Source organism: uncultured Sneathiella sp. (genome assembly GCF_963976355.1).
Lineage (GTDB): Bacteria > Pseudomonadota > Alphaproteobacteria > Sneathiellales > Sneathiellaceae > Sneathiella.
On the sequence record NZ_CAXBKA010000010.1, the window covers coordinates 57140 to 114258 of the forward strand.

Sequence of the window (57119 nt, forward strand, 5' to 3'; positions counted from 1 at the left end):
CAAATTCGGAGATCATTATCATAATCGATGACGACGGACCCGGAATCCCTGAGGAAAACCGCAAGGACGTATTCCGGCCTTTCTACCGACTTGATCCCTCGCGCAACATGAAAACAGGCGGCAGTGGTCTCGGCATGACGATTGCCCGTGACGTTATCCACGGACATGGCGGGCAGATTGCTCTTGGCACTTCTCCGGCTGGAGGCCTTCAGATTGAGATCCGGCTGCCACTTTAACGCATGGATTTCACGCGTTATTTTGCAAAAGGGGAAAAATTCTGCTGAATTTCGCTGACGGCTTTTTGTTCCGTCACCGGGACTTGTGCGAATGTTGTGTTGGCCAGCGCAAGAACAGGTGGGATGGTTGCCACTGCGAGTTGCGGTGTTTTGGCCGCCGCGGCCATCATGAAGACTTCGTTTACCTCACTGTTCAGGCTTGTGGTTAGCGTGGCAACATCCTGATCGCGGCTTTTGAAAACCGCAAAGGCCTCGTTCGCTTTTTGACAAGCCGCGGCAATCTGTTGGGTATGCTTTTGAAAAAGCGTGGTTAAATCAGGCGGGGTCGGCATTCCGTCGTCCGTCGATTGATCGGTTTCAGCCATCAGATACGCTCCTTTTCTCCAAGCCTATTCCAGCCGACGACCGATCGGCACGTCATGATCCGGCGCAGCCAGTGAGATTTTCCCATCCGCGTCACTGAACCCGAGGACCAACACTTCGGACATGAACGGGCCGATTTGCCGCGGCGGAAAATTTACGACCGCCATAACATGTCGACCAACCAGATCTTCCGGTTTATACAGCGCGGCTATCTGCGCCGAGCTTTTGCGAATACCTATTTCTTCGCCAAAATCAACTTTCAGCTTGTATGCCGGTTTCCGCGCCTCCGGGAACTCGGTTGCCTCGACAACACGGCCGACCCGTATGTCGACTTTCAGGAAATCCTCGAACGTAATTACATTTTCCATGAACCATGCATCTCCTATACTCTCGGCGATGCTAGGATAAATGGTCTCAAAAATCACCCGCTTTATCCTCCGGACGAAAACTTCTCGGCGACCTGTTCGATGGATGCCAGAGACTGTTCCATCGATTTGTTGATTGCCTCAAAGGACTTGTTTGTGGATTCTGTCAGCGTTTCCGCGGCTTTGGTCAGGGTATCAACCGTAAGATTGAGATTGTCTATCTCGGACTGTATATCCGGCGCCTTGCCCTGTCCGGCATTTGCCGTTGACACAGAACTATTGAGCGATTTCTGCAAGTTGCCGATTGTCTGTTGCAGCGTTGTCCGCTGCTGTTGAACAATATCCTGCAGACCCTCACTGGCAGCCTGCACAGCGGCCGTCATTTTCTGCATATTCTGAGTCTGGTAAGTTGTGATAGCGCTCAGATCAGGAATGATGACCCCTCCGGCAGGCGTCGGCGGGCCACCGCTCGGTGCCGCTGTATCGCTACTCTGTGCAGGTGGCGGTGTTGCTGTTGTCGTCTCTGTCGTCGCCGGATCGCTTTTTGAAGATGCAGGAGTATCACTCATGGCTCTATCCTCTCAGTTTATAGAGAATAATATAGAACCAGAAATACAACTTTAAAGAGATTTTTTCCTAATTTATTCTATTATCCGAGTTCTCTTGAACGATTGGTTGCCGCCGCGACTGTTTCTTTCATTAATGGACCCAACCCCTTCTTTTCATCCATCAAGACAGCCAGTCCTGCCGCCGTTGTGCCATTCGGACTGGTCACATTTTTGCGCAACTGTGCCGCCGTCTCTGCGGATTGCCGAGCAAGCGCACCCGCCCCTGCCACGGTCTGCTCAGCCAGCTTGACAGCAAGTTCTTCCGGCAGCCCCGCATCGATCCCAGCCGCCGTCATCGCCTCAATCATGTAAAAGACATAGGCAGGCCCGGAACCGGAGACGCCCGTCACCGCATCCATCAAGCCTTCATCCTCGATCCAGGCGACCTCGCCAATGGCCTGCATCAGTTGATCGCAATGGTTCCTCTGGCTCGCACCAACATGCGGGTTCGGACAACAAACCATCATGCCCTGATGGACGGCGGCCGGGGTATTCGGCATGACGCGTATCACCGCCACCGATTTTCCAAACGCTTCCTCAAATGTTGAAATACGCGTGCCTGCCGCAATGGAAATGACAAGGCTTCCTCTCTCCGTCAGTCGCCGGAAGGTTCCGAGAACATCCTTGATGATTTGCGGCTTAACTGCCAAGACAATGATATCCGGCTGGAAATCATCTGGAATATCTTCTGCCGAATCTATTCCCCTGCATCCCAATTCCGTTGCATAAGCCAGATTTTCCGTATTGGGATCGATAACCACTATTCCGGCAGATTCAAATCCGTTTTCGATCCAGCCGCCAAGCATTGCCTGCCCCATCTTGCCGGAGCCAACAAGCAACAATGAAAGAGGCATGATTTATGCCTCACCCATTGTTTCAAACATTGCTGCTTCTATAGCCTCTTCCGGTGTTTTTCCGCCCCAAATACAGAACTGGATCGCCGGGTAAAACTTCTCGAGCTCGCTCATCCCGATCTCTACAAGGGTTTGAACCTGCTCACTGGTTATAATGCTGGCACCACTCAACAGCAGGGAGTGGCGGAACAGGATCATCCCCTCCTCCCGCCAGGTATCGAAATGGCCGACCGGCATCCTTTCATTGACCCGCGCCAACAGCTCATAGACGGCAGCATATCGCCGCTCCGGTATCTTTACATCATAGGCACATGAAAAGTGAATCGCCCGAAGATCAGACCGCCAGGAAAACCAGAGATGATACTGGCACCAGCTCCCCTCCACTCCCACAGTCAATTCATTATTTCCCTGTCGATCAAAGGACCAGTCGTTATCGACAATAATGCTTTCAATCAGATCAAGGGGATTGGAGTCTTCGAGTTCTTCGTGAGTGAGATACAAGGACGTCATGGAGCCATTCCTTTCAGAACCATCCCCCGGCTGGCGCCTTGTGACTCGACTTTGAAGCCTAGCCGGTAAGGAAATCTACTGCAGACAATATATGGTGCCGCTTATTCTGCGAAACCATAAATCTAGCGTAGTTCCCCTAGAGTTGCAGCGCAACAAAGAAAGTACTGTCAGACCGCTTTTTCTGTGGATAAATTCAGTCGTCCGACGCGGAAGTTTTCTTCTTGGCGGCCGGTGCTTTACGCGTGCGCGGTGTCTTGGAAAGCTCGCCAACCTTTTTCTCAAGTGCCGCAAGACGTTCTTTTAATTTGTCATTTTCCTCACGCGCAAGTACGGCCACAGCTTTTACCGCGTCAAATTCTTCGCGCGGGACAAGGTCCATCTCGCTGACAAAGCGCTCCATCCGCTGATGGAAGAGATTTTCCCATTCCGTTTTAACCCCCTGCGCTGTGCCGAGGGCACCGGTGGCAAGTCGGGCGAGATCATCAAAAAGACGGGAATTTGTCTGCATCGCGTTGAACCTTCAATAAGATTAGTCTCCATAATGACAAGGGAGAGGCAGGAAAGCAACTGCCTTGCCGAGAGAAGCTTGCGAATATTCTCAAGAACTTTATATAGTAGCCCGCATGATATTATCGACCCTTTTCGCGGCCATCGCCTTTCCCGAAATTGACCCTGTCATTTTCCAGATAGGACCCTTTGCCATTCGCTGGTACGCACTTGCCTATGTCGTCGGCCTGATCCTTGGCTGGCAGTTAATGATGCGCCTTGCCCGGGAGGATGGATCAAGAGTCTCCCCCAAGCAGGTGGATGATTTTCTGATCTGGGCCACGCTGGGGGTTATTCTGGGCGGAAGGCTCGGCTATGTGCTGTTTTACAAGCCCGAGTATTATTTCGGAAATCCATCCGAGATTTTCATGGTCTGGCAAGGCGGCATGTCCTTCCATGGGGGATTCTTAGGCGTTGTGCTGGCCACGGTTCTCTATTGCCGGTTCAAAAAAATTGTCACCCTTGATTTTGGCGACTTGCTGGCGACAGTTGTGCCCGTCGGGCTTTTCTTCGGACGGATCGCGAACTTCATTAACGGAGAGCTATATGGTCGCGTGACCGATGTGACCTGGGGAATGGCGTTCCCGGGCGGCGGCGATCTCCCACGCCATCCCAGCCAGCTTTATGAAGCGCTACTGGAAGGAATCGTCCTGTTCGCCGTGCTCCTTGTATTCCGGCGAACACGCTATGCCGAAAAGCCCGGGTTTATCATGGGCCTCTTCTTCGCAGGATATGCTGTCGCTCGGAGCATTGTGGAGCTTTACAGGGAGCCGGACGCCTATCTCGGATTCCTGATCGGCGGAGCCACGATGGGGCAACTTCTCTCCCTTCCGATCCTGATTGTTGGTCTGTATTTCATGTTTCGCCCGTCCCGCAAAACCGCATGAATCCCCTTGGCGAACTGCTGAAGGCGCGGATTGAGAGAGAGGGGCCGATCTCCCTGCATGATTATATGGAAATGGCAGTGAGCCATCCGGAGCATGGCTATTACGCAAGGCAAAACCCGTTCGGAGCAGAAGGCGATTTTATTACCGCGCCGGAGGCCAGCCAGATGTTTGGAGAACTGATCGGACTTTGGGCGGTGGACGTCTGGGTCAAACTCGGCCAGCCTGGCAAGTTCTATATCCTTGAACTGGGACCGGGGAACGGCACCCTGATGGGCGACGCACTGAGAAGCGCCCGGCTGGTGCCGGAATTCCTGGCTGCCGCTGAAATCCATCTGATTGAAACCAGCGCTCGGCTGAAAGAGCGGCAGGCAGAGACCCTTGATGATCATGACATCCATTGGCATGATGAGCTACCGGACCTTGTCGGTGCACCCATTATTCTGATTGCCAACGAATTTTTTGACGCACTGCCTATCCATCAATATAGCTATCAATCCGGCACCTGGGTTGAGCGGATGATCACCCTTCGCGATGGCAAATTCGCTTATCAGCTCGCCGATACTCCCGTAGCCATCACTTCCGCTCCTTCTGCGGATGATAATGACATTCTCGAACTATGCCTTGCAGGGGACAGACTGATCGAGCAGATCAGCAAGCTCATCTTCCGTGAAGGTGGCGCGGCACTAATAATAGACTACGGGGCAACAGAAACCATTCTAGGCGACAGCTTTCAGGCCATGAAACGCCATGAATATGCTGATCCTTTAGCCTCACCCGGAGAAGCCGATCTGACTACCCATGTCAGATTCAGCAATCTTCGGGAAATTGCTCTTTCCTGTGGCATCACCGTACAAGGCCCGATACCGCAGGGCCGGTTTCTGGAACGGCTTGGCATCGAAGCAAGGCATCATCAACTGAAGAAGAATGCAGGCGAGGTGCAACGCAAAAATCTTGATACGCAATTGCGTCGCCTAATCAGCTCATCCGAAATGGGGACACTTTTCAAAGTCATGGCATTATCCCATAATACATCGGCAGCAACGGAAGGTTTTGGATCTTGAGATGCTAAAAAGTTCAATACTTGAGAATGAGGCGATCGCTCATGCCTTTTTCACGCGCGATGGCGGTGTGTCCGAGCATCTCTATCAAAGCCTCAATTGCGGTCCCGGCTCCAAAGACGATCCAGCGAGGGTTGCAGAAAACCGCGCGCGCGCCATGGCCATGATCAACCGGCCGGCGGACGCTCTCAGGACTGTTTATCAAATTCACAGCACCGAGGTTCTGGTTATTGATCGAAGACAAGAAATCACCCCAAGACCAAAAGCGGATGCCATGGTAACCAATATTCCGGGTATCGCCCTTGGCATCCTCACGGCAGACTGCGTGCCGGTACTATTTGCGGATGTGGAAAATAAGGTTATCGGTGCCGCGCATTCTGGCTGGAAAGGCGCACTAGGGAATATCAGCACGCGTGTCATTGAAAAGATGACAGAACTTGGTGCAAAAAAATCAAATATCCGGGCGGCGATCGGGCCCGCGATTGCCCAGAAGTCATATGAAGTCGGTCCGGAGTTTCCGGCGCCCTTCCTGGAAGCGGATTCCGATGCGACACGGTTTTTTATTCCCTCCGAAAAAGAAGGTCATCATATGTTTGACCTGACCGGATTTGTCCGCGCAGGCCTTGAAAAAGAAGAAATCAAGGTAGTTGATCTGTTGGGCAATGACACTTGCGCAGAAGAAGAACTGTTTTTCAGTTATCGACGTATGGTAAAGCGGGGGGAAGCGGATTATGGCCGCCAGCTGTCGGCAATCGTCCTTACCGGGTAATTGATCCGGTCGCCTCGTCACTTGAATTAGAGAAGCATAATGCCTTATATGGTCATCTTTATCATGATCTGTCTGCTGGGGGTTCTCGCGACCTGTGCGATGTAGTTTCGTCATAAAAGGATTGTTGTTTGCAGGCATGGCATTCCTGGTTGCCTGCCAACCGCTGCAACGACCCTTCCAGCCGGAGGTCAAGACGTCATGGCGGGCGGCGCCCGGTCCGCGCACTGCCCTTTACGTGGAACCTGTCACAGGAGGTCCACCTGAGCTTGAAAATGCGGTTGCCGCTAAATTGCAGGACCTTGGCATCGCCGCCTTCGGAGGACAAGCTGCACCAAATCGCTACTATGTACGCGGCGAGATACTCGAAGATACAAACGGACGATTTCTGAACTGGACGATCTTCGACCCACAAAATCGCGACACAGGCCTTTTTGCACTCGAAAAACTGCCGACGGCAATTGAAACGTCGGCCCTTCCGCCGCAGGAGTTGGAAAAACTGGTCCTCAACTCAGCCAGTCATATTGACCAACTTCTCGGAGGGGACGGTGTTAATTTTGCGGCCCTCGACAAGCCGGTGATTTTCGTCCCGATCGTAGAAGGAGCGCCGGGAGACGGATCGGAAAGTCTCGCGGCGGCCATACAGGACAGGCTGGCGCGGCTAGGGCTGGAAGTACTACCGACTGAAGCCGGTGCGAACTTCATTGTCCGCGGCCAAGCGGAGATTACGCCACCCAAATTCGAAACACAGGTCATAGAGCTGACCTGGAGTTTGGAACGGCGCAATGGGGAGCAAGTCGGGCAAGTCAAACAGCGCAATAGAATCAGGGCTGGCTCCCTCAATGGGGCCTGGGGCGATACGGCGGTATTGGCAGCCCAGGGCGGAGCGGACGGGATCTATAATCTGCTTCGGAAAAGCGAGCCGGAATATTTCAAGTCGAAATCCTGATCTATTTGCATCTCTCTACCAAAAATTTACGAAATTCCCCTAAAAAATGGCGTTTAAAGCGTTTACAGGGCTTATTCGCCTTGGTAAGTTCCGCCCGCCGACGCCAACTCGTTCATTTGTGCGCGGGGGGCAATGTGTTTTTTGACAGGAAAAAGCCCTCAACTGACTAAAGGATCGTTCCAATGAAAGTGCTTTCGGGAAATGGCAATCGACCGTTGGCTGAAGCCATCACAAGCTATCTCAAACTTCCTCTGACCGATGCGGACGTCCGGCGTTTCTCAGACATGGAAGTTTTCGTTGAAATTCATGAGAATGTCCGCGGCGAAGATGTTTTCGTTGTACAGCCCACTTCTTTCCCGGCAAACGACCATCTGATGGAATTGCTGGTATGCATCGATGCGCTGAAACGGGCCTCTGCCTCACGAATCACGGCAGTCCTACCCTATTTCGGATATGCGCGGCAGGATAGAAAGCCGGGACCGAGAACGCCCATATCGGCAAAATTGGTCGCCAACCTGATCACCACCGCAGGCGCGGACCGGGTCCTGACCATGGACCTTCATGCAGGTCAAATTCAGGGCTTTTTCGATATTCCGACAGATAACCTCTTTTCTGCCCCCGTCATTGTCCCGGATATCGAGAAGCATTATGGCAAGGGTGGCGATATTACAATCGTGTCACCGGACGTCGGTGGTGTGGTCCGCGCCCGGGCCTATGCCAAAAGGCTTGACGCCGACCTCGCAATCGTGGATAAGCGCCGTGAAAAAGCGGGTGTTTCCGAAGTCATGAATATTATCGGGGATGTCAAGAACCAGCATTGTATCCTGGTTGACGATATCGTTGATAGCGCGGGCACCCTCTGTAACGCCGCCGCCGCCCTGATGGAGAAGGGCGCGAAAAGCGTTGCCGGTTATGTTACCCACGGTGTTTTGTCAGGTGGCGCTATCGCGCGGATCAATGCATCCGCGCTGGATGAAATGGTCACGACGGACAGCATCATGGCAACGGAGGCGTTTCGCGCTTCTGAAAAGATGCGACAGATTTCCGTCGCCCCGCTGATCGGTGAGGCGATGTACAGAATTTCGAAGGAAACCTCGGTTTCCAGCCTGTTCGACTAACCGATCAGGCAATTCACGGCATGGGCACCCCTGGAGGCACATGTCTTTCTGACACCGGGTACGTCCCGGTGTTGCTCGTTAAGTAGGAGAAAATACAATGAGCGAAAATGCAGTTTTGATTGCAGAAACGCGTGACCGGGTCGGAAAGGGGACCTCCCGGGCATTGCGTCGTGACGGCCGGACACCGGCAGTCATCTATGGAGACAAAAAAGACCCTATTTCCATTTCCCTGGAAACCAAGGAATTGGTGAAATCCATCAACCACGGTGGTTTCCTGTCCACCGTCTTCACGGTGCAGGTTGGCTCCAGCAAGCATAATGTCCTCCCGCGTGACATGCAGCTTCACCCGATCAATGACACGCCGATGCATGTTGATTTTCTGCGGGTTTCTGCGAAATCCCAGATCGCAGTCATGGTCGCCGTCCGCTTCCTCAACGAAGAGGACTGCGTCGGCCTCAAACGCGGTGGTGTTCTTAACGTGGTTCGCTATGAAATCGAAATGACGGTTCCGGCAGGCAACATTCCGGAAGCCATCGAGATTGATCTGCTGAATTATGACATCGGTGATAGTGTCCATATTTCCGAAGTGACCCTGCCTGAAGGCGCGCAGCCGACAATCTCGGACCGTGACTTCACGATTGCAACCATCGCGGCACCGACCATCGAACCGGATCCGGAAGATGAAGAAGCGGTAGAAGACGAGGATGCAGTCGAAGCGGAAGAAGGTTCTGAAGAATCAGAGGCCGAAGAAGCCGAAGAAGAATAATTCAGGATTGAATGATGATTTTGCTGGTTGGCCTCGGTAATCCTGGTAAGGGATATGCCGACAACCGGCATAATTTTGGATATATGGCGGTGGATGAAATCATCCGCCGCCACTCCTTTATGCCGGAACGGGTTCGATTTCAGGGATTGGCCGCCGAGGGGAATATTGGCGGAACAAAAGCTCTTGCCCTGAAACCTACAACCTATATGAACTTGTCTGGCCAATCGGTCGGAGAAGCCGTTCGGTTCTACAAGATCCCGCTCGAGAATATCATCGTTTTGCATGATGAGCTGGATCTGCCGTTGGGTAAAATCCGTGTCAAAACCGGTGGCGGCCATGGCGGCAACAACGGCTTGCGGTCCATTATCGGACATCTTGGCGAGAACTTCTGCCGAATTCGCCTGGGCATCGGACATCCGGGAGAGAAACATCTGGTGACCGGACATGTGCTCAGCAATTTTTCCAAAGCGGAGCAAGCAACCGTTGAGGCCGCAACGGAGAGCATCGCGCGGCATATCGGGCTGTTGATTGACGGAGATGCACCAGGCTTCATGAACAAGCTCGCGCTGGATATTGCCCCGCACAAGAGCAAAGACGCAGATACAACAAAAGGAAACTGAGTATGGGGTTCAAATGCGGCATCGTTGGTCTGCCAAATGTGGGCAAATCGACATTGTTCAATGCCTTGACGCAAACGGCGCAGGCAGCAGCCGAAAATTACCCTTTCTGCACGATTGAACCGAACCTCGGTCAGGTTCCGGTCCCCGACGAACGGCTGGCGAAACTGGCCGCCCTCGCCAAATCCAAGGAAATCATTCCCACACAGCTGACATTTGTGGATATTGCCGGCCTCGTTCGCGGTGCCGCAAGTGGAGAGGGGCTTGGCAACAAGTTTCTTGCCCATATCCGGGAAGTAGACGCCATTATCCAGGTTGTCCGCTGTTTTGAGGATGATGACATTACCCATGTGGACGGCAAGATCGATCCTCTCTCGGATATCGAAACCATCGAAACCGAGTTGATGCTGGCGGACCTTGAGAGTCTTGAAAAGCGTACTGAAGCGCTGGTCAAGAAGATCCGTGGCGGAGACAAGGAAGCCAAGAAGCAGTTAGAACTGATCGATCGTGCACTTGCCGTTCTTCGTGACGGCAAACCGGCCCGGCTTGTACCGCTCGCTGATGATGAAGTAAGAACGTTCCGTAACCTGCAACTCCTGACCCAGAAGCCGGTTCTCTATGTCTGCAATGTGGATGAGGAAAGCGCAGCCTCAGGCAACGCATTCTCGGCAAAAGTTGCCGAAAAGGCAGCTGCGGAGAATGCTGGTAGCGTTGTCATCTCGGCGGCAATTGAAGCGGAGGTCGCTCAACTCGATACCGAGGAACGGGCAGAATTTCTGGAAGAGCTGGGCCTTGAGGAAACCGGGCTCAGCCGCATCATTCGTGCTGGATATGATTTACTCAACCTCATCACTTATTTCACCGTCGGCCCGAAGGAATGCCGTGCATGGACCGTCAATAAAGGAACCAAGGCCCCGCAGGCCGCCGGTGTTATTCACACGGATTTCGAAAAAGGCTTTATTCGTGCCGAGACTATCGCCTATTCTGCTTATGTGGCGCAGGGTGGAGAGAATGGCGCAAAAGAAGCTGGCCTCATGCGTCTTGAGGGGAAGGAGTATATTGTCGCAGATGGTGACGTTTTACATTTCAGGTTTGCCAACTAGATGCGCATAACATTGACCTTGAAAAAGCAATAAATGCATCCATGATCGCGATAAGATCAGAAGGTAAAAAAGAGCATGAAATACTGGGAAGATTTTAACGTCGGCTGGACGCTGGAATTCGGTAGTTACGAAGTGACGGAAGAGGAAGTGATCGAATTCGCCACGGCATTCGACCCTCAGCCCTTTCACATCGACAAAGAGGCCGCAAAAGATCACTATTTCGGCGGCATTATTGCCAGCGGATGGCATACCGGCGCAATGTGTATGCGGATGATGGTTGACGGCTACATTCATGACTCGGCCTCAATGGGATCTCCGGGGATTGACCAGCTTCGCTGGAAACAGCCGGTCCGGCCAGGGGAAATCCTTCATGTAAAAGCGGAAGTGCTGGACCGCAGCCTTCCCAAAAGCAGGCCAAAGCTTGGCTTTGTCAAATTTTCCCATACAGTCTTCAATCAGGACAATGAAGTAAAGCTGACGATGATTTCCAACGGAATGTTCATGCGCAAACCTTCCAAAGACGGATCGGAGGGCGGCATATGAGCGCGATTTATTTCGAGGATATTTCCGTTGGTGACAAGACAACGTCAAAAAGCATCAGCGTAACGAAAGAAGAGATTATCGAATTCGCCCGCAAATACGATCCGCAACCTTTTCATATCGATGAGGAAGCGGCAAAGAAGAGCATTTATGGCGGTCTGATTGCTTCCGGTTGGCATACGACAGCCTTATTGATGCGATTGCTGGTCGATAACATGACAAACATGCGTGCCGGTCTCGGGTCTCCGGGCTGTGATGAGCTGCGTTGGCGGCTTCCTGTACGTCCCGGCGATTCCCTGCGATATGAATCAACAGTGATTGAGACCCGTAAATCCGCATCGCGCCCTGATATGGGCATCATCCGGGGAGATGTGAAACTCTATAACCAGAATGACGAGATCGTTCTCACGTTGAAATCCACCGGCATGATCAAGACCCGGCCGGTATAAGCCCTGCCCTATTCGCCTTCCCATGGATTTTTAACTTAGGCTTGGCGGCTTAACATTATATAGTTTGTCTAGGTTCCATCCGATATCTGTTTATTCGAGGGAAAGCGATATGGATTTATTCTTGTCTGGCTTTGCGATATTCGTCATCGTTCTCGTGCTTCTGGCGATCGTCATTGTCTTTATGGGCGTTACGATCGTGCCGCAGGGGTTCCAGTTCACCATCGAACGTTTCGGCAGATATACCCGCAGCCTGCAACCCGGGCTCGGCCTGATCATCCCCTTTATCGACCGCGTCGGCGGGAAGATAAACATGATGGAGCAGGTTCTGGATATTCCGACGCAGGAAGTCATCTCACGAGACAACGCCATGGTGCAGGTGGATGGGGTTCTGTTCTTTCAGGTGCTGGATGCCGCGAAGTCAGCCTATGAGGTGCGTGATCTTGAACGTGCCATTCAAAATCTTGCCCAGACAAACCTGAGAACGGTTCTTGGCTCAATGGATCTGGATGAAGCGCTCAGTCAGCGCGATGCGATCAATATCCGACTGCTCAATGTCATTGATCAGGCGTCTACACCCTGGGGCATCAAGGTCACCCGGGTCGAGATCAAGGACATCACCCCGCCGATCGATCTGGTTGAAGCCATGGGACGGCAAATGAAGGCCGAACGGTTGAAACGCGCCGTCATTCTGGAAGCAGAGGGCGTTCGGCAGTCGGAAATCCTGAAGGCAGAGGGAGAGAAGAGAGCCGCTATCCTGGAGGCAGAGGGACGACGGGAAGCCGCCTTTCGGGATGCCGAAGCGCGTGAGCGTCTCGCCGAAGCCGAAGCCAAGGCGACACATGACGTTTCCGAAGCCATTGCCGCAGGCGATATTCAGTCAATCAACTATTTCGTCGCGCAGAAATATACCGAAGCCATGAAGGAAATCGGCATGGCCCGCAACTCCAAGGTCGTCCTGCTGCCGATGGAAGCAAGCTCTCTCATAGGCTCGCTTGGCGGCATCGGCGCAATTGCCAAGGAAGTCTTCGGTAAAGACAGTGACAGCCCGTCGCGACGCAGCAGCGGCTCTGTCCCGACAGTCGAGTAACGCCATGCTTGATCCGATCATTACATGGCTTGCAAGCCTTGATTTCTGGTCCTGGTGGATACTGGGTTTGGCCCTCATAATTCTCGAAGTCTTTGCCCCCAGCACCTTCTTCCTATGGCTTGGTATCGCTGCAGGTATTGTCGGGATTGTCGCCTGGATATTTCCCGGCATGGCGTGGGAATATGAATGGATTCTTTTTGCCGTCATTGCCATTGCAAGCATTGTGCTGTCTCGTCTGTTCCTCAAAAAACATCCGGGCGTTGAGGACAATACCAAACTCAACCAGCGTGGCGCCCAGTATATCGGCCGTCAGTTTACACTGACGGAAGCAATCCGGAACGGCCGGGGGAAAATTCATGTTGATGACACCCAATGGAGCGTCGAAGGACCCGACACCGATTTGAACGAGGTTGTCCGGGTAACGGGTGTTGACGGCACGCTCCTTATCGTAGAGCCTGCCAAAAAAGAATAAAGGAGAGTATGTCATGGGAGAAATGATTACCTTAACGGCGGCAGATGGTCATGAATTCGCCGCTTACAAAGTCGCGTCGAACGAGGCGCCGAAAGGTTGCGTTGTGATCGTGCAGGAGATTTTCGGCGTCAACTCGCATATCAAGGATGTGTGCGATGGCTACGCCAAGGCCGGCTATAATGCCATTGCTCCAGCCCTCTATGATCGCATCAGCCCCGATATTGAGCTCGACTATACACCCAAAGATGTGGAACAGGGCCTTCAGTATAAAAACCAGGTCTCGGACGAAACAGCGTTAAAAGACATTGATGCCGCGGCAAATGAGATCGACGCCTCCGGAAACGCCGCTGTTATCGGCTATTGCTGGGGTGGCACCCTCGCCTATCTCTCTGCCTGTCGCCTGACTTCCATTGGCAAAGCGGTTGGATATTACGGTGGGCAGGTCGCAAAGAATATTGCGGAGGCACCAAAAGTTCCTGTCATGCTGCATTTCGGCGACAAGGATGCCTCCATCCCGATGTCAGCGGTTGAAGAAGTCAAGACGGCCCGGCCAGATATCCCGGTTTTTGTCTATTCGGCAGGGCATGGCTTTAACTGCGATCAACGGGGGAGCTACGACGCGGAGGCAGCAAAACTCGCGCTTGAGCGCACGTTGGAATTTATCAGCTAGCCGGCCGGTCGGTGAATTCAAGCAGAAGACCGTTGGCATCAGAAGGATTTACCCTGAGTGTTCCGGTCGCAATTTTCTGTGTCCTTACGCCGTTCCGGTTCAGGGTGTTCTCCGCTTCCTGGAGGCTATCTACGACAATCGTCATGGCAATCAGATAGGGCAACGCCGGCATCTCATCCGATATGGTCAGGCCCGGAAACAGCAGGTCGATATCCCTGTCATTCACGAATATGATACTGCCCTTGCCGAACCGAACAGTCAGGGTGTTGTCGGTCAGAGTCACATTGATGGATCCGCAAAGGCGCCGGTAATACTCCGCAAGCGACTCCGGATCCTCGACGACAACGACAATGGAGTTTATATATTTTGCGCCGTTCTCATGGCTTAACCAGTTCTTTTCCTGGCGCACCAGTTCCGGCGTCATATGATGACAGATAAACAGGTTTTTCGTCGACAACCCGGCTGAGGACGTAAGCCGGATCAGCTTGAATTCGGGTAGCACATCGCCTTCAGGCAGCTCAAGCTTCCGTTTCAGGGGGAGAATATCTGACGGCTCCAGCCCGGCTTCCTTTAGGGATTTTTGTGTTGCCTCTGGCGCATCGCTTGCGAGCGCCAGACCGAGAAGCCCCTCGCCCCTTTCCGCGAGCGCGGTATCAAGACCATTCGTTTCAAGAGACGGGTCAACAATGCCGAGAATCTCGATATAGTCCTCATCAAACATGATGCAATAGTTGGCTGTTCCCCAACCGATATGGGAACCCCGGGGCGTCAGAGTGAAGCCAAGCTTTTCATATTGGGATCGCGCTTCTTCCAGATCCTCTACCCCGATCAACGCATGATCAATACCTTTCAGATTATGCAGCATCCCTCACTCCGAATATTAATTTCATCTCAGGCCGTACGCCGAACGAACGCCGTCAGCATCCCCGCGCCAATCAGGAAACTTCCGCCAATTCGGTTTACTATTTTCAGACTTTTCGGGTTTTTAAACCGTTCCCGCAATTTTCCCGCCAGAATGGCCCAGATAGCAACATTCAACGCCGCCAGTACAAGAAAGGTTGCTTCCAGAATAATAAACTGTCCCAGCACCGGTTCATTCACATTCACAAATTGCGGGACAAAGGCCACAAAGAAAACAATGCTCTTTGGGTTAAGCGCCGTCACGACATAAGAGGCCCTGAACATGGACATACCGCTTTGTCGGCCCGCCGCGCGAACCGAGCCCATTCTATCATCAGAGCGCCACAGCTTTATGCCGAGCCATATCAGGTATAACGCCCCGGCAATTTTAAGCGCCGTGAACAGCGTGGCGGACGTCGCCAGGACGGCCCCTGCCCCCAGCAAGGAGGCAGTCATCGCTGTGAAATCACCCAAGGTGACGCCCGGGACAGTCGCCCATGCCGTGCTGCGCCCCTGCCCAAGGGCGTAGCTGATGACAATCATGACCGTTGGGCCAGGAATTGCCAAAAGCGCCGCACTGGCAATAAAAAATGAAATCCAGAGTTCCAACGACATTGTCTTTGCCTTTCTAACTTATGACACCTCCAAAAAGACATATCGTCCGACAAATGACAACAGTCTTTTTGCCAGCCATAAGGGCAGACTAATCCCCTTCAAACTCGCACAGGGTTCGGACATTAACGCCCATATCCGCAACCCGCTTTGCCCCACCAATATCCGGCAGATCAATCACGAAGGCGGCGCCGATGACCGTTCCTCCCGCCCGGCGTATCAGATTGATTGCGGCGGCGGCGGTACCGCCCGTTGCAATCAGATCATCCACAAGCAGGATATTCTCGCCTTCCTTTATGGCGTCGTGGTGAATTTCCACAGTATCGGTACCGTATTCGAGTTCATATTCCTCGCCAATGATCGCGGCCGGCAGCTTGCCTTTCTTGCGTACGGGGATAAAGCCGACACTGAGCTGATGGGCGACGGCTCCGCCGAGAACAAACCCGCGTGCCTCAATACCCGCGACTTTGTCAATTCTCACCCCGGCATAAGGCCAGACCAGCTGGTCGACCACCTGGCGAAATCCACCTGCGTCCTGCCAGAGCGTCGTTATGTCGCGAAACATGATCCCCTTCTTGGGGTAATCCGGAATGGTCCGGATGATAGATTTTATGTCCATGATCTCCTCAGCTTATAGAACGCGTCCGGCAACGGCATCGAGTTTCCGGATCAAGTCAGGATTGCGGGCCTCAGGCGCCGTTATCAGGGCATTGTCCAAAGCATGGTGGCACCCGGCAGAACATGCTCCCTCGCGCGACATCAATGACGGCACTACGGTTTTCACAAGGCCACGGGCGTTGTCCGCATTTTTCATCAAGACCTCTATGATAGCGGATACCTCGACCGCATCATGATCGGGATGCCAGCAATCATAATCCGTCACCATGGCCACTGTCGCATAGCAAATCTCCGCTTCCCGGGCGAGCTTGGCTTCCGGCATGTTGGTCATGCCGATTACTTGGCATCCCCAACTCCGGTATAGACGGGATTCCGCTAAAGTAGAGAACTGCGGTCCTTCCATTGCGAGGTACGTCCCGCCCCTGCGCACTTTTATCTCGCTATCACGCGCCGCCTTCTCCAAGGCATCTCCCAGACGGGAACAGACCGGATGTGCCATACTGACATGACCTACAAGGCCCGGACCAAAAAAGCTTTTCTCCCTGTCGATCGTTCGGTCAATGAATTGATCAACAATCACGAACGTTCCTGGCGCAAGCTCTTCTTCAAACGATCCGCAGGCACTTAACGAAATAATTTCCGTTACGCCCGCGCGTTTCAGAGCATCTATGTTGGCACGATAATTAACCGCCGCCGGAGGAATACGATGTCCGCGCCCATGGCGTGGAAGAAAGACCATCTGGATCCCATCCAATATCCCGAAAAGCAACTGGTCCGATGGCTCTCCAAAAGGGCTTCCAATGGTTTCCCAATATGTATCGACAAGCCCGTCCAGCTCGTAAACACCACTCCCCCCAATGATGCCGATGACGGGTTTGCCTTTTAATGACTCCATTTTGCCCTCCGTGTCTGCTGGCAAGCACTTAGCCCTGAAACTGATCTCATACCATAAAAAAGGGCGCCGAAATCAGCGCCCTTTTATGACTGAAGATCAAATTGCTCAGTGCAGGTCCGACCATACCTTGCGTTTCACTGCGTAGAAGACAGCCGCCAGGATCAACAGGAACAGGATCACTTTAAGACCTATGCTCTTACGCTGTTCCATCTTTGGCTCCGCCGCCCAGGTCAGGAATACCGTAACGTCTTTCGCCATTTGATCGACAGTTGCCGGTGTCCCATCCGAATATTCAATACCGTCTTCCGTTAGCGGAGGAGGCATTGCAATCTTATGTCCAGGGAAGTAAGCATTATAGTTCATGCCCGCAGGAAGCGTGACATCGGAAGGCGCCTCTTCATATCCTGTCAGGAGCGAGTACAAGTAATTATCGCCATCTGGACGTGCTTTGCTCATCAATGACAAATCCGGCGGGTAAGCGCCACCATTGGATGCGCGCGCGGCCTGCTCATTCGGAAATGGTGCCGGAAATTTGTCTGAAGGCTTGCCCGGCCGATCAAACATATCACCGGCATCATCAGGTCCGTCAACGAACTCGTATTCCGCAGCCAGTGCTTTTACTTCATCTTCACTGAACCCGAGATCCTGAAGAGTACGAAAGGCAACCAGTCCCAAACCGTGACAGCCTGCGCACACCTCGCGGTAAACCTGCAATCCACGCTGAGCCGACGCACGATCATAAGTTCCGAAAAGTCCGCCATGCTTCCAGTTCATGGATTTGAGCTCAACCGCCTCTCCGGCAGCATTAGCCGAGCCAAAAGATGCCAATGAAACCAGAGCAGCAATGCCGAGGGAGGTCAGTAATTTACGCATTGGCCGCCTCCTTCTCTGCGGGCTTCTTGGAGAGGACATCCTCCGAAATACTAGCGGGTAACGGTTTGGGCTTTTCGAACAATCCCACCAATGGCAACAGGATCAGGATATGTACGAAGTAATAGATGGTTGCGATACGGCCCCAGATGATATAGGAGCCCTCTGCCGGTTTGCCGCCGATATAGGTCAGCAAAATACAGTTTGCAACGAACACCCAGAACAGCTGCTTGTAGATAGGACGGAAGCGGGCAGACCGGATCCGGCTCTTGTCAAGCCACGGCAGGGCAAACAGCACGGCGATCGCGCCAAACATCAGCAGAACGCCACCGAGCTTGTCCGGTACCGCCCGCAGGATCGCGTAGAAGGGCAGGAAATACCATTCTGGAACGATATGTGCCGGGGTCACCAGCGGATTTGCCGGGATATAGTTGTCCGGATGCCCCAGATAATTCGGTGCATAGAACAGAAACGCCGAGAAGAAAATCAGGAAAATCGCCAGGCCGAACAGATCCTTCACCGTATAGTACGGATGGAAAGGAATGCTGTCCTGCTTGCCCTTCAATTCAACGCCTGTCGGATTGTTGGAACCATTGGTGTGCAAGGCCCAGATATGAAGGATAACGATACCGACAATCACGAACGGCAACAGATAATGCAGGCTGAAGAACCGGTTGAGCGTCGGGTTATCGACGGCAAAACCACCCCACAGCCAAGTCACAATGCTGTCACCGACCAGCGGAATAGCACCGAACAGGTTAGTAATAACTGTCGCACCCCAGAAGCTCATCTGTCCCCAGGGAAGCACGTAGCCCATGAAGGCGGTTGCCATCATCAGCAGGAAAATTACCAGTCCAAGCCACCAGAGGAGTTCCCGCGGAGCCTTGTAGGAGCCGTAATAGAGGCCCCGGAAAATATGGAGATAAACCACAATGAAGAACATTGAAGCGCCATTTGCATGCATATACCGCAGCAGCCAGCCATAGTTCACGTCCCGCATAATATGCTCGACGCTGGTGAAAGCCATATCGACATGCGGTGTGTAATGCATTGCAAGCACAATGCCGGTGACAATCTGCACGACCAGCATCACGCCGGCCAGAGAGCCAAAGGTCCACCAGTAGCTCAGATTCTTGGGCGTCGGGTATTCATACAGGGCATGATGCAGCATCCCCGTGATCGGCAGACGATCCTCTACCCATTTGACGGCAGGATTTTTTGGTTGAAAAGACATCTTGGGGCCCCCTACCCGATCTTGATGTTATTATCGTCGAGGAACTCGTAAGGCGGAATGACCAGATTCGCTGGTGCCGGCCCCTTACGGATACGTCCGGAGGTATCATAATGAGACCCGTGGCAAGGACAGAACCACCCGCCATAATCCCCCTGCCCCTTAAGCGGGACACAGCCAAGATGTGTGCAGATACCGACCATGATCAGCCATTCCGGCTTGATCACCCGATCCGCATCCGGAACGGGATCCGGCAAATCGGCCAAATCCACATCTTCGGCTCTGGCAATATCCTCTTCTGTCCGATGCCTTACAAAGACCGGCTTGCCTTGCCACACGACAGTGACTTCAGACCCGGTTTCAATGCCTTCCAAATCCACTTCCGTGGTTGAAAGCGCAAGAACATCCGCAGACGGATTCATTTGAGAAACAAACGGCCAGATAGCCGCCGCCGTACCAACGGCCCCAAGGCCGCCAGCCGCAATATATAGAAAATCACGACGCTTTACGCCGTCTTCTTCTACAGGGGTGGTTGTCGTCATTTACTTTCCCCGAAACCTAATTAAATAAATCTACCGCGACCGCTTTTTGTCATCATAATGCCGTCATGTCCAGTCCGAACGTGTCATATGCGACAATAAAGCGCGGATTTTTCTCTGTATTTGTTACAATACTCCCAGTACAACGGCAAGATGCGACTTGCACTTTACCAACCAGATATTGCCCCCAATGTGGGAACGATGCTGCGCCTTGGCGCCTGCCTTGGCGTTCCGGTGGACATTATCGAGCCATGTGGCTTTCCTTTTGGTGCGCGCGACCTGAAAAGAGCCGTAATGGATTATGCGGAGGCAGCCAATGTGACGCGCCATGTGTCGTGGCAGGAATTCAACAGAAATCGCCCTGCCGGCCGCCTCATACTACTGACGACGAGTGCAGAAACGACCTATACGGATTTTACTTTTCAAGAATCGGATACTCTGCTGCTGGGCCGGGAAAGCGCTGGCGTACCGGCGACTGTCCATAGTACGGCTGACCACCGCCTTTGCATCCCCATGGCGCCAAACATGCGATCCATCAACGTCGCATTGTCCGCCGCTATGGTCCTTGGTGAGGCCCTGCGTCAAACAGGCCATTTTTCAACCCCTTACCCTTCTGTTGAGTCGACGGAGCGAGCATGACAAGCGAGAAAACTGAATCACAAAAATCACGGGCGGCGGAGTGGTTTCGAGAGCTGAGAAACCAGATTCGGGACAGCTTTGAAGCTCTTGAACGTGAACTGACAGGCACTTACAGCGATCGTGAACCGGGCCGGTTCGAAGTAACCCATTGGGACCGTCCCGGCGGCGGCAAGGGTGAAATGTCCGTCATGAAGGGGCGGGTTTTCGAAAAAGTCGGGGTCAATTTCTCGACGGTCCATGGCGAATTTTCAGAAGAATTCCGCAACTCCATTCCAGGTACAGAGAAGTCCGGAGAATTCTGGGCAAGCGGCATATCGCTCGTTGCACATATGCAATCCCCCCTCGTCCCTGCTGTTCATATGAATACGCGGCACATTGTCACCGGCGAAAACTGGTTTGGTGGCGGCGCAGACCTGACCCCCATGTATCCGGATGAGAATGACACACAGGATTTCCACGCGGCGATGAAGGCCGCCTGCGATCCGCATGATCCGGATTACTACCCACGGTTCAAGAAATGGTGCGATGAATATTTCTTCCTGCCCCACCGAAACGAGCCGCGGGGCGTCGGCGGAATATTCTATGACCGGCTGGAGACCGAGTGGGAGAAGGATTTTGCCTTTACACAGGATGTCGGAAAAGCCTTTCGCGATATCTATCCTGAAATTGTCCGGCGGCATATGAATAAGGAATGGACGGCGGCGCAACGTGAGCACCAGCTGGTGCGACGGGGTCGTTACGCAGAGTTCAACCTGCTTTATGACAGAGGGACAACCTTCGGCCTCAAAACCGGCGGAAAAACGGAAGCTATCCTGATGTCCCTGCCCCCAGAGGCGAAATGGCCCTGATTTCCGCGAAAAGCCTGATTTTCATACCATGCTGTGATGCTGCGCACACCTCTTTCTCTTGGGAATAGCGGTGTGCCAATGTAATATTGAGAGGTAATCGTGACTTCAATAGGGGATTGGAACGATGGTCAGATATAGATATAGCATCTTGGTTTTGATAGCGAGCAGCTTACGGGGCCTGCGGGAAATGCTCATCACTCCTGCGACCACCACGAAACCCTGCCACGGATGCGACTGCTACTAAGGTAAAAGCCGCGTTACCTCCCGACGTGCACTAAATACAGACGTGTCCCGGGCGTTTATGCGCCGCGTACAAAAAGGCATGAAACCAATCGGTTCCATGCCTTTTTGGTGCTTGTTAGCTTTATATCAGTTTGCCTGACGACGGAGAAAGGCTGGAATGTCCAGCAAATCCTCATCTTCCTGCTTCTGGTCAATCTTGACGGAGGAAACCGGTTCTTTCCGGGGCGGTTGAGGCGCCTGTGTTGCTGCAGAAGGCGTTGCCGGGCGACTCGTCGTCGGTTCCCGCCGGACAGGAGCCGAGGTCTCTTCCTTGGAGGACTCCTTCATGAAGGAACGGCTAACCCCTGTCATGCGTTCAAACAGGCTCGGGCCGCGCTTCTTTGACTTGCCACCAGCCGCATCAGAGAGAACCTGCTGTGCATCCGGATTAACCAGCTTTTCCGGGCTCTTGTCGACTCTGATCGCAGGGGGTGCCGTGAACGGACTGTCCCGACCTTCGAGCTCTGCGGGTTCATGCTCGCTCTCTTCCATTTCTACATCAATGTCAGAAAGCAAATCCCGTTCCCGATCAAACGCCAGATTGCCGCGGATCATGGTATTGTCTGCGGACGTTGATCCCATTTCCATATTCTCGGAGCTCTCCGTCGCATCAGAGCCTTGCGCGACCGGCTGACCGGAAAAGTTACCTCCCGGTACGCTTGCTCCAAAGCCTGACGCAGAAACTGCAGCAGCGGCGGGAACCATAGGCCCTGTCGCCTCACCATATCCTTTTGATCCGGACGAAGCCGCTTTTCCTTCTCCCTTCACGGAGAGAAGAGAGGTAACATTTGGCGAGTTAGCTTTCTGAACTTCCAGGGCATCAATACCTGTCGCGACCACAGATACCCGCATCCGGCCTTCCATCTCGGTGTCAAAAGTCGATCCGACAATGATGTTTGCTTCCGGATCAACCTCGCTGCGGATGCGGTTTGCCGCTTCATCAAGTTCATACAGCGTCAGATCCATACCGCCAGTGATGTTAATAAGCACGCCGCGCGCGCCTTTCATGGACACATCATCCAGAAGCGGATTAGAGATTGCGGCCTCCGCGGCCTCGATAGCGCGATTTTCGCCGCTCGCCTCGCCAGTGCCCATCATGGCCTTACCCATCTCGTTCATGACCGTGTTTACATCGGCAAAGTCAAGATTGATCAGGCCCGGCATAACCATCAGATCGGTTACCCCGCGAACGCCGGAATGAAGCACTTCGTCCGCCATGTTAAAAGCGTCGGCAAAAGTAGTTTTCTCATTCGCAATCCGGAACAAGTTCTGATTCGGAATGATGATCAGCGTATCCACATACTTTTGCAGCTCTTCAATGCCTTCTTCGGCAATGCGCATCCGGTGGTTCCCTTCGAACTGGAAGGGTTTGGTGACAACACCGACTGTCAGAATACCTCGCTCACGGGCGGCGCGTGCAACGACCGGTGCCGCGCCTGTTCCCGTACCACCGCCCATTCCGGCAGTGATAAAACACATATGCACACCGTCAAGATGTCCGATAATTTCCTCAATCGCTTCTTCGGCGGCGCCAGCGCCGATATGCGGCTTGGAGCCTGCACCCAGGCCTTCCGTCAGCTCAGCCCCTAGTTGAATACGCCGCTCGGCCAAACTCTGCTTCAACGCCTGGGCGTCTGTGTTGGCCACGACAAAATCAACCCCCTGAAGTTCAGAGGTAATCATGTTGTTCACCGCATTACCGCCAGCTCCTCCAACGCCCAATACCAGGATTTTTGGTTTCAACTCTGACTGTTCCGGCACTGACAAATTGATACTCACGGTACTCTCCTCCTTGGTTACGCTGACGAACAGCTAATTAATACCAAATATTGTGGTTAATGAAACCCTACTTCTCACTATATTGACAATTTTTATGCATTTTTATGCCTAAAAATTGTCCTTGAACCAGTTCCCAACTCTCAGAAACCGGTTTTTTGGCGGCTTCTCCGCCAACGACATCTTGATCCCCTCGTCAAATCTTTCGCGAATGGCATATGACAGCAGTCCGGCGGCCGTCGTAAAGGCCGGGCCATCCGTTGCATCAGCCAACCCCTTGACACGGATAGGTTTACCCATGCGGACCTGCTTGTCGAGAACGCGGGCTGTAAGCTCCTGTAGACCGGCGAGCTGCGCCGCGCCGCCGCACAGAACGGCCCGGCGCCCGGCAACCTTGTTGAAACCGGATGCAAGCAGGCGGTCATTAACAAGTTCGAGTATTTCTTCGAGCCGCGGCTTGATAATACCAACTAGCATCGAGCGAGGCACATGATTGGCGACATCATGGTCCGCTTCGCCGATCAGAGGGACATCAATAATTTCCTTTTCATCCGCCGGGCTCGCCAGTGCATTGCCATACAGCGTTTTCATACGTTCCGCATTGGCGAGCGTCGTTGAAAGGCCGCGCGCAATGTCATTGCTGACATGACCGCCGCCCACAGGAATGACTTCACTATAAACCATCTCGCCATCATAAAAGACCGCGAAAGATGTCGATCCACCGCCCATGTCGATCACCGTGACTCCAAGATCCATTTCATCCTCAACCAGACAGGCAAGGCCGGAGGCGTAAGGCGCAGCGACCATACCGGCAACACCGAGATGACAGCGTTCCACACAATTTGCGAGGTTTCGCATATGGCTGTTTTGCAAAGAAACCATATGCATACTGATGCCGAGACTTTCGCCATACATGCCGCGTGGATCACGAATGCCCCGCGTCCCGTCGACCGTATAACCCACCGGCAATGCGTGAACCACGGTCCGTCCTTCCGGCTGATAACTCGCGCGAGCCTCCTTCAGCGTGCGTTGCAGGTCCCTCTCTGTAATTTCCTGACCACCGATGGACATTTCCACATCGACAGTCTGTGACGCGGGCTTTCCGGCCGATACCCCAAGATATACTTCACGAACCGTTTCCCCGGCCATACGCTCCGCCGCATCAACAGCGGAACGGATTGCCTCCTCAGCCATTTCCATGTTGGTGATACCGCCAGCGCGCAGCCCCCGACTGACCTGATGCCCAATTCCGGTCACGCGAAGTCGCCCCGCTTCTTCAAGCGCAACAAAACAGCATACTTTTGTCGAGCCGACATCCAGTGCCGCCAAAGGTCCATTACGTCCCGCTGCCATTAACTTTCCAATTGCTCATCTTCTGTCTGTTCATTTCCATCAACCAATTACTCATGCGTCATTCCCGGCAAGCCGCCGAAGCTTCGCGGAATCTTCCTTCAGCCGCACATATGTCCGGTCATTGGCGCGAAGGTCGATTGCGACGACATCCTTATCGAGAATTTTCTGCTCGGTCTGAATCTGGTAAAGATGCTTCCAGGCCTGCGCCGCCCCTTTCTCGGGCAGCAGAACCGTTACTCCATTCTCAAATTCCAGGTTCCATCGCCGATCCCGGATACGCACCGCGTTTTCCAGCCTTGTAAAAAGCTCCGGTGTTTGTACCAGCATGTCGAACAGTTCGGCAGCATGCGTATTCGCCCCGGGCCCGACTACTCTTGGCAAGTAACGAAAAGATGCCTCATCCTTTTTGGACACAACGATCCCGGTCCGGTCAATAACGCCGGTCTTACCGTCGATTTGCCAACGGGCATAGGGCCGACGTTCCGCTATTTCGATAAAGATTTCATCGGGATAGCGCCGCATTACCGAGGCCTTTTCAACCCAGCCCAGAGTTTCCAGCCGCTCCCGAGCGGCCTCCGGATCAACCCCGAGAATGCTGTCACCGCGTTTGACGTTGAGGACTTTAAGGATATCCTCGCCTAAGGTCTTGTCACGCCCGACGACGCTGACCTCCTGTACCGTCAACCCGAACACTTCAGCAAGCGCTTGCTGTTGTTCGTCAATCCATGCCGCAGATCTCTCAAGCACCTCAGTGCGGACCATGAAGTTTGTAACACCCCCTATAATCACCGCAATCAGCAAAACACCCCCGCAGATTAATGCGGGTTTACGCCAGGCCGGAACAGGCTTACGCCGACCGCCGCGGCGCGGTTTTTCCTGACGGAAGGGAGCACTGATCCGATCCCCGATCTGAACCGACATGCCGCCAATTTTGGAAAAGGCACCACCGGCAGAAAATCTGGGTTCCGCCTTGCGCTTGGCTGGCTTTTTCTTCGACCCTCCAAACAGGAACTTGAAAAAACCACCTTTCTTAGATGACTTTTTTGGACGGGCGCGCGGAACCACGCGATCGTCCCGATCAATGGTTATCGGTCGCATGAGGCATCCTCCACAATCCAACTGACCAGTTCTTCAAAGGAAATGCCGGAGTGACCGGCAATTTCCGGCACGAGGCTGAGCGACGTCATGCCGGGCTGGGTATTTGTTTCCAGCATATAGAATTTACCTGCCCCTTCACCGGTATCATCGAAACGCAAATCGCTTCGGCTAACCCCCCGGCATCCGAGAGTCTGATGCGCGAGCAAGGCAAGGCGCAGTGCTTCCGCATAATCCGCTTCACTGAGCGGGGCAGGCATCAGATGTTCTGCTTTGCCTTCGGTATACTTGGCTTCGTAATCGTAGAACCGTCCGAGAGGGCGAATTTCAACGGCCCCAAGCGCCGCATCTCCCATGACGGCCACCTGAATTTCCCGACCCGGAATAAACGTCTCGACCAATACCTTCTCGCCAAACGTCCAGGGCAAATCCTGAAGACTCATATTCTCATCTTCAAGAATGATCGTCACACCGACGCTGGACCCTTCATTGAGCGGTTTAACAACAAAAGGTTTTGGATAGATCGCTCCGCCCTGAATTTCCTGACGCGTCAGGACTTTACCATCGGCAATTGGAATCCCGGCTTGCGCAAAAAGCGATTTGGCAACCGGCTTGTCCATGGCAAGCGCGGAAGCGAGAACACCCGAATGCGTGTAAGGGATACCGATTATTTCAAGCAACCCCTGAATATAACCGTCTTCCCCGTAGCGGCCATGCAGCGCATTAAAGCAGACATCCGGTTTGATCTCGCTCAAGGTTTCCGCAATATTCCGCCCGACATCGACAGGGGTTACCTGATAGCCGCTTTTCTTCAGCGCTTCTGCACAGGCAAGGCCGCTGTTCATCGATACTTCCCGCTCGGCGGACCAGCCGCCCATTAATACAGCGACATGTTTCATAACGCCTTTCCTTCCGATTTCTTTTCAGCGGCTCCAAGGCGGACAATTTCCCATCGCAACAGCACGTCATGTGCCATAAAAACCCGGCGCCGCAGCTCCTCACCGATCGCCTCCAGGTCGCCCGCCCGTGCAGCGCCCTTATTGATCAGGAAGTTGCAATGCTTTTCAGAGACCATGGCATTCCCGATGGTCAGTCCGCGCCCGCCGACGCTGTCGATCAATTCCCAAGCCTTCTTGCCGGGTGGATTCGCGAAAGTAGACCCCCCTGTACGGCTTCTGATCGGCTGACTCTCTTCTCGATTGCGCGAGATATCCGCCATGCGCCCGAGGATCTCGTCCCGGTCGCCATTTGAAAGCTGGAACACAGCCTGCGTAAAAATCCAGCCCTTTGGAATATCGCTATGACGATAGGAAAAGCCCATATCTTTCAATGTCAGCTCATGCCGCTTCCCATCACGGTCATAGGCCACGGCTGACAGGAATATCTCGGAGATATCCGCCCCATAGGCTCCGGCGTTCATACGCAACGCCCCGCCGATACCTCCGGGAATGCCACTCAAGAACTCCGCTCCTTCAAGTCCGGCGTCGGCGGCGAAGCGCGCAACATGACCATCAAGGGCACCGGCTCCGACAATCATCTTCTCACCGTCATGATTGATTTTCGCGAAATGCCGCCCGAGCCGGATGACAACACCACGCACACCGGCATCGCGCACCAACAAGTTGGAGCCGACTCCAATTACGTAAACGGGTATATCCCGTGGCAGGTTCTTCAGGAAATCCGCGAGATCTTCCTCATCCTCAGGCTTGAACAAAACATCGGCCGGACCGCCCACCTGAAACCAGGTCACCTTTCCAAGATCGGCATTCTCCCGAAGCCGTCCACGCACGGCAGGCATCCTGTCCATCAGACTGCCTGTCTTTCTCATTTTCGGAGATGAAGTAGACATGATGTTCACCCTTCCCCCTTCCCACCGGACAGCGCGCTAAGTTCACCCGGCAGGTTATTGGCCCAGGTCGAAATCGACCCAGCGCCCAGACAGACGACGACATCGCCGGGATGACTGATATCTTGGATCAGTCCGGCCAATGCTTCAGGCCCTTCAAGCGCCAGTACATGACGATGTCCCCGCGCGCGCAGGCCTTCCACGAAATGGTCACGGTCGATCCCGGGGAGCGGCGCCTCCCCTGCGGCATAGATGTTCGCAACAATGACAGTATCGGCATCATTGAAGCAGGTGCAGAATTCTTCAAATAGGTCATGAAGGCGGGAATAGCGATGTGGCTGGACCACCGCGATTATCTTCTTGTCATAGGCCAGACGCGCGGCCGAGAGAACGGATGAAATTTCAACCGGGTGGTGACCGTAATCATCGATTATCGTCACGCCATTCACCTCTCCGGTTTTGGTGAAACGCCGTTTAACGCCACCAAATGCCCTGAGGCCTTTCTTGATATCCGCTTCTGAAAAATCCATTTCCCTGCCGACAACGATGGCGGCCAGGGCATTCATCACATTATGATTCCCGGGCATCGGCAGCTCAAACCCTTCCATCAATCGGGTTTCGCTCTCCACGCGATCGCTTATCACAACATTGAAATGCGCATGGCCATCGGAAAAGTGAATGTCAGTTGCCCGATAGTCAGCTTGCGGCGATGTGCCGTAAGAGACGAGACGGCGATCCGAAATCCGCCCGATCAGCGCCTGCACCTCAGGATGATCAATGCAGACCGCCGCAAAGCCATAGAAAGGGATGTTCTGCACAAAGGTCTGGAACGCATCCCGCACTCCATCAAAGTCTCCGTAGAAATCAAGATGCTCCGGGTCGATATTCGTCACAACGGCGATGGTGGCTGGCAGCTTCGTGAAGCTGCCGTCAGACTCATCTGCTTCAACCACCATCCACTCCCCGTTTCCAAGCCGGGCATTGGTCCCATAGGCATTGATGATGCCGCCATTTATCACAGTGGGCTCCATACCGGCAGCGTCCAGAAGACTTGCCAGCATCGAGGTAGTTGTCGTCTTTCCATGGGTGCCGCCCACGGCAATCGCCCATTTGAGACGCATCAACTCCGCCAGCATTTCGGCTCGACGAACCACAGGAATAAGGTGATCGCGCGCTTCGCGCACTTCCGGATTATCCGCCTTCACCGCCGAGGAAATCACAACTACCTGCGCCTCACCGAGGTTCTTCGCATCATGGCCTTCATACACAGTGATGCCGAGGGAGCGAAGACGCTCCACATTTGCATTAGCTGACAGATCGGAACCCTGCACCTGATAGCCAAGCGTATGCATAACCTCGGCAATGCCGCTCATTCCAATGCCGCCGATACCGACAAAATGCACAAGGCCCATATCTAGCGGTAACGTTCTCATGCCGCCACCTTTCCGCTGTTCTCATTGTCGCTGTTCGCGGGCTTGCACTCTTCTACAAGATCCGCAAGTTTCTCGGCGGCGTGAATTTCCCCGAGGCTGGAGGAAGCCGTGGCCATGACAGAGAGGCAGTCCGGGTGACGGAGGAGATAGGTCAGTTCCCGGCACGCTTCCTCTACCGTAAAATTATCCTGGAGGATCAGGCGAGCCGCACCGCGTGCCACCGCATTTTCACCATTCTTGCGTTGATGATCATCCATGGCATGTTTGTAAGGCACCAGCAGGGAAGGTCGGCCGGCAACGGTCAATTCGGACAGTGTCGACGCCCCCGAGCGGGTAATCGCCAGATGGCATTCGCCCAGCAGCTCCGCCACATTGTCAAAAAAGGTGGAGAGATTGGCCTCGATATGTGCCTCGCTGTATAACGTGCGGACGGCTTCCAGATCTTCCGCACGGCATTGCTGGGTTACATGAAGCCGTGATTTCAGATCATCCGGAAGCGCCGCAAGTGAGGCGGGCACGACCTCAGATAGGATTGTCGCGCCCTGACTGCCGCCCAGGACAAGCAGTTTGATCTCCCCTTCCGGCGCCGGGCTTTCATAGCGTCTGCCAAACAACGGCAGGATCGCGCGACGGACAGGGTTGCCCGTGTAAATCATCTTGTTGGCAATCTCATTATCCGGACTTTCAGTATGGTCAAAGGAAGTCGCGATGATATGTGCGCGGCTTGCAAGCAGCTTGTTCACGCGTCCCAAAACCGCATTTTGCTCGTGCAGGAGCAATGGAATGCCAAGGCTCGCCGCCGCGGCGGCAGGCGGCATGGAGGGATATCCGCCGAAACCGACGACAACGGCCGGCTTAAGGCGCCGCAAGGCCTGGCGCGCCTGAAAGAACCCGATCACCAGAGACACGATGGCCTTTATCTTGCCGGCAATGCCACGTGCGGAGGGGGAGCCCGCCCTCACTTGCAGGATATTGACCCCTGGAAACAGCTGCTCAAACTTTTCACCGCGACCGTCCGTTATCAGGGTGACGGCGAATCCGCGGGCTGTTAGTTCCTCAGCCAGAGCGCGGGCCGGAAATATATGTCCGCCCGTACCGCCACTGGCAAGAACTATGTTTGTCTTTGCTGACGTCATTTAAGCTCCCCTGCACCAGCACGACGGCGGCTTAACGCCAGTAGCATTCCCATGAGAAGGGCAAGAGCGAACATCGATGAGCCGCCATAGGAAATAAAGGGCAATGTCATCCCCTTCGTCGGCATCAGCCGCAGGTTAACACCGATATTCACAACGGCCTGAAGCCCAAACTGGGTCAGCAGTCCAGCGGCCGCGAGGACAACGAAGAAATTCTTCTCTTCCAGCAAGCGACTGAAACCGCGAAGAACGATAAAAGCGAATATTGCAACGACGAGAAGACAGACCACTACACCGAACTCCTCACCCAGCACGGCGAAGATAAAATCTGTATGTGCATCCGGCAGCTGCCGCTTTACCGAGCCGTCACCGGGACCCACGCCCAGGAAGCCGCCTGTCTGAAAGGCTTCCATCGCGCGCTCGATCTGGTAGTTACCGCCGCCTGATGGATCAAGGAACCGATCAACCCGGCTGGCCACATGGGGGAAAAGGCTGTAGGCCGCAGCGGCGCTGACAATCCCGACAACGACGAACATGACCACCCAGATAATCGGAAGTCCCGCCAGGAAAAACTGCACGAACCAGACGGCGGACACGAGCAAGGTCATTCCGACATCGGGCTGCAGCAACAGCAGGGAAATCACGAACATGAACAACAGGATCGAAATCAGGTTGCCCGGAATTTCATCGCTGCGCCGCTGTTCCGCAAACATCCAAGCGGCGACAACAGCGAAAGAAGGCTTGAGAAATTCTGTTGGCTGCAAGGTGAAGCTGCCGAATTGCAGCCAGCGATGTGCGCCCTTGACTTCCGGTCCCACAAGAAGGGTCGCGATCGTCAACAGCGAAAAAACACCAAAGCCGACAACTGCCAGACGCCGTATCCACAAAGGTGACAACAGCGAAATCGCAAAAATGATTATTGCCGCCATTGGTAAATACATGAACTGACGGCGGACAAAATGGAAATTATCAAGGCTCAGGCGAGCAGCGATTGCCGGGCTTGCCGCGAGGACCATGACACCGCCCATCGCGACCAGAAGTCCGACCGCCACCAATGTCCAGCGGTCAACAGTCCACCACCAGCTTCCAACAACGGAACGATCGAGGCGTGTAAATGTGGTCATGATGCCTCCTCTATCCATCGTGTTGCGGCGGCGCGAAAGACATCACCGCGCACCTCGAAGCTTGTAAACTGATCAAAACTCGCCGCCGCCGGAGACAAAAGGACAATGGCATCCTTTTTTCCGGAGCGGAGCGCTGCTTCAGCCGCTTGCCGAACGGCCTCCTCTAAATCCTTGCATTTGTGAGTTGGCACCTTGCCTTTCAGAGTCGCTGCGAAACTATCCACCGCTTCGCCAATCAGAAAAGCCTCGCAGATACGGTCAAAATGCGGCGCCAGAGCCGTTATTCCGCCAGCCTTTTCCCGACCGCCCGCGATCCAGAAAATGTTATCGAAACTGGTCAGCGCCTTTTCAGCCGCTTCAGCATTGGTCGCCTTGGAATCATTGATGAACAAGACATTGTCCCGGCGGCCGATTTCCTCCATCCGGTGAGAAAGGCCGCCGAACGATATCAACCCGGCACGAATTTCATCAGGCGTCAGCCCCGCGCTCCGCGCCGCGGCGACAGCCGCCGCTGCATTCTGCCAATTATGACGGCCGCGCAGAGAACCAATCTTTGATATATCCATCGTCCAAGATTGATCGCCGAAGGATTGATCCTCCAGACGGCCGTCGATAACTGCAACCCCCCCGTCGACCGGCGTGGTTGTCGAAACAGGAATTATCTTCCCCTCACCATGGATGGCCAGGCAGGTTGCAATATGCTCACAAAGCGGATCATCGATGTTGATGATCGCCACATCATCTTCAGTCTGGCGCTGGAAAATCCGGCGCTTGACCGCTGCATATCCCGCCATATCGCCATGGCGATCCAGATGGTCCGGCGTAATGTTAAGCAAAACCGCGATATTCGCATGCCATGAGGGCGTCAGATCGAGCTGATAGGAAGAAAGCTCGAGAACATAGTTTCCATCTTCATCCAGTTCCGGCAGGTCCATAACCGGCGTTCCGATATTCCCACCAAGCGCGGATGATTTACCAGCTTCGCTCAAGAGATGATGAATAAGGGCCGAGGTTGTCGACTTGCCATTCGTTCCCGTAATCCCGATGACACGGCCCGCTTCCTTTTCCTGCAGAAAAATCTCCACATCGCCAATCACCGATGCGCCTGCTTTTTTGGCAAGCTCAACGACAGGATGAGGCGCCGGATGCGTGAGAGGAACGCCCGGGCTCAATATCAGCGCCTCCGCCCCGGGCCAGCTTTTCTGGAATGGATCCTGAACGGTCAGTCCCGCTTCAAGGGCCGCCTTGCGGCGCGCTTCGTCATCGTCCCAGACAAATACATGGGCTTCGCCAAGATGAAGCTGGCGCGCCGTCGCCAGACCGCTTTTACCAAGTCCGAAAACGGCAATGTTCTTATTCTGATATGCGTGACTCTGCATCATTCCCTCACCTCAACTTCAACGATGCAAGGCCAATCAGGGCAAGGATCACGGCAATGATCCAGAACCGGATGACGATTGTCGGCTCCGCCCAGCCTTTCTGCTCAAAATGATGATGCAGCGGCGCCATGCGGAACACCCGCTTCCCCGTCATTTTATATGATGCGACCTGAACGATGACGGAAACCGTCTCCAGCACGAAAAGGCCGCCAATAATTGCTAAGACAATTTCATGCCGCGCCACAAGGCTGATGGATCCAAGCGCACCGCCCATGGCGAGCGATCCCGTATCTCCCATGAATACCATTGCGGGAGGGGCATTGAACCAGAGAAAGCCGAGACTTGCTCCGATCAGGGCGCCGCAAAAAACCGTCAGTTCTCCTGACCCCGGGACGTATTGAATTTGCAGATAATTGGAGAAGACAGCATTACCGACAAGATAGGCGATCAACGCAAAAGAGGCCGCGGCAATCATCACCGGTACAATTGCCAAACCATCCAGCCCGTCCGTCAGGTTGACCGCGTTCCCCGCGCCAACGGTAACAAGGATGGCAAAGGGAATATAGAGCCAGCCAAGATTGAGAATAGCATTCTTTAAAAACGGAATTGTCAGGACGCCCGAAATATCAACGGGTGAACTCATCATCACCACGTAACCTGCCAGCCCCGCAATGATGAATTCCAACAGCAGCTTCAGCTTTCCCGGCAGACCCCGCGTATTATGACGGCTAACTTTCAAATAGTCGTCGGCAAACCCGATCGCGCCAAATCCAATAGTAACCAGCAGAACAACCCAGACATAGGTATTGCTCAAATCCGCCCAGAGGAGCGTGCTGACCGCGAGCGCCAGCAGAATCAGGAACCCGCCCATCGTCGGCGTTCCCTGTTTCGCAATGATATGGCTCTGCGGGCCGTCATCACGGATCGGTTGTCCGCGATGCTGTTTGCTTTTCAGCCATCTGATAACGCTGGGACCGCAGATAAAGCTGATCAGGAGCGCCGTCATGACCGCGCCGCCAGTCCGAAACGTCAGATAGCGAAAGAGGTTGAAGAGGGCGAAATCATCAGCCAGCGGAAATAGGAAGTTATAGAGCATCAGCGCCCCCTCTGTTCGGCGGCGGCAAGAACCGCGGGTCGGCGGGCAAGCAATGCTTCAAGCGGGAGGCTCATCTTGCTTCCCAGCGAACCCTTTACCAAAACGATATCTCCGGCACCAACCGTTTCCAGCAGCGGCTCTATCAATCCTTCGGACGTCGCCGCATGGTAGGTTGTGACTGCACTCGGCATGGATTTCGTCAAATGCGCCATATTCGGCCCGCAGGCGAAGAGGAGGTTTACCTCTGCGGCGCGCACATCCTCCTTGAGGCTGCGATGAATATCGGCGGATTTATCGCCAAGCTCCAGCATATCGCCCAGAACAGCGATGCGCCGTCCCTTCCCGTCTGGATACAGCGTATGAAGCACCTTAAGCGAAGCCCGCATGGAAGCCGGACTCGCATTATAACTGTCATCCAATACCATATAGCAGCCACCAGGGCATGGCACCATATGACGTTCACCGCGCCCCTTCGGCAGCTGCAAATCTCCGAGCGCTTCAGCGGCCTGCTCAATATCGGCGCCGAGCTCGCTCACCACCCCGAGTACGCCGAGGATATTGCTAACCCAGTGACGGCCCGGCACACCGAGGCGAAAGAACACCTCATGTGATGCAATTCTGACCGCCATATCACTATGATCCGGATAGAGCGTAAAGTCAGTCAGGCGAATATCCGCTTCGGATTTCTCACCGAATGTCAGGATATGCGTAATTCCGGCATTGGCCGCAATACTCTTCAACAGTCCGCCGTAGCTATTGTCGCCGTTCAGGATCACAGAACCGCTTGAGGTCAAACCTTCAAAGATTTCCGCCTTGGCGCGGGCAATGGCCTCGACATCAGAGAAAAACTCAAGATGCACAGCCTCAATCGTGGTGATCATGGCGACATGCGGGCGCACCATGCGGGACAAAGGGCCAAGTTCCCCGGGGTGGTTCATCCCCAGTTCAAAAACGGCAAATTCGGTGTCTCTCGGCATCCGGGACAGGGAAAGAGGAACGCCCCAGTGGTTGTTAAAGCTGCCGACGCTGGCATGGGTTTTCCCCTGCCGTGACAAGGCGTGCAAAAGCGCTTCCTTGGTTCCGGTCTTGCCAACACTTCCGGTTACCGCTGAAATCCGGGCCTTGGATCTTTTGCGGGCGGCAGCGCCAAGATCTTCAAGGGCGCGCAGCGTGTCGTCCACCAGTACAACATTGGCATCTTTTGGCAAGTCATCTGGCACGAAACTTAACAGCAGGGCCGCAGCGCCATTCTCATGAGCCGTTTTCGCAAATTTATGGCCGTCATGAACCGGGCCAATGATTGCAACAAACAAATCTCCGGACGAGAGAGACCGGCTGTCGATCGAAACACCTGTTGCATTCCAGTCATCATTCGTGGTCTTGCCGTTGACGGCAGAGATGATCTCAGCCCCTTCCCAGAGCGGCATATCAACCATTGCCGCCCCCTAACGCTGCCACAATCTGCTGCACGGCCTTCTTGTCGTTAAAGGGAATTGTTTCGGTCCCGATGACTTGCCCTTCTTCATGCCCCTTACCTGCGACAACGAGGATATCATCCGGTCCCAATTTACTGATGGCGGCCTCGATTGCGGCGTATCTGTCTCCGATATTGAAGGCATCTGGGCAGGCAACGATGATATCGGCGCGGATCAAGGCGGCATCTTCGGTCCGCGGATTATCATCCGTTATAATGGCGATATCTGCATACAGCCCGGCGATACGGCCCATTTCGGCGCGCTTGCCCTTGTCCCGGTCTCCACCACAGCCGAAAACCACAACGATTTTTCCCTTGGCGTGACTGCGGACGGCCTCCAGCACAGTTTCAAGGGCATCCGGTGAATGAGCGTAATCCACATAGATGGCCGCATTGTTTGAGAGCTGCGCAACCAGTTCCAGTCGGCCGGGCACATTGGTTATCTTCGAAAGCGCCTTGCTGGCAACCCCCGGAACGCCACCCGCCCCGATCACAAGTCCCAATGCGCAGAGAGCATTCAAAGCCTGGAATTCCCCGGCAAGCGGCAGCATGATGTCATGGCGTGTTCCGAAGACATCGATTTTGATGGCCTGGCCCGCGCTTTCAGGCGTCGCTTCGATGAGTTTTATTTCATCTCCATCCCGGCCATAGGAGATGATATTGACCCCGCGATCCTTTGCGGCGCGCAAAAAAGCGGGATACACTTCCGAATCCGCATTCAGCACTGCTGTGCCCGAGCGATCCAGAACCCTTGAGATAAGCCCCAGCTTTGCGGTCAGATAGGCTTCCGATGTCGGATGGTAGTCAAGATGATCGCGCGTCAGGTTGGTGAACGCCGCAGACTTGATGCGGACTCCATCTAGGCGATATTGATCAAGTCCATGGCTTGATGCCTCTATCACCGCATGCTGGATACCGTGCCCGACAAGGTAGGTCAGGGTTTTGTGCAACAGCACAGGATCCGGCGTCGTATAGCCAAGCGGCATAATCTGGTCCGGCATGACAACACCAAGCGTACCGATGCTTGCGGCTGGCAATTCCATAGCTTCCCATAGAGCACGGGTAAAATAGGCGACGGAAGTTTTGCCGTTAGTCCCGGTGACAGCCGCAATCGTTTCAGGCTCGGCCCCATAGAAACGAGAAGCCAACCGGGCTAGAATCAGGCGCGGATTTTCTTCACGAAAACACGGCAGACTGCAGTCTTCGGGCTCATAGGCCTTGTCTGTGAGAATTGCAACAGCCCCTTTATTCACCGCCTCCTCGATATATTCGCGGCCATCCGCACGGGTTCCGGAAAGCGCAGCAAAGAGAAAGCCCGGCTCAACCAAACGGCTGTCTGCCGTCAGGCCTTTCACATGCTTGTCGTGTACCACGGGAACATCCCGCCCTTTCATCAACTCAGAAAGACGCAAGTTTCTTCTCCCGTGAGTTGATGGGAATAAACATTGCCCTTTGAACGGCCTCGCTTTCCTCATTGACAGGAGAGATCGACAAAATCGGGCCGATACGGGAGATCAGGCGCCCGATAATCGGTGCCGCGGTCCAGCCTGCACTTCTGAAACCATGCGTTTGTGCGTTTCCCTTTGGTTCATCAAGCATCGCGAAGACGACGTAACGCGGATCATTCATCGGAAACGCACTCACGAAGGAAGAAATGAGAGCATCGCGTTTATAGCGTCCACCAACTGCTTTTTCCGCCGTCCCGGTCTTGCCTCCAACGAGATAGCCGTCGGCCGCCGCCTTGCCGCCGGTTCCCTTTTCGACAACAAGCCGCATCAACCGTCGCATGATACCGGACGTGTCCTCACGAATAACCTGACGCACCGGCGTCGCCTTCATATCATCACGCCGGACCACTGTCGGGTTAATATAAGCGCCACCATTGACAATCGCCGTAATCCCCGTACTGAGCTGCAAGGGACTGACGGACAGCCCGTGACCAAAAGAAATCGTCATAGTCTCCAGACTATTCCATCTTGGCGGCAAAATTGGGGCACCGATCTCAGGAATTTCTAGCGAAGGTTTATCGAGCAGCCCGAGTTTCGCCAGAAATGCCTTATGATTTTTCGGCCCGACTTCATCGGCCATTTTCGCTGCGCCGATATTCGATGAGTACATGTAGATTTCCGGCACCGACAGCCAGCGCTTCTTGGGATGGTCATCCCGAATTCGAAAGCCGGCCTTGCGAATGGGCTCTGTCGCATCATACCCGCCCTTAAGACCAACCGTACCGGAATCGAGCGCCATCGCCGTGGTGAACGTCTTGAATGTCGACCCCATTTCATAAACGCCAAGAGTGATCCGGTTAAACTTGGCATCACCGGAAAAATCGCTCGGCCGGTTCGGATCGAAATCAGGCAAGGACACCATCCCGAGGATCTCTCCGGTTTTGACGTCCATCACCATACCCGCCGCCCCAATCGCCTGGAAAACAGACATGTGACGGGAAAGCTCGTCCCTCAACGCATGCTGGATACGCACATCGATGGACAGCGTCAAATCCTGCGAAGGATTATCCTCCGAGCCATCAAGCTGCGCATCGAAATATTTCTCAACCCCAGCAATGCCGTGGTTATCTACATCGGTGAATCCCATCACATGGGAAACCAGAGCCCCCATGGGATAGAATCTCTTCTCCTCCGAGCGGAAATGCAGGCCGGGAATACCTAGGGCGTTCACCTGATACTGTTGCGACGGAGTCAGGTTTCGCTTGAGCCATACGAAGTTACGGGCAGAGGCAAGTCTGCTCAGGATTGTCGCCTCGCTCAAATCATCCAGCACCGTTGTCAGTTTTGCGGCCAGCTCTTTCGGATTGATAACCTTTTTAGGTTCTGCAAACAAAGAGGCAGTGGTGAGAGTGGTCGCCAGCAGCACACCATTGCGATCGCGAATTTCAGCACGCTTGTTTTCTTCCGTCGCGACGGGCAGTGAAATACCGGAATCGGCAGTCGCTGCCTCGTCCTCACCGATACCGCTGATCGCGAGACCAACAAGCCGGCCCGCCAGAATGACAAAGCAGAAAGCAAATATGACACCTGCCATAACAAGGCGGTTACGCCCTTGCTCCAGCGTTTCCTTTGCACTCCCGTCGAGACGCAGCGGCTTGTGACAATCTTCCAGATTTTTGTGGCCGAGGGTTGTCGTCAGCGAGATGCGTGGGCGAGGTGACTTAGAGAGCCAAGTCGGTTCGCTCATTGCAGGCTCCCTGTGCGCGTAAATGTGGCGAGCTGAACCGGCCCTGTCGGCGCCCTGTCAACCGGGGAATAATCCCGGTGAGGATTATAGCGTGGAATGGGCACGGAATATTGTTCCGGATCTACCGGCGGGTAAGGCACTTCACCGACAGATGCGACCTGATAAGGCGCAATCAACAAAAGCGGCAAGTATTTGCTGGCAAGTGCCTGCAATACATCCGGACGATTCTGGTAAGTCCACTCTGCCTTCAGGATACGGATAGATTCTTTATTTTCCGTAATATTGGCATTTAACGAGTTGAGATCTTTTTCCAGCTCCTGCACCTCATAGGAGAGCTGGTAGAGGCCATAGGAAACCCCGGCAAACAGAACCAATGTCAAAACTGTAAGGTTTAGTTTCATGCCGCCTCCGTCCAGGCTGGGGCCGCTGTTCTGATCGCCCCTCTGAGGCGGGCCGATCGCGAGCGCGGGTTAACGGCTAGTTCGTCAGCGCGGGCTTTGAAAGCCCCTCGCTTGACAAGCTTGAAAGTGGGAGCTGGCCCCTCGTCCGAGACAGGAACATGACGAGACGGCCTGGCACGCCCTTCAGACCTTGCTGACAGGAATTTTTTCACGCGTCGGTCTTCAAGACTATGGAAAGATACAACCGCTAGACGACCGCCGGGAGTAAGCAATCGTTCGGATGCGGCCAGACCCTTGACCAGCTGCCCAAGTTCATCATTTACTACTATACGCAACGCTTGGAAGGTACGCGTCGCCGGATGTATGCCCTTTCCTGTTGGGCGCACAACCGAAGCCACCACTTCCGCTAACTCAACTGTACTCTTGAAAGGCGCCAACTCGCGTCTTTCGGCTACTGCACGCGCAATCGCACGTGATCTTTGCTCCTCGCCATACACAAAAATAATCCTGGCGAGTTCTGCTTCAGATTCTTCATTTACTACTTCTGCCGCCGTCCGGCCTTTACCGGACATCCGCATATCAAGCGGCCCTTCCCGCATGAAGGAAAAGCCCCGTTCCGCTTCATCGATCTGCATGGAGGAAACCCCGATATCGAGCGCGATGCCGTCGACCATATCGATGCCCTGATCTGCCAGCAGCTGCACCATATCCGCATAGCAGCCTTCGATCATGAGCAAACGGCCTCCGAATTCTTTTGCCATTTCCTGACCGATTGAGATGGCCAGAGGATCGCGATCAATTCCGAAAACCTTGCAATCTGCAGACTCCAGAATGGCCCGACTATATCCTCCGGCTCCGAATGTGCCGTCGACATAAACGCCGCCGTCCTTGGGAGAGAGGATATCCAGCACTTCCCGGAGGAGGACGGAAATATGGGGAGCGTTTTGCTTAGTCATCGCCCCTTCCTTCCGAGCCGAGCCCAGTGCTTGCTGCGCGCTTGTTGGCCGCACGGGTGCGTGCCTGCTTTTTCCGGACTTCGAATGCCGCGGGTTGCCAGAGCTGAAAACTGTCACCACGTCCGACGAACGCGCACTGGCCATCAATTCCGGCACTTTCAAGCATTTCAAGCGGCACCATAATCCGTCCGTCGCCATCAATCGGCAGTTCAATCGCATCACTCATGAGCGCGTCCGCATAGCTCTCACGATCTTCGGAGAGAGGATCAAAGCCGCCGATTTTTTCCAGCAGCCGTTCCATCACGTCCATTCCGCATGCATCAATTGCATCCCCATTGATCGTTGGCAAAAGGACAACGCTGTCAAAGCCTTTAGAAGCAAGGACCGCGCGAAACCGCGCCGGAACGGAAACCCGCCCCTTCTTGTCGACCTTGTTTACATATGTGGACAGAAACAGGGCCATACAGCCGAAATCCCCCTAATATCAAACTCATCCATTTGCCCGGTCGCTCCTTGTGAAAGTCCGGTCTGGACCGGTAAAAACAAGCGTTTCTGGCATGTCATGGATAAAAACCCGAATATCATGGGATTTTATGGAAGTCAATGCCAAACGGCTGGAGAATAGCGGGTTTCAGAGAAGAAAACGGATACAAAATAAGTAAAAATTTTTATATTTCTCGGACCGCCCTCCACATGTCGAATTGTCATCTCCAATATTGAAAGTAATGGAGAATTCAATTCATGTTCATTATTTGTTCTTATTTTATGGGAGCGCAAAATATATGGACAAGCCACGCCTCAACGGATATTAAGCGCCTCCCGACGGATTTCACGGAGAAGTATAGTGACAGAAAATTGACGGATTTTTCTGGATATTTGCCGTTTTTTGAATCGGGCCAGAGGAGATTCGCTAATTTCTAATATAAAAGCGCTGGTTGATGCAGAAAATCTCAGTAAATACGCTTATTTCAGGATCTCGGACCTTTCATGATGGCGTCCATGAAGCTCTTCCTGTTCCCGCCTATAGTCTGACAATGCGCCATCCATCGTCCGGACAATGATTTCTTCCAATGTGCGTGCCGTATTGATGCGCCCCATATACACATAGTCCGCTCCACTGTTGTAGACTTCCTGTGCGGAGCTGAGTTCCTCGGCATTTGCGATGACGACTGCATCCTTGTTGATGCGGCGAACGACTTCCACCAGTTCCTTGTTATTGGTCCCGCGCAAGATATCGTCGGGAATTGTTGACACCACGACCTTCGCCTTGCCAACGCCGGCATGAACGAGAATTTCGTCATTCGACAAATCACCATAGCGCACCGACGCGCCGAGCTTGCGGATGGCCGGATGGAGATGGACATTGAAGTCAATTACAAGAATGCGCGGCAGAAGGTCGGGGTTGTTCTTCGCGATATCATGAAGAAGTGAAGATGCCACCCGATGGAATCCCAGCAGCACCAGATCAAATTCTCGTTCTGTATCAACGGCTCCTTCCTCCGGCTCCTTAAATCCGATTGCCTGCAAAAAAGGCGCCATCCAGCCATGGATCGCGTAGGCGTATTTGTAGAGGGTCGGGGTAAGAAGCGCCGTAATGATAAAGGCAAAAATGATCGCACTCGCAAATTCGGTCGAGATATGGCCATATTGCGTTCCCAGATAGGAAATAACGAGACCAAATTCCGAGATTTGCGCAAGACGTATGGACGCAACTTCAGCGTGACGCTGATCTCCACCTGTAAAATACAACAGCGGAAAGAAAATTATCTGGCGGCTTATGATCGCGAAAAAAGCCAGCGCCACCGCAATCAGAATGACCTCAATCCCGTCAATCGGCGGGACACTCATCCCGAGGCCGACAAAGAAAAGGGTAATGAAAAAATCCCTGACAATGCCGACTTTTGCAACGATCTCACGGCTGTAGGGAAGCGTCGCAACCGTAAGGCCCGCAATCAGCGCGCTCATGCCAGTGGCGACAGACATATGCTTGCCCTCGCCAAAAATGAAGTCGCCGATATATTCGAAGCCGCGGCCGATGAAAACGATGGCAAAGCACCAGCCCAGCGCACCCACCAGCATCATCTGCGGTTCTTTTGAAAGCCAGCGGAACACCAGCGGAACAAGGCTTTTGGCAAGCGAATAGGAAACGATTGCCAATAAGACAATCGCCAGCATTGTATAGAGTACAGGCGCCAGTTCTGGTGCCGCAAAGGAGGGCTGCAGGATAATGACGATAATGGCCCAGAAATCCTGAAACACCAGAATACCAAGGGCGATACGACCGGGTTCCGTATCGAGTTCATATCTTTCCTGGAAAAGCTTGATCACCAGAAGTGTGGATGAGCCCGCAATAAACAGGCCGAAGTAAAGCGCATCATAGGTATCGCCAACCGTCGATACACCAAACCAGGCAAGAGCCTTGCCCGCGAGAATGCCAAAAAACACTGTCAGCGGATACTGCAGCAAGCCGGTCGCGATAATCATTTTGCCGCTACGGAGCATACGGCGAAGATCGATCTCCATCCCGATCATGAATAACAGCAGGATAAACCCGAGTTCAGAGATCGTCTCGATATTCTCCGGTTGCGTGATCAGTTTGATGCCGATCGGGCCAATAAGGATACCGCAAACCAGAAACGCGGCAATACTCGGGATTTTGACACGCACGAATAGAATGGCGAAAATGCTGGCAACAAAAATACTGATGCCGATATCATAGACGAGGGACGGCATATCCGTCCCCGCGGCCAACGCAGGTGATGCCAAGCCGGGCAGCAGCATTGCTCCCATCCCAAGACCGATCACCCGCAAAAAAGTCATGTCATTTCCTACCGTGAGAAGACGCTCAAACTAATCTATCATCGTACTGCACATTGCGGCAGAAAATAAGGCAGATGGCCTGTAAGCCGGGTTCTGTCCCTGTAACCAGGGGATGATCATTCATCTAGGATGCCTGTTACCAGACACCTCAAGCAACCAACCCGGATGATAGCCCGGAAAACCGGCTTGCGCCCGAGTTGCCCCTGCGCGGATCATCCCTATTTGGTTTTGCTCCCGATGGGGTTTACCATGCCGCTTCTGTTGCCAGATGCGCGGTGCGCTCTTACCGCACCCTTTCACCCTTACCCGGAACATCCGGGCGGTTTGCTTTCTGTGGCACTTTCCCTGGGGTCACCCCCGCCGGCCATTAACCGGCATCGCATTTCCGTGGAGCCCGGACTTTCCTCCCCTCACCTTACGGATAAGCGGCGATCATCCAGCCATCTACCGACGTGTAACTAAGCGCGGGACGACCTCAAGTCAAGCGACGAACCTCTGCAAGCACCGCATAAACGATGCCCTGCGTTTCAGGATCAGCGATTCCATCCACCCGCGCAGCCCGCCAATGCCGCTGGAACGCGAAAATGATACTTTCAAATGCCGGATTGAACAGACCAGACGGCGTTGCCGCATAGCCGATCTCCTGGAGGGCTTGTTGTAAGGCGAAAACCTCTGCCCCCTGGGCTCCGACGGAGAAGCCCATATCGCTGTGCGGGATGGCGGCACTTGCCTCGAACCATAGCCCCACCCCTGCATCCGAAAGACCGCGCCAGTCAAACAGCTCTCCCGGATCTTCTTTACGCTCCGGCGCGACATCAGAATGGCCGACAACATTTCGTGGGGGTACTTTATGCCGTCTGACAATATCAATAGACAATGCCTTGACCGATGCCATCTGTCTTTTTGGAAACGGACGATATCCAAATTCATGACCGGGATTGACGATTTCGATGCCAATCGAGCGGGCATTGATATTGCTCTCTCCACGCCATTCGGAAACACCCGCGTGCCAGGCGCGCTGTTCTTCCCGAACAAGGGACACAATCCCGCCATCCTCATCGACAAAATAATGCGCACTTACCTTGGCCTGTGCATCGGTCAGACGATCGAGCGCCTCTTCCGCCGTGCGCATGCCAGTGTAATGGAGAACCAACATGTCAATGGGAATATCCGCACCACGTTCATCAAAGTTCGGAGACGGTTGCCAGATGATATTTTCAAGCGCCATCAGCTTGCTCATCAGATTTTTTCTTGCCGGACCGAAGCGTAATCACGGTTACGCCGCTCATGACCATGGCGCCGCCGATCATCAGTTCGGTCGTCATGACATCGCCCCAGAAAACAACCCCCAGGATAACGGCAAAAACCGGCACCAAAAGGAAATAGGGGGCAATCGTACTGACAGGATAGCGCCGAATTAAGTAATTTGTAAGCCCGTGCCCGACCACAGTCGCGCCAATCGCGGAGAAAGCAACCGCTGTCCATTGCTCCCATCCAGCTGACTGTACCGCACTGAAATGCCCGTCCTCAACCAGAAACGAAATGATATAGAGCGGGACAACACCAATTGCCGCTGTCCAGAATGTCAGATTCAAGGCACCGATACCCGGCATAGTCCGGACGATAACCATATTGAGCGAGACAAGAAAGGAGGCAATGACAACCAGTGTCGGCGAGAGCAGGTTGGCAAATATGATCGGGTCAAACCCGATAACCATCACGCCGGAGAATGCCAGAACAATCGCCGTCCAACGGCGCCAGCCTATTTTTTCCTTCAGGAAAATCATCGCAAGAAGTGCAGAAAACGGTACGAATGTCTGGTTGATAATGGCAACCGAGGAGATATCCGGCGACAGGGACAAACCCCAGAACATCAGGGTGAAGTGGAACACGCCCATGATCAGGCCGACAAGGATCATCTTCCGCCAGTAGCCGTGAGGCAATGTGACAAAGGGCACCATGACAAGAATAACGATTGAGAACCGGATTGCGGTGAACAGTATTGGTGAAAAAATCTCCATACCGATTTTAGCGGCCAGAAAATTGGATGCCCACAACATGTTGATCAACAGAATGAGGACAAGATCTTTATTGCTCAATGTAAATTCCGATTCTTAAAGACCGCGTATTTTGTTTATCTGATCATATGCCGCGTTGATTTTGGCGAGCTTTTCATTGGCCACGTCCACAAATTCCTGCGGTAGGCCCTCCGCCACAACTTTATCCGGATGATTTTCCCGAATAAGCTTTCTGTAGGCCTGTTTCAGTTCCGCATCAGTTACATCTGCGGAAACACCCAGAATCTGGTATGGATCCCCCTCTCCGTCCTTTGCATGATAACTCCGGATACGGGCATAGGCGGCTTCATTGAAGCCAAAGATCGACGCTACATTCTGAAGATAGATATCTTCATCGGGATGAAGCACGCCGTCTGCCATGGCAATGGCGAACAGACCGTGCAAAAGATCCTCCATCAGATGAGGCGTATCCCGGAACATTCGCTCGACCTGTGCGGCGTATTCCTCATAACCGGCCGTATCCTGCCGCGCCATGTTAAAGACGCGACCGACATTCTTCTCCTCATTCGGAGGAATACGGAACACCTGCTTGAAAGCCTTGACTTCCTCGCGGGTGACGACACCATCCGCCTTGGCCATCTTTGCCCCGAGTGCGATGACAGCAATGGTGAAAGCGACCTGTTTTACCTGTTGTCCGCCGATCCCTTCTTCAATTTCCGTGGATGTTTCGCGGTATTTATCAACAGCGTGTCCGGCAAGGCCGCCAACAAGGGCGCCGAGTGGCCCGCCAACAAGAAGTCCGGCCGCGCCGCCGAGTATTTTTCCCCAAATTGCCATAATGAAATATGCTGTCCGAATTCTGCAAAGAAGGACACAGTATCAGTAGAGTTTCAAAATCGCCAGCTTTCTGCCACCGGGATTTTGCATATCTTCAGGAACGGTCCTCATCATCAATGAGAATTCTGTTAGCGGCACCGTCCAGATCTTCGTACTGGCCAGTTTTCAGGCTCCAGAGAAAGGCGGCAAGGCCAAGACCGCCCAAAAACAACGCCACCGGAATGAGGTAAATCAGAACGTTCATGACGGAGACATGCCTCGCTCAAGGCGGAGCCTCAGGGAGTTCAAACACACGATCAGGGAGGAGGCGGACATGGCGACCGCTGCAATAAGCGGCGTTACAATCCCCGCGACCGCCAATGGAATGGCAATGGCGTTATAAAGAAAGGCAAGTGAGAAGTTTTGCAGAATGAGCCGCCGCGCCGCTCTGGCAACATATATCGTTTCCGGCACCGCCTGAAGATCACGCCCCTGGAAAACGAAGTCGGCAGCAGTCTGGCTGATATCGGCGGCACTCGCCGGAGACAGAGAAACATGGGCTGCCGCCAGCGCCGGAGCATCATTCAAGCCATCCCCGACCATGAGAGGCTTATGTCCGGCTGCGACAAGCGATTTAAGCCGGTTGACCTTGTCTTCGGGCTTTTGCTGCGCACGCCAGTGCTCTACACCTAGGGCAGTTGCAAGTTCCGCAACCACTTCCTTGCGATCACCGGACAGAATTTCTATTCTATATCCACGGGATTTGAGTATTTCGATGGCTGCATTCGCTCCCGGACGCAAACGGTCCTTGAAGCGAAACTGCACGGCTTCGCCTTGCCCTACCCGCAACCAGAGTTCCGGACCGGGAGAAAAATCCCGACTGTCAACCTCCATAATAGAGCAGAATTCACGACTGCCAAGACGAACTTCCTCACCGGCACAAACAGCTTTAAGGCCAAGGCCCGGGCATTCTGTAACCGCCAGATACTGGCTGCCCGGAGTCCCAACGCGCGCGACCGCCATTGCAAGCGGATGACGGCTGTTGCGCGCAAGACGGGCTGCAAGATCAAGCGCTTCGTTAGGAATTTCATCGCGGTTCACGAGGTCCAAACGCCCTTCCGTCAGCGTACCTGTCTTGTCGAAGACGATCACATCGATTTCCGCCAGACGCTCAAGGCCATCGGCTGCCTTGACCAATATTCCCTTCAGCAGCAGACGGCCGCTGGCCACCACCTGAACAACCGGCACCGCAAGACCAAGTGCACAGGGGCAGGTGATGATAAGGACTGCGACGGCCTGCATCAACGCTACCTGCCAGCTTCCGGCAAAGAACCACCAGCCCGCAAAAGTGGCTGCGGCGAGAATATGCACAGCCGGTGCGTAGTATCCGGCAATCCGGTCTGCAAGGCGGACATATTTCGCGCGCCCCTGTTCCGCGGATTCCATCAGGCGCACAATATCGCCAAGCAATGTATTATCGCCGGTTTTGGTGGCCCGGACTTCCAGCGGCGCGCTGAGATTGAGGGTGCCCGCGAACACTTCATCCCCCGCATTGACAGCAGTTGGCAGACTTTCTCCCGTTATCAGGCTAACGTCAAGGTCCGACTGCCCTGCCTCAACGACACCATCAACGGGCAACCGATCGCCTGTCATGACCTGGACAAGGGACCCGGGAGTAACAGCCTCAACCGACACTGTCTTGCGGCTGCCATCCGGCAGGATGAGGGTCGCGGCCACCGCCTTCAACATCACCAACCGTTCCGCCGCAGAACGTGCCTTGCTCCGGGCGGCGCTATCCAGGTAGCGTCCGATCAGAAGGAAGAACAGAAGCGTGACAGAGGCGTCGAAATATACATGGAGGCCGCTCTGGATCGTCTCCGCCAGACTCATTCCCGACGCCAGGATAACGGCGAGAGAGATGGGTACGTCCATATTGACATGGCCTGCCTTGAGCACGCCAATCGCAGACTTGAAAAACGGCTGCCCGGCATATGCCACCGCCGGCAAGGCGATCATCGCAGAAATCCAGTGCAGGAAATCCCGCGTTGCCGGTCCCATATCCTCAGAAAACAGTCCGGCCCATACCGATACGGAAAGCAGCATGACATTGGCAGCGGCGAAGCCCGCTACAGCCAGCGCCCGCAGCAATCTTGTATTTTCTTCCGCCGATGCGGATTTGATCATTTCCGGGTTATAGGGCGTCAGGGGATAGCCGAGCGTAATCACAGGCCTGACCAGTTCACCGACCTCGACCTTGCCCGGCCGCCAGCGCAAGAACAGGCGCCTGGTTGAAAAATTCACCCGCGCATCGAGAACCGCGTCATTGGACTTCAGGGTTTGTTCGATTGTTTTGATGCAGTTCGCACAATGCATATTCTCGACGAGCATATGCAGCATCAGATTGCCATCCTGATCCGTCTCGACGAAGGCTGAAGGGTCGGCGCTGACAAAATCGGAATAGTCCGCACCGGTCGTTGATGCCGCTGCCAACGCCATTACACCGCCAGAGCAGCAGCCAGCCCCCAAGTCATGGGAGCGACCGGTCATCAGGTCATTACGTTTTTCAAGGGCTATTTCAGCCATAACCTCTTATCCAACCGATAGGGTTCCTTATATCCGCCACCATAAGCCAGAATGGACACATCCCATTGTCCCGGCCCACCGAGGGTCAAATCAGCGGTATAGTCTTCCCCACCATACAGCAAAGACGCTTCCTGGTCAGTGCTGTCGACGACAGGGCGGCGAATGGTCGCAACAATGCGCAAATCCTCCAGCACCCTACCGTCTTTATCACGGATATCCAATGTCAGTATGCCTTGCGACGCACCGGTCTGTATAAAATCAACCTCGGACGTCCAGCCACGCGCCAACTGACGGCTATGATGGTCGATTTCCTGATTGTAGGTGAGACCGCGTTTGTAAGCGTCTTCCTCGCTCACCCCCGAGAAGCTCCCCAAGGCGAAATAGACAAAGACGCCGTTCACCGCGAACATAAGCCCGAAAAAAGCCGCGAGCATCAGCGCCACATGACGCCCCGTCAATACCTTGCCTTTGATATTCGCGCTCATTTATCCGGCCCCTTGAAACTGGTTTCCTGCACATCCCGCTCCGTTCCATCAACATCTGTGACGATAACGTCAATATCCATGCTTTTTTCTTCAAGGTTATCCGCCGGTGCCGACACATAGAGTTTATAACTGGAAAGGGCGTCCGCGGGTACCGTCACCAACAGCGGCCGATCGGTCTCGCCGGAAATTTCAAGCCAGGCTGTCATGCCTTCTATCCCTTCCACTTCTATGCGGAACTGCCGTGTCTCATGAACCTTGTTGAGGATTTTCACCGTATAGCCATTGCGGATTGAGCCGTCCGACAATGTTACGAACAATGGATTGCGATCCCGGATGACATTCACATCCAGCACGGAGCGGTTCAGCAAGGTAAACAGCATAATCGCCCCGACCAGTGCCAATATCGCGCTATAGGCAATCGTGCGGGGCCGAATAAACCGCAATTTCAATTTACGCTCTGGATTACTATCAAACTGGCCTTCATGTGTGTCATAGCTAATGAGGCCACGCGGCAGATTGACCTTGTCCATCACGTCATTGCAGGCATCTATACAAAGCGCACAGGTAATGCATTCAAGCTGCAGTCCGTCACGAATATCAATACCCATCGGGCATACGGCAACGCATTGATTGCAATCGATGCAATGTCCGCGCCCTTCCCAGGGTTCATTTTTCTTATGCGGACCCCGAGGTTCCCCGCGGGCACCATGGTACGTGACCGTCAGGGTGTCCTCATCAACCATGGCGCCTTGTATTCGCGGCCAGGGACACATGTAGGTGCAGACCTGTTCCCGCATCAATCCGCCGAAGACATAGGTCGTTGCCGTCAACAGGGCGACGCTGGAATAGGCAACAATAGGAGCTTCGAGGGTAAACAGCTCCACGAGCAGCGTTGGCGCATCGGCAAAGTAAAAGACCCAAGCGCCGCCGGTCAGGACACCGATAATGATCCAGATGGTGTGTTTCAGAACGCGTTTCGACAGCTTCGCGACTGACATCGGCGCCTTGTCGAGCTTGAGACGGGCGTTCCTGTCCCCCTCGACCATCCTTTCGACAAATATAAAAAGATCAGTCCAGACGGTTTGCGGACAGGAATAACCGCACCATGCGCGGCCGAACAGCGAGGTCACCAGAAACAGTGAGATCGCTGCCAGAATGAGCAAACCGGTAATGTAATAGACTTCCTGGGGCCAAATTTCGATAAAGAAAAAATAGAAGCGCTCCCGGGCCAGATCGACAAGCACAGCCTGATCCGGTCCGCCCCCGCCCCGGTCCCAGCGAATCCATGGCGTGATATAGTAAATCGCCAAGGTCACACCCATGATAATCCATTTCAGACGACGAAAAGACCCCCGCGCCTTCTTCGGCTGGATCTTTTCCCGTTTGACGAATAATGACCGGTTTTCCTTTTTATTGACGGGGCGAACGTCAATATTCTCAACGGAGCTATCTACCACAACCTTTTCTCCAGAATGGACAGGTTAACAGATTTACTCCCCGCCCCCGAGAGAGTGTACATATAACGCCAGCTGACGGATGGTTGCGTCATCAAGCCGATCCACCCAGGCTGGCATGACATTATTCCGCCCCCTGGAAATGGTTCGCAGGATAATATCCTTGTCTTTACCATAAAACCAGATGGCGTCCGTCAGGTTCGGTGCGCCAAATTCCCGGTTCCCCTTCGCATTTTCCCCATGACATGACGCACAATTCTCCTGAAACACGACTTCACCCCGCGCGACCGCTTCGCTATCTTCCCGCGTGTCCGAGAGCGAAAGCACATACTCTGCGACATCGTTGATTTGCGATCTGTCCAGCATTTCATTCGTCAGGAACGCCGGCATTTCGCCTATCCGCGTGTCCTCGTGGTCGGACCGGATGCCGTATTTAATTGTTTCATAAATCTGGTCGACGCTACCGCCCCAGAGCCAGTCATCATCGTTGAGGTTGGGAAAGCCCGGTGCCCCCGCCGCACCCGAGCCATGGCATTGCGAACAGTTCACGGCAAAGGCTGACTTTCCCCCGCGCAGGGCAAACTGATATAACTGATCGTTATTCTTTACGTCCTCAAGTTCGGTTGTAACGAGAGCTGCGCGATCCCCTGCCTGTGCTTCGGTCGCTTCCGCCAGTTCCTGCTCCAGCGCGCCCCTTGAGGAGTACCCAAGGAAACCCTCGGTATAGCTGCTGACCAGGGGCCAGGCCGGCATGACAATCCAGTACCCGATCGCCCATATTATAGTGCCATACATCGTCCACAGCCACCAGCGCGGCATGGGCGTATCCAGTTCCTTGATGCCATCCCATTCATGTCCGGTCGTTTCCGTGCCGGTGACATCGTCTTTTTCAACTTCCTTGGACATCTTAATCTTCCTCAAGCGGGATCTGAGCGGCCTTGTCAAACTTTTCCTTATTTTTCGGCCAAAGCGCATATATCAGGACCGCGATAAACAAGCCGAATAGATAGAGAAGACCGTAACTTTGGGCAAAGGCTGAAACGTCATGATAATCCATGATTTCCCCTCCTAACGTTTATTGGCGTCCACGTCATAGGACGTGAAATCAACAAGTGTTCCCATCATCTGAAGATAGGCGATCAGCGCATCCAGTTCGGAAAGCATTGCCGGATTGCCATCAAAATCCCGCACCTGAGCCTTCGGATACCGCTCCAGGAAAGCATCGATCTCATCCGCTTCCGGATCCACCTGGATTCTCAGATCAAGCTCCGCATTAGCAATCATATCTTCCGTGTAGGGAACGCCGACCAGGCTGTTGGTTTCCAGATTCCCGGTAATATTCGAAATTTCCAGCTGCGTCTTTGCCAGGAACGGGTAGCCTGGCATAACGGATTCCGGCACGACGTCGCGCGGATTGTTCATGTGGGTGACATGCCACTCATCAGAATACCGGCCGCCTACGCGCGCAAGATCCGGACCGGTTCGTTTTGAGCCCCATTGGAAGGGATGATCATACATGCTTTCCGCCGCCAGCGAATAATGGCCATATCGCTCAGATTCATCGCGAAGCGGACGCACCATCTGGCTATGACAGTTGTAGCATCCCTCACGGATATAGATATCGCGCCCTGCCAGCTCAAGCGGGCTATAAGGGCGCATGCCTTTCACCTTTTCAATCGTACTTTCCAGGTAAAAGAGAGGGGCGATCTCGATCAGGCCTCCAATGGAGACCACGATCAAAACAAGCACGAGCATCAAGATCGAGTTTTTTTCAACAACCTTGTGTTTCAACATCTTACTTACCTCGCTCCCGCATACTCAAGGTTCGGGACCAGCTTACCCGCTTCCTTCTCACGGACATCACCGCGCGCGGTCCGCCACAGATTGTAAATCATAATAAGCGCTCCTATCAGGAAGAGGCCGCCACCAATCGCACGGATAACATAGAAGGGATGCATCGCCTCAACAGTTTCGCTGAAGGAATATTCCAGGAACCCGAAGGCGTCATAAGCCCTCCACATCAGGCCTTGCAGAATTCCTGACACCCACATGGCCGTGATGTACAGAAGAATTCCGATCGTCGAAATCCAGAAATGAAGGTTGACCAACGCATCTGAGTAGAGCGATTTACGTTTCCACAAGACAGGCACCATGAAATAAAGCGCCCCGAAGCTGATATAAGCCACCCAACCGAGCGCGCCGGAGTGCACATGCCCGATGGTCCAGTCCGTATAATGGCTAAGCGCGTTAACTGCCTTGATCGACATCAGTGGGCCTTCAAAGGTACTCATTCCATAGAAGGCAACCGAGGTCACGAGGAAGCGAACAACAGGATCGGTTCGCAGCTTGTCCCAAGCGCCGGACAAGGTCATCAATCCATTAATCATGCCGCCCCAGGATGGCATCCACAACATGATCGAGAATGTCATGCCAAGCGTCTGCGCCCAATCCGGCAGCGCGGTATAATGCAAATGATGCGGACCTGCCCAGATATAAAGGAAGATCAGCGACCAGAAATGGATAATGGACAGGCGGTAAGAATAAACCGGCCGATTAACCCGCTTCGGGATATAGTAATACATAATCCCGAGGAAGCCTGCCGTCAGGAAGAAGCCGACCGCGTTATGCCCGTACCACCACTGCGTCAGCGCACTTTGCACACCGGCAAAGAGGGAGTAGCTCTTGACCCCTGCGAAACTGACCGGCACAGAGAGATTATTGACGACATGCAGCATCGCAATTGTCACGATAAACGCGAGATAGAACCAGTTGGCAACATAGATATGCTTTTCCTGACGCCGCCACAGGGTCGCCAGGAAAACAAGCAGATAGACGACCCAGACAAGGGTCAGCCAAATATCGACATACCACTCGGGTTCCGCATACTCCTTCGATTGTGTGACACCGAGAAGATACCCTGTGGCCGCCAGTACGATGAACAGCTGATATCCCCAAAACACGAACCAGGGCGCGATATCACCGGCAAGCCGGGCACGGCAGGTCCGCTGCACGACGTGAAAGGATGTCATGATGAGAATATTTCCGCCGAAGGCAAAGATGACCGCAGAGGTATGCAGCGGGCGCAACCTACCAAAATTTGTCCAAGGCAGATCGAAATTGAGAACCGGAAAGGCAAGCTGCAATGCAATGACAAGGCCAACCGCGAACCCGGCAATACCCCAAAAGGCCGACGCGATAACACCGGCTTTCAGGATTTCCGTGTTATAATTAACACTGCCATTTTCGCTCGCCAGACTGGGGGCGCTGGCATTCCGGTAATGCCGTGCAATCAACGCAAAGGCGCTTAAAATACTGGCAAGTGTGAACATCATGCCATGAAGCATCATGTTGGGGTCAACGGCCTTCGCCGACAGGAGTATCCCCGTCAATGCTCCGACAATCGTAAATGCGAGCCACAACAAATTCATATCCAGGTTCCGTCTTTAGACTTAGATACCAGGAGTGAGCATATGATTAGCCGCAACTTTTGTGCCGCAGTGCCCTAGCGCACTCCCCCTCAAACTGCAAACTAGTAAAAATTGCTATCACGGGCATTGATTTAAATCAATGCTGCAATGGTCTTAGGTTAGCGCACGAGTTGGCACCCTAACTGAAAAAATGCGTCTAACTTATTCCCTCGCATCTTATTCTTCGCCTTCAGCAATACGCCTCAACCGGGCCGGATTCCTGATAACAAAGTGGTGGGGATTTGGTACCAGCAAAAGCCCCATATTTTTTAGTTTTGTAATGGTTCGGCTGACCGTTTCTATGGTGAGGCCCAAAAAATCGGCCACATCACCTCTTCCCATCGTCAGGTCAATCGCGACCTGATCCTCCTGCTTGCCGTCAAGCTTATCCATCCGGCCACAAAGAAAAGTGGCAATTTTCTCAAGCGGTGTTTTGCGCCCCAGCAGAACCGCGTGATGCCGCAACTCACACAGCTCCTCCTGCGCTTTCGTTGCAAGAGAGGCATACATTGCAGGGACATCATTCGAGTATTTTTCCAATAAACTTAATGGAATTTGGCACACGATGGTGTCGCACACCGCCTCTGCATCAGATTGATAGAAACCTTTTTTATTTTCACCCAGCAAATCACCCGCTGATTTAAACGCCGTAAGTTGGCGTCGGCCATCTCCCAAAAGGTTCGCAAGCCGGACCTCACCTGTCACGACAGTGTAGAAATTATCGGCCGCTTCGGACTCCCGGTAGACAGCTTTTCCGGCCTTGACCAGCCGCGTATGAATATTCCGGGAGAAATCCTCCATCTCCTCGTCATTCAATCCGGCACAAACTGCTTTGCCGCGAACCTTGCAGGAAGCGCAAGGAGATGCCAGTGCGCTGTTGCGGGATGCCTGAGTGTTGTTGTCAGGTCGACCGAAGCGGAATATTTGCGCGCCGCATTCAGTCGGTGCCGCATCGCGCGCTTTCAAGGAATCAAACATGTCCCACTTGCTCCTTTTTGAAGGTCAACAATCTCTCTGAAATGTATTATTCGGCTTTTGGTTTACCCCCTCCATGCGGTGAGATGACGCAGGTTGTGAAACTACAGAAAATTTTGGTGAAAATTGACTCCGCCTCTATCAAATTTGGCTGTTTTTAAGGGTTTTGCACAAAAAAATCCCCGGCAGCGACAAATTGCCACGGCCGGGGAGTGCTTTCGATTTCGCAATTATTCTTATTATTTTCCAGTGCTAATCGATCCTAGATTCGTAACAGGTCTGCCGCCGCTTCCAGCGGAACAGGCTTGTCATCGAGAAGATAGTTTCCTGCCTCTATTTCAAAGCGTCCATCACCATTACTGAGCGGATCATGCGGCCGCAGCCTTGTATCCATCACCAGACGGGACAGGAGCATTCGCCGGGCATCGCCACCCGCTTTGCCAAGCGCCTCCCCTTCTGTCGCGAGTAGAGTGGCCGTTGTAACGTGATAGAGCGCATCAGCGGCCTGGCGGGCCTGCGTTTCATTTCCGCTCACCGCGATATCTTCCGCAAATTTCTTCGCCCGATCCACGAGGCCGGAGAGCTCACCCGCGAACTGGCCGGGAAGGTCCGTCGCATCCCGCAGCCGGTCCTTGAGATCATCCGCGAGGCTTTCATGCGCGCCAACATCGGCGATTGCCCGTGTTGTAATATCCAGCGCATTGATGTTGGACGTTCCTTCCCAGAGAAGACCCGTATGGGCATCCCGAACCAGTCGGGAGTTGACCCAGTCCTCGATAAAGCCATTGCCGCCCCGCACTTCCAGCGCCCCGGTCGCAACCGTGACGTTATCCCGGCAGGCCCGGAATTTAACAAGAGGCGTCAAAATCCGATTGAGCTTTTCCGCATCCTTATCGCCGCTTTCCGCCTTGTGCAGGACGGATGCAACATGCATGACCATGGACAGCGCCTGCTCCGTCGGCACCATCAATTTCAAAAGCTGGCGCCGCAACAGCGGCTTGTTGATAATCGGCTCGCCAAAGACATCGCGGGATCTTGAAGACACCATGGCTTCATTCAGACAGCGCCGCATCATGCCAGCTGCCCGCACCCCATGGGACAGCCGGGACATGCTCACCTGATCCATCATCTGACGGAGACCCGGGTTCCGCTTTGCCCCCACATCGCCAAACGGGTAGCAAAGGGCGCCATTGAATATAATCTCGCCCGACGCCATGGACTTCGTTCCCATCTTGTCTTTCAGGCGCACGATACGATAGTTATTCCGCTCACCATCATCTAGATGACGCGGGACCGCAAAAATCGCGAGACCCGCATTGCCTTGCGGCGCCCCTTCCGGCCGCGCCAGCACCAGACAGACTTCCGCATCCGCGCAGGAACAGAACCACTTATCGCCGTACAGACGCCATTCGCCATTTTCCTCTCGCGCTGTCACGGCCAGATTGGCGACTTCAGAACCGCCGATCTTCTCAGTCATGAATTGCCCACCCATATAGATTTCATCCATATCCTGGCTTTGCATTCTGGCGAGGTATTTTTCCTTGGCGATTTCCGGACCATAGCGCTCAAGCAGCATGGCAGAAGTATCTGTCACGGAAATCGGACACATCAGGCCAAATTCAGACTGGGTGAAGAGATACTGAAAGACATATTTCGCCATCGGCGGAATTTTCTCGGGCCAGCCATGCACGCCTGCCTTACGCGACATGCAATGTATCCCGAAATCTCCGTAGCCGATTTTCTCCATTTCCCGGTAGGCCGGGTGAAATTCGATCCAGTCCCGGTTGCGCCCGCGCGCGTCCCTTGGGTGCAGCACCGGGGCATGGCGGTCACAAAGCCGCGCCAGATCATCCAGTCGGTTGCCTGCTATTTCTCCCAGTCGCTGATAGACCGGTGTCATATGCGTCCGCAGGTCCTCCGGCAGATAGAGCGTCAACAGATCCTGAAGGTTGTTGTCGATTTCAAAAAAGTTAAGGCCGTGGCAATCCTGGGCGAGCCAGTCCTCGAGCTTTCGCTCCTCTCTTTTCTTGATGTTGAGGTTCATATTCATGATCTTGTCTCCTGCAGGGGCCCTGCAATTATTCAGTTTGTGGATGTCCTAAAGGGCCAGGATGCGGCTTGCCTCTTCCAGGCTGACCGGTGCGCCACTTAACAGGGCATCCGTTGCGGCATCGGCAAATTCGCCGCTCTCGATTGACAGGGGATTACCGGCGACAAGCTTGTGGTCCACAATCATCCGGGACAGGAGCAACCGCCGTGCATCTCGGCCAGCCGCGCCAAGCTCTGCCCCTTCGTTCGCCATTAGAGTCGCCGTGGTCGCATGATACAACGCGCTGGCCGCCTTGCGGGCATGTGTTTCCTTGCCCTGACGTGCGACTTCTTCCGCGAACTTCACAGATTGATCCACCAGGCCCTTTAGCTGGCCGGCATACTGACCGGGCAGAGAATTATTTGACTCGATCTGGCGCGTCAAATCCTCGCCAAGGTCCTCATGCGCTCCGGCGCGGGCAATCGCCCGGGTCGTCACGTCTAGGGAATTGATATTCGAAGTTCCTTCCCACAGCACCCCGAGATGTGCATCCCGGACAAGACGTGGATTGACCCAATCCTCAATATATCCGTTGCCGCCGCGTACTTCCATTGCACCGGTTGCAACACGGATATTATCACGGGCTGTGCGGAACTTCAGAAGCGGAGTCAGGATACGGGTGCGCTTCGCCGCCGCCTCATCTCCAGCTTCGCCTTTCGCAAGATTGACCGCAACATACATGAACATGGACAGTGCCTGTTCCGTAGGTACCATCAATTTCATTAGCTGCCGCCGCAACAGCGGTTTATCGAT

The 57119-nt window shown here is 53.9% G+C and carries 60 protein-coding genes and 1 other RNA gene (2 of these 61 running past the window's edge); 16 read left to right on the plus strand and 45 right to left on the minus strand.

The window, feature by feature from the left end; translation table 11 throughout:
* Positions 1-236 carry the end of an ATP-binding protein gene (locus AAC599_RS17970; protein WP_340151787.1) on the plus strand. It extends 1150 nt beyond the left edge of the window, so only the last 236 of its 1386 coding nucleotides appear in the window; its start codon lies off the left edge, out of view; the stop codon is at positions 234-236.
* 17 nt (positions 237-253) lie between these two features.
* On the opposite strand, the gene AAC599_RS17975 is transcribed toward AAC599_RS17970, so the two are convergent.
* The 6 genes from AAC599_RS17975 to AAC599_RS18000 all read right to left on the minus strand — a co-directional run bounded on the left by AAC599_RS17975 (position 254) and on the right by AAC599_RS18000 (position 3444).
* Complete coding sequence (locus AAC599_RS17975; RefSeq protein ID WP_340151788.1) at positions 254-601, minus strand: hypothetical protein; 348 nt, start codon at positions 599-601, stop codon at positions 254-256.
* A 24-nt stretch (positions 602-625) separates the two neighbouring features.
* Entirely contained in the window at positions 626-967 is a 342-nt protein-coding gene (locus tag AAC599_RS17980; RefSeq protein ID WP_340151789.1) for a tRNA-binding protein, read from the minus strand.
* A 62-nt stretch (positions 968-1029) separates the two neighbouring features.
* Positions 1030-1533: a hypothetical protein gene (locus AAC599_RS17985; protein WP_340151790.1), complete on the minus strand. Its 504-nt coding sequence runs from the start codon at positions 1531-1533 to the stop codon at positions 1030-1032.
* Between the two features lie 80 nt (positions 1534-1613).
* Complete coding sequence (gene proC / locus AAC599_RS17990; protein ID WP_340151791.1) at positions 1614-2426, minus strand: pyrroline-5-carboxylate reductase; 813 nt, start codon at positions 2424-2426, stop codon at positions 1614-1616.
* Positions 2427-2429: 3 nt separating this feature from the next.
* The gene (locus AAC599_RS17995; protein WP_340151792.1) at positions 2430-2936 is read right to left on the minus strand and encodes a YbjN domain-containing protein; all 507 of its coding nucleotides are present in this window, start codon (positions 2934-2936) and stop codon (positions 2430-2432) included.
* A 193-nt stretch (positions 2937-3129) separates the two neighbouring features.
* Positions 3130-3444 carry an accessory factor UbiK family protein gene (locus AAC599_RS18000; RefSeq protein WP_340151793.1) on the minus strand — a complete coding sequence of 105 codons (315 nt, stop codon included), beginning with the start codon at positions 3442-3444 and terminating at the stop codon, positions 3130-3132.
* Between the two features lie 115 nt (positions 3445-3559).
* Here AAC599_RS18000 and lgt point away from each other — a divergent pair, with 115 nt between their 5' ends.
* The 13 genes from lgt (at position 3560) to AAC599_RS18065 (ending at position 13964) form a co-directional block, all read left to right on the plus strand.
* Positions 3560-4369 (plus strand): prolipoprotein diacylglyceryl transferase, encoded by an 810-nt coding sequence (lgt, locus tag AAC599_RS18005; RefSeq protein WP_340151794.1) that lies wholly within the window; start codon positions 3560-3562, stop codon positions 4367-4369.
* On the plus strand, positions 4366-5430 hold the full coding sequence (locus tag AAC599_RS18010; RefSeq protein WP_340151795.1) for an SAM-dependent methyltransferase: 1065 nt from the start codon (positions 4366-4368) through the stop codon (positions 5428-5430). The genes lgt and AAC599_RS18010 overlap by 4 nt, the downstream gene beginning before the upstream one ends.
* 1 nt (position 5431) lies before the next feature.
* Positions 5432-6196, plus strand: coding sequence for a peptidoglycan editing factor PgeF (gene pgeF, locus AAC599_RS18015; protein ID WP_340151796.1), 765 nt, complete (start codon positions 5432-5434; stop codon positions 6194-6196).
* A 136-nt stretch (positions 6197-6332) separates the two neighbouring features.
* Positions 6333-7142 (plus strand): hypothetical protein, encoded by an 810-nt coding sequence (locus AAC599_RS18020; RefSeq protein ID WP_340151797.1) that lies wholly within the window; start codon positions 6333-6335, stop codon positions 7140-7142.
* Between the two features lie 182 nt (positions 7143-7324).
* Entirely contained in the window at positions 7325-8260 is a 936-nt protein-coding gene (locus AAC599_RS18025) for a ribose-phosphate pyrophosphokinase (protein ID WP_340151798.1), read from the plus strand.
* Between the two features lie 97 nt (positions 8261-8357).
* Complete coding sequence (locus AAC599_RS18030) at positions 8358-9026, plus strand: 50S ribosomal protein L25/general stress protein Ctc (RefSeq protein WP_340151799.1); 669 nt, start codon at positions 8358-8360, stop codon at positions 9024-9026.
* A gap of 11 nt (positions 9027-9037) precedes the next feature.
* A complete protein-coding gene (pth, locus tag AAC599_RS18035) occupies positions 9038-9646 on the plus strand; it encodes an aminoacyl-tRNA hydrolase (protein ID WP_340151800.1) in 609 nt (202 codons plus the stop codon).
* A gap of 2 nt (positions 9647-9648) precedes the next feature.
* On the plus strand, positions 9649-10746 hold the full coding sequence (gene ychF, locus AAC599_RS18040; RefSeq protein WP_340151801.1) for a redox-regulated ATPase YchF: 1098 nt from the start codon (positions 9649-9651) through the stop codon (positions 10744-10746).
* Positions 10747-10821: 75 nt separating this feature from the next.
* Positions 10822-11289: a MaoC family dehydratase gene (locus AAC599_RS18045; protein ID WP_340151802.1), complete on the plus strand. Its 468-nt coding sequence runs from the start codon at positions 10822-10824 to the stop codon at positions 11287-11289.
* Complete coding sequence (locus tag AAC599_RS18050; protein ID WP_340151803.1) at positions 11286-11735, plus strand: MaoC family dehydratase; 450 nt, start codon at positions 11286-11288, stop codon at positions 11733-11735. The genes AAC599_RS18045 and AAC599_RS18050 overlap by 4 nt, the downstream gene beginning before the upstream one ends.
* Before the next feature lie 109 nt (positions 11736-11844).
* Complete coding sequence (locus tag AAC599_RS18055; protein ID WP_340151804.1) at positions 11845-12822, plus strand: SPFH domain-containing protein; 978 nt, start codon at positions 11845-11847, stop codon at positions 12820-12822.
* Positions 12823-12826: 4 nt separating this feature from the next.
* Entirely contained in the window at positions 12827-13294 is a 468-nt protein-coding gene (locus AAC599_RS18060; RefSeq protein ID WP_293959123.1) for an NfeD family protein, read from the plus strand.
* Between the two features lie 13 nt (positions 13295-13307).
* The gene (locus AAC599_RS18065; protein ID WP_340151805.1) at positions 13308-13964 is read left to right on the plus strand and encodes a dienelactone hydrolase family protein; all 657 of its coding nucleotides are present in this window, start codon (positions 13308-13310) and stop codon (positions 13962-13964) included.
* On the opposite strand, the gene AAC599_RS18070 is transcribed toward AAC599_RS18065, so the two are convergent.
* The 7 genes from AAC599_RS18070 to petA all read right to left on the minus strand — a co-directional run bounded on the left by AAC599_RS18070 (position 13957) and on the right by petA (position 19632).
* Positions 13957-14829, minus strand: coding sequence for a VOC family protein (locus tag AAC599_RS18070; protein ID WP_340151806.1), 873 nt, complete (start codon positions 14827-14829; stop codon positions 13957-13959). The genes AAC599_RS18065 and AAC599_RS18070 overlap by 8 nt on opposite strands.
* A 26-nt stretch (positions 14830-14855) precedes the next feature.
* Positions 14856-15479: a LysE family translocator gene (locus AAC599_RS18075; RefSeq protein WP_340151807.1), complete on the minus strand. Its 624-nt coding sequence runs from the start codon at positions 15477-15479 to the stop codon at positions 14856-14858.
* 88 nt (positions 15480-15567) lie between these two features.
* On the minus strand, positions 15568-16095 hold the full coding sequence (locus tag AAC599_RS18080) for an adenine phosphoribosyltransferase (protein WP_340151808.1): 528 nt from the start codon (positions 16093-16095) through the stop codon (positions 15568-15570).
* 12 nt (positions 16096-16107) lie between these two features.
* The gene (locus AAC599_RS18085; protein WP_340151809.1) at positions 16108-16989 is read right to left on the minus strand and encodes an S-methyl-5'-thioadenosine phosphorylase; all 882 of its coding nucleotides are present in this window, start codon (positions 16987-16989) and stop codon (positions 16108-16110) included.
* A gap of 105 nt (positions 16990-17094) precedes the next feature.
* Positions 17095-17862 carry a cytochrome c1 gene (locus AAC599_RS18090; RefSeq protein ID WP_340151810.1) on the minus strand — a complete coding sequence of 256 codons (768 nt, stop codon included), beginning with the start codon at positions 17860-17862 and terminating at the stop codon, positions 17095-17097.
* Positions 17855-19093: a cytochrome b/b6 gene (locus tag AAC599_RS18095; RefSeq protein WP_340151811.1), complete on the minus strand. Its 1239-nt coding sequence runs from the start codon at positions 19091-19093 to the stop codon at positions 17855-17857. Before AAC599_RS18095 ends, AAC599_RS18090 begins: the two co-directional genes overlap by 8 nt.
* Positions 19094-19104: 11 nt before the next feature.
* Positions 19105-19632 carry a ubiquinol-cytochrome c reductase iron-sulfur subunit gene (gene petA, locus AAC599_RS18100; protein WP_293963102.1) on the minus strand — a complete coding sequence of 176 codons (528 nt, stop codon included), beginning with the start codon at positions 19630-19632 and terminating at the stop codon, positions 19105-19107.
* A 150-nt stretch (positions 19633-19782) separates the two neighbouring features.
* On the opposite strand from petA, the gene AAC599_RS18105 reads away from it, so the two are divergent.
* Entirely contained in the window at positions 19783-20268 is a 486-nt protein-coding gene (locus AAC599_RS18105; protein ID WP_340151812.1) for a tRNA (cytidine(34)-2'-O)-methyltransferase, read from the plus strand.
* On the plus strand, positions 20265-21116 hold the full coding sequence (hemF, locus tag AAC599_RS18110; RefSeq protein WP_340151813.1) for an oxygen-dependent coproporphyrinogen oxidase: 852 nt from the start codon (positions 20265-20267) through the stop codon (positions 21114-21116). Before AAC599_RS18105 ends, hemF begins: the two co-directional genes overlap by 4 nt.
* 369 nt (positions 21117-21485) lie before the next feature.
* On the opposite strand, the gene ftsZ is transcribed toward hemF, so the two are convergent.
* From ftsZ to AAC599_RS18270, 32 genes are all read right to left on the minus strand, one after another.
* A complete protein-coding gene (ftsZ, locus tag AAC599_RS18115; RefSeq protein WP_340151814.1) occupies positions 21486-23177 on the minus strand; it encodes a cell division protein FtsZ in 1692 nt (563 codons plus the stop codon).
* 108 nt (positions 23178-23285) lie between these two features.
* Positions 23286-24527: a cell division protein FtsA gene (ftsA, locus tag AAC599_RS18120; RefSeq protein ID WP_340151815.1), complete on the minus strand. Its 1242-nt coding sequence runs from the start codon at positions 24525-24527 to the stop codon at positions 23286-23288.
* 51 nt (positions 24528-24578) lie between these two features.
* Complete coding sequence (locus AAC599_RS18125; RefSeq protein WP_340151816.1) at positions 24579-25625, minus strand: cell division protein FtsQ/DivIB; 1047 nt, start codon at positions 25623-25625, stop codon at positions 24579-24581.
* Entirely contained in the window at positions 25613-26521 is a 909-nt protein-coding gene (locus AAC599_RS18130; RefSeq protein WP_340151817.1) for a D-alanine--D-alanine ligase, read from the minus strand. Before AAC599_RS18130 ends, AAC599_RS18125 begins: the two co-directional genes overlap by 13 nt.
* Positions 26518-27471 (minus strand): UDP-N-acetylmuramate dehydrogenase, encoded by a 954-nt coding sequence (gene murB, locus AAC599_RS18135; protein ID WP_340151818.1) that lies wholly within the window; start codon positions 27469-27471, stop codon positions 26518-26520. Before murB ends, AAC599_RS18130 begins: the two co-directional genes overlap by 4 nt.
* A 5-nt stretch (positions 27472-27476) precedes the next feature.
* On the minus strand, positions 27477-28901 hold the full coding sequence (murC, locus tag AAC599_RS18140) for a UDP-N-acetylmuramate--L-alanine ligase (RefSeq protein WP_340151819.1): 1425 nt from the start codon (positions 28899-28901) through the stop codon (positions 27477-27479).
* On the minus strand, positions 28898-30037 hold the full coding sequence (gene murG, locus AAC599_RS18145; protein WP_340151820.1) for an undecaprenyldiphospho-muramoylpentapeptide beta-N-acetylglucosaminyltransferase: 1140 nt from the start codon (positions 30035-30037) through the stop codon (positions 28898-28900). The genes murC and murG overlap by 4 nt, the downstream gene beginning before the upstream one ends.
* Positions 30034-31158 carry a putative lipid II flippase FtsW gene (ftsW, locus tag AAC599_RS18150; RefSeq protein ID WP_340151821.1) on the minus strand — a complete coding sequence of 375 codons (1125 nt, stop codon included), beginning with the start codon at positions 31156-31158 and terminating at the stop codon, positions 30034-30036. Before ftsW ends, murG begins: the two co-directional genes overlap by 4 nt.
* Entirely contained in the window at positions 31155-32540 is a 1386-nt protein-coding gene (gene murD / locus AAC599_RS18155; RefSeq protein ID WP_340151822.1) for a UDP-N-acetylmuramoyl-L-alanine--D-glutamate ligase, read from the minus strand. Before murD ends, ftsW begins: the two co-directional genes overlap by 4 nt.
* Before the next feature lie 4 nt (positions 32541-32544).
* Positions 32545-33633, minus strand: a complete 1089-nt coding sequence (gene mraY / locus AAC599_RS18160; RefSeq protein ID WP_340151823.1) for a phospho-N-acetylmuramoyl-pentapeptide-transferase — start codon at positions 33631-33633, stop codon at positions 32545-32547.
* On the minus strand, positions 33633-35069 hold the full coding sequence (locus tag AAC599_RS18165; protein WP_340151824.1) for a UDP-N-acetylmuramoylalanyl-D-glutamyl-2,6-diaminopimelate--D-alanyl-D-alanine ligase: 1437 nt from the start codon (positions 35067-35069) through the stop codon (positions 33633-33635). The genes mraY and AAC599_RS18165 overlap by 1 nt, the downstream gene beginning before the upstream one ends.
* A complete protein-coding gene (locus AAC599_RS18170; RefSeq protein ID WP_340151825.1) occupies positions 35062-36519 on the minus strand; it encodes a UDP-N-acetylmuramoyl-L-alanyl-D-glutamate--2,6-diaminopimelate ligase in 1458 nt (485 codons plus the stop codon). The genes AAC599_RS18165 and AAC599_RS18170 overlap by 8 nt, the downstream gene beginning before the upstream one ends.
* The gene (locus AAC599_RS18175) at positions 36506-38302 is read right to left on the minus strand and encodes a penicillin-binding protein 2 (protein WP_340151826.1); all 1797 of its coding nucleotides are present in this window, start codon (positions 38300-38302) and stop codon (positions 36506-36508) included. Before AAC599_RS18175 ends, AAC599_RS18170 begins: the two co-directional genes overlap by 14 nt.
* A complete protein-coding gene (locus AAC599_RS18180) occupies positions 38299-38703 on the minus strand; it encodes a hypothetical protein (protein ID WP_340151827.1) in 405 nt (134 codons plus the stop codon). Before AAC599_RS18180 ends, AAC599_RS18175 begins: the two co-directional genes overlap by 4 nt.
* Entirely contained in the window at positions 38700-39659 is a 960-nt protein-coding gene (rsmH, locus tag AAC599_RS18185) for a 16S rRNA (cytosine(1402)-N(4))-methyltransferase RsmH (RefSeq protein ID WP_340151828.1), read from the minus strand. The genes AAC599_RS18180 and rsmH overlap by 4 nt, the downstream gene beginning before the upstream one ends.
* Positions 39652-40122 (minus strand): hypothetical protein, encoded by a 471-nt coding sequence (locus AAC599_RS18190; RefSeq protein WP_340151829.1) that lies wholly within the window; start codon positions 40120-40122, stop codon positions 39652-39654. Before AAC599_RS18190 ends, rsmH begins: the two co-directional genes overlap by 8 nt.
* 500 nt (positions 40123-40622) lie before the next feature.
* Positions 40623-42479 carry a cation:proton antiporter gene (locus AAC599_RS18195; RefSeq protein WP_340151830.1) on the minus strand — a complete coding sequence of 619 codons (1857 nt, stop codon included), beginning with the start codon at positions 42477-42479 and terminating at the stop codon, positions 40623-40625.
* A gap of 66 nt (positions 42480-42545) precedes the next feature.
* Positions 42546-42927: RNase P RNA component class A (rnpB, locus tag AAC599_RS18200), an RNA gene on the minus strand.
* Between the two features lie 27 nt (positions 42928-42954).
* Positions 42955-43719, minus strand: coding sequence for an N-acetylmuramoyl-L-alanine amidase (locus tag AAC599_RS18205; protein ID WP_340151831.1), 765 nt, complete (start codon positions 43717-43719; stop codon positions 42955-42957).
* Positions 43697-44578 carry a DMT family transporter gene (locus AAC599_RS18210; protein WP_340151832.1) on the minus strand — a complete coding sequence of 294 codons (882 nt, stop codon included), beginning with the start codon at positions 44576-44578 and terminating at the stop codon, positions 43697-43699. Before AAC599_RS18210 ends, AAC599_RS18205 begins: the two co-directional genes overlap by 23 nt.
* 15 nt (positions 44579-44593) lie before the next feature.
* Entirely contained in the window at positions 44594-45334 is a 741-nt protein-coding gene (locus AAC599_RS18215) for a TerB family tellurite resistance protein (RefSeq protein ID WP_340151833.1), read from the minus strand.
* Positions 45335-45428: 94 nt separating this feature from the next.
* Complete coding sequence (ccoS, locus tag AAC599_RS18220; RefSeq protein ID WP_340151834.1) at positions 45429-45578, minus strand: cbb3-type cytochrome oxidase assembly protein CcoS; 150 nt, start codon at positions 45576-45578, stop codon at positions 45429-45431.
* On the minus strand, positions 45575-47896 hold the full coding sequence (locus AAC599_RS18225; RefSeq protein WP_340151835.1) for a heavy metal translocating P-type ATPase: 2322 nt from the start codon (positions 47894-47896) through the stop codon (positions 45575-45577). The genes ccoS and AAC599_RS18225 overlap by 4 nt, the downstream gene beginning before the upstream one ends.
* A complete protein-coding gene (locus AAC599_RS18230; protein WP_340151836.1) occupies positions 47884-48381 on the minus strand; it encodes a FixH family protein in 498 nt (165 codons plus the stop codon). Before AAC599_RS18230 ends, AAC599_RS18225 begins: the two co-directional genes overlap by 13 nt.
* Positions 48378-49838: a cytochrome c oxidase accessory protein CcoG gene (ccoG, locus tag AAC599_RS18235; RefSeq protein ID WP_340151837.1), complete on the minus strand. Its 1461-nt coding sequence runs from the start codon at positions 49836-49838 to the stop codon at positions 48378-48380. Before ccoG ends, AAC599_RS18230 begins: the two co-directional genes overlap by 4 nt.
* Positions 49839-49871: 33 nt before the next feature.
* Entirely contained in the window at positions 49872-50741 is an 870-nt protein-coding gene (gene ccoP / locus AAC599_RS18240; protein WP_340151838.1) for a cytochrome-c oxidase, cbb3-type subunit III, read from the minus strand.
* Position 50742: 1 nt separating this feature from the next.
* A complete protein-coding gene (locus AAC599_RS18245; RefSeq protein WP_293961468.1) occupies positions 50743-50892 on the minus strand; it encodes a cbb3-type cytochrome c oxidase subunit 3 in 150 nt (49 codons plus the stop codon).
* 11 nt (positions 50893-50903) lie between these two features.
* A complete protein-coding gene (gene ccoO / locus AAC599_RS18250) occupies positions 50904-51629 on the minus strand; it encodes a cytochrome-c oxidase, cbb3-type subunit II (RefSeq protein ID WP_340151839.1) in 726 nt (241 codons plus the stop codon).
* Between the two features lie 5 nt (positions 51630-51634).
* The gene (gene ccoN / locus AAC599_RS18255) at positions 51635-53263 is read right to left on the minus strand and encodes a cytochrome-c oxidase, cbb3-type subunit I (protein WP_340151840.1); all 1629 of its coding nucleotides are present in this window, start codon (positions 53261-53263) and stop codon (positions 51635-51637) included.
* Between the two features lie 216 nt (positions 53264-53479).
* Positions 53480-54118, minus strand: coding sequence for a helix-turn-helix domain-containing protein (locus AAC599_RS18260; protein WP_340151841.1), 639 nt, complete (start codon positions 54116-54118; stop codon positions 53480-53482).
* A gap of 421 nt (positions 54119-54539) precedes the next feature.
* Entirely contained in the window at positions 54540-56327 is a 1788-nt protein-coding gene (locus tag AAC599_RS18265) for an acyl-CoA dehydrogenase family protein (RefSeq protein ID WP_340151842.1), read from the minus strand.
* A gap of 48 nt (positions 56328-56375) precedes the next feature.
* Positions 56376-57119 carry the 3' portion of an acyl-CoA dehydrogenase family protein gene (locus AAC599_RS18270; protein WP_340151843.1) on the minus strand. 1044 nt of this gene lie beyond the right edge of the window, so 744 of the gene's 1788 nt are visible here — the last part of the coding sequence; its start codon lies off the right edge, out of view; it ends in the stop codon at positions 56376-56378.

Coding starts and splice junctions, on each gene's coding strand:
- AAC599_RS17975 (WP_340151788.1), bottom strand. CDS start 601: ATGGCTGAAACCGATCAATCGACGGACGACGGAATGCCGACCCCGCCT.
- AAC599_RS17980 (WP_340151789.1), bottom strand. CDS start 967: ATGGAAAATGTAATTACGTTCGAGGATTTCCTGAAAGTCGACATACGG.
- AAC599_RS17985 (WP_340151790.1), bottom strand. CDS start 1,533: ATGAGTGATACTCCTGCATCTTCAAAAAGCGATCCGGCGACGACAGAG.
- proC (WP_340151791.1), bottom strand. CDS start 2,426: ATGCCTCTTTCATTGTTGCTTGTTGGCTCCGGCAAGATGGGGCAGGCA.
- AAC599_RS17995 (WP_340151792.1), bottom strand. CDS start 2,936: ATGACGTCCTTGTATCTCACTCACGAAGAACTCGAAGACTCCAATCCC.
- AAC599_RS18000 (WP_340151793.1), bottom strand. CDS start 3,444: ATGCAGACAAATTCCCGTCTTTTTGATGATCTCGCCCGACTTGCCACC.
- lgt (WP_340151794.1), top strand. CDS start 3,560: ATGATATTATCGACCCTTTTCGCGGCCATCGCCTTTCCCGAAATTGAC.
- AAC599_RS18010 (WP_340151795.1), top strand. CDS start 4,366: ATGAATCCCCTTGGCGAACTGCTGAAGGCGCGGATTGAGAGAGAGGGG.
- pgeF (WP_340151796.1), top strand. CDS start 5,432: ATGCTAAAAAGTTCAATACTTGAGAATGAGGCGATCGCTCATGCCTTT.
- AAC599_RS18020 (WP_340151797.1), top strand. CDS start 6,333: ATGGCATTCCTGGTTGCCTGCCAACCGCTGCAACGACCCTTCCAGCCG.
- AAC599_RS18025 (WP_340151798.1), top strand. CDS start 7,325: ATGAAAGTGCTTTCGGGAAATGGCAATCGACCGTTGGCTGAAGCCATC.
- AAC599_RS18030 (WP_340151799.1), top strand. CDS start 8,358: ATGAGCGAAAATGCAGTTTTGATTGCAGAAACGCGTGACCGGGTCGGA.
- pth (WP_340151800.1), top strand. CDS start 9,038: ATGATGATTTTGCTGGTTGGCCTCGGTAATCCTGGTAAGGGATATGCC.
- ychF (WP_340151801.1), top strand. CDS start 9,649: ATGGGGTTCAAATGCGGCATCGTTGGTCTGCCAAATGTGGGCAAATCG.
- AAC599_RS18045 (WP_340151802.1), top strand. CDS start 10,822: ATGAAATACTGGGAAGATTTTAACGTCGGCTGGACGCTGGAATTCGGT.
- AAC599_RS18050 (WP_340151803.1), top strand. CDS start 11,286: ATGAGCGCGATTTATTTCGAGGATATTTCCGTTGGTGACAAGACAACG.
- AAC599_RS18055 (WP_340151804.1), top strand. CDS start 11,845: ATGGATTTATTCTTGTCTGGCTTTGCGATATTCGTCATCGTTCTCGTG.
- AAC599_RS18060 (WP_293959123.1), top strand. CDS start 12,827: ATGCTTGATCCGATCATTACATGGCTTGCAAGCCTTGATTTCTGGTCC.
- AAC599_RS18065 (WP_340151805.1), top strand. CDS start 13,308: ATGGGAGAAATGATTACCTTAACGGCGGCAGATGGTCATGAATTCGCC.
- AAC599_RS18070 (WP_340151806.1), bottom strand. CDS start 14,829: ATGCTGCATAATCTGAAAGGTATTGATCATGCGTTGATCGGGGTAGAG.
- AAC599_RS18075 (WP_340151807.1), bottom strand. CDS start 15,479: ATGTCGTTGGAACTCTGGATTTCATTTTTTATTGCCAGTGCGGCGCTT.
- AAC599_RS18080 (WP_340151808.1), bottom strand. CDS start 16,095: ATGGACATAAAATCTATCATCCGGACCATTCCGGATTACCCCAAGAAG.
- AAC599_RS18085 (WP_340151809.1), bottom strand. CDS start 16,989: ATGGAGTCATTAAAAGGCAAACCCGTCATCGGCATCATTGGGGGGAGT.
- AAC599_RS18090 (WP_340151810.1), bottom strand. CDS start 17,862: ATGCGTAAATTACTGACCTCCCTCGGCATTGCTGCTCTGGTTTCATTG.
- AAC599_RS18095 (WP_340151811.1), bottom strand. CDS start 19,093: ATGTCTTTTCAACCAAAAAATCCTGCCGTCAAATGGGTAGAGGATCGT.
- petA (WP_293963102.1), bottom strand. CDS start 19,632: ATGACGACAACCACCCCTGTAGAAGAAGACGGCGTAAAGCGTCGTGAT.
- AAC599_RS18105 (WP_340151812.1), top strand. CDS start 19,783: ATGCGACTTGCACTTTACCAACCAGATATTGCCCCCAATGTGGGAACG.
- hemF (WP_340151813.1), top strand. CDS start 20,265: ATGACAAGCGAGAAAACTGAATCACAAAAATCACGGGCGGCGGAGTGG.
- ftsA (WP_340151815.1), bottom strand. CDS start 24,527: ATGGCAGCGGGACGTAATGGACCTTTGGCGGCACTGGATGTCGGCTCG.
- AAC599_RS18125 (WP_340151816.1), bottom strand. CDS start 25,625: ATGCGACCGATAACCATTGATCGGGACGATCGCGTGGTTCCGCGCGCC.
- AAC599_RS18130 (WP_340151817.1), bottom strand. CDS start 26,521: ATGAAACATGTCGCTGTATTAATGGGCGGCTGGTCCGCCGAGCGGGAA.
- murB (WP_340151818.1), bottom strand. CDS start 27,471: ATGTCTACTTCATCTCCGAAAATGAGAAAGACAGGCAGTCTGATGGAC.
- murC (WP_340151819.1), bottom strand. CDS start 28,901: ATGAGAACGTTACCGCTAGATATGGGCCTTGTGCATTTTGTCGGTATC.
- murG (WP_340151820.1), bottom strand. CDS start 30,037: ATGACGTCAGCAAAGACAAACATAGTTCTTGCCAGTGGCGGTACGGGC.
- ftsW (WP_340151821.1), bottom strand. CDS start 31,158: ATGACCACATTTACACGCCTCGATCGTTCCGTTGTTGGAAGCTGGTGG.
- murD (WP_340151822.1), bottom strand. CDS start 32,540: ATGATGCAGAGTCACGCATATCAGAATAAGAACATTGCCGTTTTCGGA.
- mraY (WP_340151823.1), bottom strand. CDS start 33,633: ATGCTCTATAACTTCCTATTTCCGCTGGCTGATGATTTCGCCCTCTTC.
- AAC599_RS18165 (WP_340151824.1), bottom strand. CDS start 35,069: ATGGTTGATATGCCGCTCTGGGAAGGGGCTGAGATCATCTCTGCCGTC.
- AAC599_RS18175 (WP_340151826.1), bottom strand. CDS start 38,302: ATGAGCGAACCGACTTGGCTCTCTAAGTCACCTCGCCCACGCATCTCG.
- AAC599_RS18180 (WP_340151827.1), bottom strand. CDS start 38,703: ATGAAACTAAACCTTACAGTTTTGACATTGGTTCTGTTTGCCGGGGTT.
- rsmH (WP_340151828.1), bottom strand. CDS start 39,659: ATGACTAAGCAAAACGCTCCCCATATTTCCGTCCTCCTCCGGGAAGTG.
- AAC599_RS18190 (WP_340151829.1), bottom strand. CDS start 40,122: ATGGCCCTGTTTCTGTCCACATATGTAAACAAGGTCGACAAGAAGGGG.
- AAC599_RS18195 (WP_340151830.1), bottom strand. CDS start 42,479: ATGACTTTTTTGCGGGTGATCGGTCTTGGGATGGGAGCAATGCTGCTG.
- AAC599_RS18205 (WP_340151831.1), bottom strand. CDS start 43,719: ATGAGCAAGCTGATGGCGCTTGAAAATATCATCTGGCAACCGTCTCCG.
- AAC599_RS18215 (WP_340151833.1), bottom strand. CDS start 45,334: ATGGCAATTTGGGGAAAAATACTCGGCGGCGCGGCCGGACTTCTTGTT.
- ccoS (WP_340151834.1), bottom strand. CDS start 45,578: ATGAACGTTCTGATTTACCTCATTCCGGTGGCGTTGTTTTTGGGCGGT.
- AAC599_RS18225 (WP_340151835.1), bottom strand. CDS start 47,896: ATGGCTGAAATAGCCCTTGAAAAACGTAATGACCTGATGACCGGTCGC.
- AAC599_RS18230 (WP_340151836.1), bottom strand. CDS start 48,381: ATGAGCGCGAATATCAAAGGCAAGGTATTGACGGGGCGTCATGTGGCG.
- ccoP (WP_340151838.1), bottom strand. CDS start 50,741: ATGTCCAAGGAAGTTGAAAAAGACGATGTCACCGGCACGGAAACGACC.
- AAC599_RS18245 (WP_293961468.1), bottom strand. CDS start 50,892: ATGGATTATCATGACGTTTCAGCCTTTGCCCAAAGTTACGGTCTTCTC.
- ccoO (WP_340151839.1), bottom strand. CDS start 51,629: ATGTTGAAACACAAGGTTGTTGAAAAAAACTCGATCTTGATGCTCGTG.
- ccoN (WP_340151840.1), bottom strand. CDS start 53,263: ATGAATTTGTTGTGGCTCGCATTTACGATTGTCGGAGCATTGACGGGG.
- AAC599_RS18265 (WP_340151842.1), bottom strand. CDS start 56,327: ATGAATATGAACCTCAACATCAAGAAAAGAGAGGAGCGAAAGCTCGAG.